The following is a 56,902-nucleotide window of genomic DNA, read 5'->3' as shown; positions in this document are numbered from 1 at the left end:
CTCGCCGTTGCGATAGACGGGGGCGGCCGAGAACAGGCGCCGCTCGCCCGCCGCCAGCAGCTTCTTGCAGGCGAATTCGGGCGAGGTGTGGAGATAGAGCGGCTGGCGCGTGCCGTCGGGGCGCGTCTCGGCGGTCGCGAAGGCTGCGAGATGCGCCTCGTTGCCCGGCGAGACCTGGAGCGCCGACGCTTCGACCTCGACGAAGTCGCGCGCCGCGAACCAGGCGCGCAGGTCCGCCATCATCCGGTTGCGCAGGAGAAGGCGCGGGCGGCGGTCGGCGTGGACATGGGGCGTCCACCAGGGCGAGGCTTTTGTCATGGCGGCAGACGGCGAACGGTCTCGGGGACAAGGAGTGCTACGCGAAACGGACCCGCCCGACTGGCGGCGGACCGTCAGATGCGCTAGGCCCCGGGGATCGAGGCTCGGACGAGCTCCTTACAACACAAGACCGAAATCAGGAACCAAGCCCGTGAAGGTGATCGCCAGTTCGCTCCGCAAAGGCAACGTCGTCGAACGCGACGACGGCAAGCTCTACGTGATCCTGTCCGCGGAGAACATCCATCCGGGCAAGGGCACGCCCGTGACCCAGCTCGACATGCGCCGCATCTCCGACGGCGTGAAGGTGTCGGACCGCTATCGCACCACCGAGCAGGTCGAGCGCGCCTTCGTGGAGGAGCGCGAGCACACGTTCCTCTACTCGGACGACGAGGGCTTCCACTTCATGAACCCCGAGACCTTCGACCAGGTCGCGGTTCCCGAGAGCGTGGTCGGCGACTACGCGCCCTATCTCCAGGAAGGCATGGCGGTCCAGGTCGCCGTCTACAACGGCCTCGCCATCTCGATCGAGCTGCCGCAGCGTGCGACCTACGAGGTGACGGAGACGGAGCCGACGACCAAGGGCCAGACGGCCTCGTCGTCCTACAAGCCGGCCGTCCTGTCGAACGGCGTGCGCACGCTGGTTCCCCCGCACATCGCGCCGGGCACCCGCATCGTCGTCATGACGGCGGACGGCTCCTATGTCGAGCGCGCCAAGGACTGACCGTCCCTCGCCGCGCTAAGCCGGCGAACCAAACCCGGCCTCCCGACGTTGAGGCCTCCGGGCTCGCGTTCGCGTCCGCGCGAGCCCCGCAATCGCATTGTTGGAGTCTGGCACCGTATGGCGTTCGCACTGGAGGATCTGGGCGCGATCGGCGCGCTGATCGGATCGCGGGACTGGACCGACTGCCCGCTTGGCCCTCCCCCGTCCTGGCCCCCCGCCCTGCGCACCACGATCGGCCTCGTGATCTCGGCGCGCGCCGAGATCGTCCTGTTCTGGGGGCCGGATTACATCGCCTTCTACAACGAGGCCTATGCGCCGACGATCGGCGACAAGCATCCCCGTGCCTTCGGACGACCGGCGCGTGAGAACTGGTCCGAACTCTGGGATGATCTCGAGCCGCTCCTGCGCAGCGTCCGCGAGACGGGGGAGACGGTGGCCGCCAAGGACCGTCCGTTCCAGATCGAGCGGCACGGCTTTCTCGAAGAGGTCTTCTTCGACATCAGCTACTCGGCCGTGCGCGACGAGGCGGGGTCGGTGGCGGGCGTCCTGTGCATCGTCTCGGAGACCACCGGGCGCGTGACCAGCGAGCGGCGGCTGGCGGAGAGCGAGAGCCGCTTCCGCAACATGGCCGACAATGCGCCGGTCATGCTCTGGGTCACCGACCCGGAAGGCCGCTGCACCTATCTCAACCGGTCGTGGTACGACACCACCGGCCAGACGCCCGAGGCGGCAGAAGGCTTCGGCTGGCTGGACGCCACGCATCCCGACGATGCGGACGAAGCCGGCCGGATCTTCCGCGAGGCGAACGCGGCGCACAGCGCCTTCCGGCTGGAATACCGCCTGCGCCATTCAGACGGCCGGTATCGCTGGGCGATCGACGCGGCCTCGCCGCGCTTCGACGGGTCGGGCACCTTTCTCGGTTTCGTCGGTTCGGTGATCGACATCGACGAGCGGCGCACGAGCGAGGATCGCCTGCGCGCCAGCGAGGCCGCCTTCCAGACCATCGCCAACACGATCGACCAGATGATCTGGACGACGCAGCCCGACGGCTTCCACGACTACTACAACAACCGCTGGTACGAATTCACCGGCATGCCCTACGGCTCGACCGACGGCGAAGGATGGAACGGCATGTTCCACCCGGACGATCAGGAGCGCGCCTGGGCGGTCTGGCGGCGTTGCCTGGAGACCGGCGAGCCCTATCACATCGAGTACCGCCTGCGGCATCATACGGGCGAGTATCGCTGGGTTCTCGGACGGGCGCAGCCGACGCGCGACCCGGCGGGACGGATCGTCCGCTGGTACGGCACCTGCACCGACATCCACGACTTCAAGCTGGCCGAGGAACGGCGCGAGTTTCTGCTGCAGCTCAACGACACCCTTCTGGTCCATCTCGATCCGGTCGGCGTTGAAAGGGCGGCGACCGAGCTCCTCGGGCAGCGCGTCAAGGCGGCTCGCTGCGGCTATGGCGAGGTCGATCCGAGCGGCGAGGTCGTGCGTGTGGCGCGCGACTGGACCCGCTCGCCCGACGTGGCGAGCCTTGCCGGCGAGAGCCGGATCCTCGACGCCTTCGGTCCGGCGGCGATCGACGAGCTGCGGGCCGGGCGAACGCTGGTGGTGGAGGACGCGCGCACCGATCCGCGCGTCGGCCGGGCCTTCGGCGCGACATGGGACGGCATCGGATGCCTGTCGCTGGTGGTCGCCCCTCTTCTGCGCGACGGCGCGCTGCGCTCGATCCTCTACCTGCACGAGCCCCAGCCCCGCCGCTGGACCGAGGCCGAGATCCATCTGGTCGAGGAAGTGGGGGCGAGAACCCGCGAGGCGCTGGAACGCGCCCGGGCCGAAGCCGCCTTAATCGAGCTGAACGCCACGCTGGAGGAGCGGGTGCGCGAGCGCTCGGCCGAACTGGAGCGCACATCGGAAGTGCTGCGCCAGGCCCAGAAGATGGAGGCCGTCGGCCAGCTTACCGGCGGCATCGCGCACGACTTCAACAACATGCTGTCCGTGATCATCGGCTCGCTCGACCTTCTCGGACGCCGCCTGCCGGACGGCGAGGCGCGGCTCCGCCGCTATGCCGACAACGCGATGGAAGGCGCGCGCCGGGCGGCGACGCTGACGCACCGGCTCCTCGCCTTCTCGCGCCAGCAGCCGCTCAACCCGCAGGCGGTCGATCTCAACAAGCTGGTGGCGGGCATGTCCGAGCTTCTGCGCCGGACGCTCAGCGGCAACATCCGGCTGGAAACGGTGCTCGGCGGCGGGCTCTGGTCCTGCTCGGTCGACGCCAACCAGCTCGAGAACGTCATCGTCAATCTCGCCGTCAACGCGCGCGACGCCATGCCGGACGGCGGCCGCCTGACGATCGAGACCCAGAACGCCCATCTCGACGACCGCTACGCCGCCAGGGACATCGGCATCGTGCCGGGGCAGTACGTCCTTCTGGCGGTGACCGACAGCGGCACCGGCATGACGGCCGAGGTGATGGCCAAGGCCTTCGACCCGTTCTTCACCACAAAGGAGATCGGCAAGGGAACGGGCCTCGGCCTCAGCCAGGTCTACGGCTTCGTCAAGCAGTCGGACGGGCACGTGAAGATCTACTCCGAGCCCGGACGGGGCACCAGCATCAAGATCTACCTACCGCGCCTCGTGGCCGGGCACGAAGCCGCCGAGGAGACGGCGTCGGCGCTGCCCGAACTCACCGACCCCTCGGCCGAGCTGATCCTGGTCGTGGAGGACGACGAGAGCGTGCGCCGGGTGACCATCGAGGCGGTGCAGGAGCTCGGCTACCGGACCCTGGAAGCGGACGGCGCCGCGGAGGCGCTCCGCCTCCTCGGGCAGCACCCCGACATCGACGTCCTGTTCACCGACGTGGTGATGCCGGACATCGACGGGCGCGAACTGGCCGAGGAAGCCCGGCGGCAGCGGCCGAACCTGCGCGTCGTCTTCACGACCGGCTATACGCGCAACGCCATCGTGCACCACGGGGTGCTCGACCCCGGCGTGCGCCTCCTCACCAAGCCCTTCTCCCTGGAGGACCTCGCCGCCAAGCTGCGCGACGCGCTGGACGAGGTCTGAGCCGGGCGCCCGGTCGAACGAAAAAGCCCGCCGGGCCGAAAGGCCTGCGGGCGTTCCGATCAGGAGTTCCGAACCGCTGCGCTTTCCTCGGACATCGCCGGATGTCCGAGGAAAGCGCGACCGCGTTCAGGCGGGGGCGATGTCGCCCGCCACCTTGCGCAGGGAATTGGCGTCGTAGGGCTTGGGAAGGAGCGGCCAGTCCAGCTTCTGGACATTGACATAGCCGGACACGAGCACGATCCGCACATGCGGATACTGCTCAGCCACCATGCGGGCGAGTTCCGGTCCGGAAATCCCTGGCATCCGGCAATCGCTGAACAGAAGAGCGATCTCGGGCCGGCGTTCGAGCACCCGGAGCGCCGCGGCGCCGTCGGCCGCCTCCAGAACCTCGAAGCCCATTTCTTCGAACATATCGACTGCGTTGAGCCGCACCAGGGGCTCGTCGTCCACGACGAGCACGACCTTGCGCGACCCGGCCTTCATATCATCGTGCATTCCGATGCCTGTCCGTCCGATCCGGCCGCGAAGCGGCCCGCGATCTCATGAGGGGTCTGCCATCCCGGCCCGATCATGCCGGATGCGCGCACTTTTGACTCCATAGATGGTGCGCGGCAAGCCGAAGGGAACCCCCCTTGAACGCCCGATCAACCCAGGCCGAGCCCCCCGCCGTGCGAGCGGGAGATCGGGACGCCGAGCGGCCCGCGGCCGGGGCTTCGCCCGGCGAAGATCCGCGCCGGCCGGGCCGGCCGTCCGCGCAGGCCTTCCGCCAGCGTCGCCGCATCCGGCCAGGGGCCGAAACCGCTGGCGATGTTGACGTGGCCGGCCTCCCCCAGATCGAAGAGCGCCGAGCCCCAGGTCGCCGCGCAACGCTCGGCGCCCTCGAAGCGCATGTAGGGATCGTTGCGGCTGGCGACCAGGATGGAGGCGAAGGGCAGGCGCGCCCCCGACGCCTCTGCGAAGGGCGCCGCCGTTGGCACAGTGCGCGACAGGCTCGCGATATCGGCGGGCGCGACCAGAAGCGCGCCGCCCACATGCGAGGCCGCCGGGCGGTCCGCCAGCGCCGCCGCCAGCGCGCAGCCGAGGCTGTGAGCCACCAGGATGACGCCCGGCCGGCTCGCCATGATCGCCGCTTCCAGGGCATGCAGCCAATCGGCGAGGACCGGCTCCGCCCAGTCCTCCTGCTCGACCAGCTCGGCGAGCGGATCGCCTTCCAGCCAGTGGTGCTGCCAATGTCCCGCGGGCGAGCCGTTGAGGCCGGGAACGATCAGGGTCTCGGTCATGGGCCTTGCCTTTCGTGCCGTCCGATGAAGCATGAAGGTAAGGCCGCGCCCGCACGGCGGACACGCACAACATACTCATTTTATCGACTGAGGCGGAAAGCCGATCCCGGATACCGGTCCGTCAGGCACCGAGGGCGAGTTCGGGGAACCCGGCTTCGAGCACGTCGGGGGAGCGGGCGGCCTCGGCCAGGGTGCGCTCGTCCAGCACGGCCGAAATGGCGTTGCGCACGTCCAGCATGATCCGGCGCACGGCGCAGGCCTCCTCGTCGCGGCAGTCGTCGCAGCGCCGATAGGCGGTGCGGCTCGCGCAGGGGATGGGCGCGAGCGGGCCGTCGAGGACGCGCAGGATATGGCCGACCCGGATTTCGGCCGGCGGGCGGGCGAGCGTGTAGCCGCCGCCGCGCCCCTTGCGGGCGTGGATCATGCCGGCCACACGCAATTCGCCGAGAATCGTGTCCAGGAACTTCTTGGAGATGTTGTGGGCTCTTGCGATCTCTTCGGAGAGGGCGCGCCGGCCTTCGGGCATGTCGGCAAGATGCAGCATGGCCTTCAGGCCGTACTTGCCCTTCATCGTCAGCATGGCACAGACTTCGTTGGTCGGAAGCGGAACGGTACAACCGACAGGTAAACCGCCGCGCGCCGGATTTCCAGCGCCGCGGCGATCGCGGCGGCGAGCGCGGCCTCCTCCGCACGTTCCCTTTCGGCATTTCCCAGCATTCGTCTGAACTTTGCAGGAATTTGTTGTGGCGACGGGAACAGAAGGCGGGTGCTCCGGCTTCTTGCGGCAGCTTTCAAGGAGATCACCATGAAGATTGCACTGATCGCAGCCGTTTCCGCCCTCGCTCTGTCCGGGGGTGCAGCCTTCGCCCAGACCACCACGACGTCGGGACAGCCGGCAGTCGTCGTTCCCGGCGCTTCGGAGGCCGACAGCGCGGTGCCGGCCGGCGAGGCGTCCACCGCCGTCACCGGCACGGACGCGCCCGTGGCGACGGACGACACGTCGACCAGCGCCATCCCGGTGCCGGGCAATTCGTCGGGCGTCGAGTCGGCCATGCCGGCCGATGCCGCCGCACGCGTCGTCACGCCGACGGACGCGCCGCCGGTCCCCGGCCAGGTCACGAGCCCGGTTCCCGGCACGGCCGCCAATGGCGACGTGAAGCCGGCGAACTGAGACACCTCTTTTTCGCTTCGGGGGCCGCCGCGATATCGCGGCGGCCTTCTACTGTCTGGCCTAGTTGGAAGAAGGTGCAGCACAAAGGGCTGGTGCGGCGGCGGAGGCCTCAGGCGCGGATGCGCCAGCCGGTACGGAAGATCCACCAGATGCCGGCGATGCACACAATCATGAAGCCCAGAATTGCCGCCAGGCTGATGCCGACGCCGACGTCCGACGTGCCGTAGAAGCTCCAGCGGAAGCCGCTCACGAGATAGACCACCGGGTTGAACAGGGTCACGGTCTGCCAGACCGGTGGCAGCATGGAGATGGAATAGAAGCTGCCGCCGAGGAACGTCAGCGGCGTCACGATCAGAAGCGGGACGATCTGGAGTTTCTCGAACCCTTCCGCCCAGATGCCGATGATGAACCCGAGAAGACTGAAGGTGACGGCCGTCAGCACCAGGAAGGCCAGCATGAAGCCGGGATGCTCGATGCGTAGCGGCACGAAGAGCGCGGCGGTGGCGAGGATGATCAGGCCGAGAATCACCGACTTCGTCGCCGCCGCCCCGACATAGGCGATCGTGATCTCGATGGCCGACACGGGCGCCGACAGGATTTCGTAGATCGTGCCGGTGAACTTCGGGAAGTAGATGCCGAAGGACGCGTTGGAGATGCTCTGCGTCAGGAGCGAGAGCATGATGAGGCCGGGCACGATGAAGGCGCCGTAGGACACCCCTTCGATCGCCTCCATGCGCGAGCCGATGGCCGAGCCGAAGACCACGAAGTAGAGCGAGGTCGAGATGACGGGGGCGACGAGGCTCTGGAGCAGCGTGCGCCAGGCGCGCGCCATCTCGAAGAGGTAGATCGAGCGGATCGCGTGGACGTTCATGCGCGCGCCTCCACCAGGCTGACGAAGATGTCCTCGAGCGTGCTCTGTCGCGTCTTCACGTCGCGAAGGCGAAGGCCCGCACCCGCCAGGTCCTCCAGGAGACGACTGATGCCCGGCCGCTCGCTCTGGCTGTCGTAGACATAGGTGAGTTCGGTTCCCTCGCCCGAAAGCGCGAGGTCGTAGGCGGCGAGCTGTGGCGGCACGGCGGTGAGCCTGTCCTGCAGCGTCAGCACCAGTTCCTTGCGGCCGAGCTTGCGCATCAGAACCGTCTTTTCCTCCACGAGCACGATGCGCCCGCCGCGGATGACGCCGACGCGGTCGGCCATCTCCTCGGCCTCCTCGATGTAATGGGTGGTCAGGATCACGGTGACGCCCCCGGCCCTCAGATCGCGCACCACCTGCCACATGTCCTGGCGCAGCCGGACGTCGACGCCGGCCGTCGGCTCGTCGAGGAACAGGACGCGCGGCTCGTGGCTAAGTGCCTTGGCGATCAGGACGCGCCGCTTCATGCCGCCCGACAGGGTGAGGATCTTGGCGTCCCGCTTCTCCCAGAGCGAGAGCTGGCGGAGAATCGTCTCGATATGGGCCGGGTTCGGCGGCAGCCCGAACAGGCCGCGGCTGAAGCTCACCGTCGCCCAGACCGTCTCGAAGGCGTCCGTGGTCAGTTCCTGCGGCACGAGGCCGATCAGCGCGCGGGTCCGGCGGTAGTCGCGCACGATGTCGTAGCCGCCGACGCGCACTTCGCCCTCGCCGGGATTGACGATGCCGCAGACGATGCTGATCAGCGTCGTCTTGCCCGCGCCGTTCGGCCCCAGCAGCGCGAAGATCTCGCCGGGCTCGATCGCGAGGTTGATGTCGTCGAGGACCCTTGGCCCGTCCTTGTAGGACTTGGACAGGCCCCGGATCGAAAGGATCGGCGGAGCGCCGGAGCCCGTCGGCGGTGCCGGCGGGGGAGCGGTCATGGTGTGCGGCATCGGCCCTCCGTCCGGCACTCCCGAGGCGCCGGTCGCGCGTACAATTCGGGCGTCTTACGACTTGGACAACGACAGGTCGAGAGGATCAAACGCGTGCCTGCCCTCGGGAGCTGACCGCATGCGCTCGTTTCGATGGGGAGATGGCGGTGGTACGGTTGGGCGGGTTCGAACCGCCGACCTTCGGAGCCACAATCCGACGCTCTAACCAGCTGAGCTACAACCGCATGCCGACGGACCCGCAATAGAAAACTTTGCGGGCAAAGGCAAGCCTCGGGCGCGATGGTCGCGCCCGAGGGCCGCGACAGGGTCAGAAGCGGTCCTGGCCGGTCGCCTTCTGGGCGGCGTCGCGCGAGGGACGGATGACGTCCTGGGCCACGCTCTGCGACAGGGACTGCATCTCCTTGGCCTGGTCGGCCACGAGCTCGACCTGGCGGCGCAGGTAGCTCGTCTGGAGTTCGACGAACTCGGCCATGGTCTTGGCGGAGGCGAGCTGCTCCATGTGGCTGAAGTTCATCTCGGCCTGCGCCCGCAGGCCCTCCAGCGCCCGCTTCGTCAGGTTGAGCGAGCCCGAATGCGCGTTCTCGATCGTGGCCTCGAGCGTCTGCGTCGCCTGGTCGGCGGCGGACTTCATCCGCGCATAGGCTTCCTTGGACTGCTCGATGGACTTCTGCGTCATGGTGCGGAAGGCCTCGCCCATCTTGGACGGATCGAGTCCCATGGCCGCCTGCGCGCGCTGGGCACTCTCGAAGGCGTCGCGCGCCGGATCTCCGGCATTGAAGTTCTCTGTGTCGGACATGTCGGCGTTCTCCTCGGCCGGACGATGGCGGATCCATAGCCCGCAAACGACAAACTAGGGGCGCACCCGCCGAATGAACAGCCCCGCCGCCCCGGTGTGGCCGCATTAACCCTGACGGGCCTTTGAAGGGCCGAGTTCGGCCGAAGTTCTGGATTTGATCCGGTGGGGGCCTTATTAACGGATCGCTAACCGATCGACGTTCCTGGGAGCCGAGGCCATTCCGTCCGCCCTCGACATCATGGCGCTGAAGTCCGTCCGTGCCGCCGCCGCGAGCGGCGCGGCCGTGGCCGTGCTGGATGCCGGCCTTTCGGGAGTCCTCTGGGCCAACCGGGAGGGCCGGCGGCTTCTTGGCGCCGCCGATCCGGCCTCGGCCGACGTCGAGGTGATGCGTCAGATCCGCTCGGCGCGCGAAGCCTTTGCCGGCAAGGGACGCACGCAGCTCCTGCTCCGCCCGCCGGAGGACAGCGGCCTCGGCAAGGCCTTGCTCGCCCGCATCGAGGCGATCACCGGCGACGGCGCCCATCTCGCGCTTCTGTCCGTCAAGCTCGGACTGGCCCCCGCGCCCCTGGAGGACCAGGCGCGCGATCACCTCGCCGATGCTGGCGTCGCGCAAGGGCTCGCCTGTGTCGTCGGCCCGGCCGGCGTCGTCGCAGCCACCGACCGTCTGCCGCAGGACGAGCATTCGCTCCTTGCTGTCCAGGGCCGCGAGTTCCTGACGTCCGGCGAGGATCGGCTGGTGGTGGAGGACGAGGCCGGCGCCCTGTCCTTCGCGCGCGTCGGCGACCAACTGGTGCTGATCCACATCGACATGCCGGAGGGCGTCGGCGCGGACACCGAGCCCGCGGCGGACGCACCGCATGTTCAAAGCCTCCCCGATCCGGACGACGAGCCCATGCCCGGCGAGGACGTCGTGCCGTCCCTCGAACCCGACGCGGCCGAACTTGACGTGGCGGAAGTCCCCGAAGCCGGGCCGGTCTTCGAAACGGCCGAGCCGCCGACGCCCCCTCCCCCCGCCGAACCGGCGGCGGAGATCGCTACTCTCCATCCGCCCGCCGGGCCGTTCCGCGCGATGCTGAACGCCGATCCCGTGCGCTTCGTCTGGCAGACCGACGCCGAGACCTGTTTCTCGCAGCTCTCGCCGGAATTCGCTGCGACCGTCGGCCCGCGCGCGGCCGAGGTCATCGGGCGCTCCTTCGCCGATGTCGCCCGCGTCTTCGGCTTCGACGAGACGGGCGAGATCGAGCGGCTGCTCCAGCGGCGCGAGACCTGGTCGGGACGGACCATCCTCTGGCCGCTGGAGGGCACAGACCAGCGCGCGCCGATCGATCTCGCAGGCCTGCCGCTCTACAACCGGAATCGCGAGTTCCAGGGCTTCAGGGGCTTCGGCGTGGTGCGCCCGGCCGAGCACGAGGCGGATCCGGCCGCGATCGGCCTGGCCCTCGCCCTTCCCGAGCGCAAGGGCCGGCCCACAGCCGCCGCGAGCCCCGAGCCGCAGCCACCCGCCGAGCCGATGGCGGAAGGCGACGCCGTGCCCGCCTTCGGACGGCGCGCGACGGTGCCGGCGGCCGGCGGCGAGACCGCGGCCGAGCGACGCCGCCGCGAGGCCAACCTGTCGCATGCCGAGGCCGCCGCCTTTCGGGCGATCGGCGCCGAGCTCGGCGTCCGGGCGCCGTCCGAGCGGCCCGAGCCGCAAGCGGCGCGCGCCCAGCCCGCCGCGCCGACCCATGCGGCCGAACCGGCCGACGAGAGCGCCGCCACCCTTGTCCTGCCGGTGCAGGATCTCGAGGACATGCTCGACGCGCTGCCGCTTGCCGTGCTCGTCCAGATGCAGGGACGGCTGATCTTCGCCAACCGCCGCTTCTTCTCCCTGACGCGCTACGACGATCTCGACGCCCTGGAGGCGGCCGGCGGGCTCGACCATCTCGTCCAGACCTCCGGCGCGGGCGACGGCGACGAGGATGCCGTGATCCTGCGCGGCGACGGCACGTTCGAGCGGGCGCGCCTGCATCTCCAGCGCATCAGCGTCGCCGGGCGCTCATGCCTTCTGATGTCCTTTCCGCCGGTCGAGACCGCGCCCGAAGAGGATCTTACCCCTTGCCTCCTCGACCTTCAGGGCGAAGTCGAGGAACTCCAGGCCGTGCTCGACACGGCCACCGACGGCATTCTCCTGCTCGACGAGGCGGAGCGGCTGCGCAAGATGAACGGCGCCGCCGAGGCGCTGTTCGGCCTGCGGCCGGAATCCTATGTCGGCCTGCCGCTCCAGGACCTTCTCGCCGCCGGCAGCCGCGCGGTGCTGACGGACTATATCGGCACGCTGCGCGACAACGGGCTGGCCGCCATTCTCAACGACGGGCGCGAAGTCGAGGCGCGGGTCGCCGGCAGCGAGGGCACGATTCCGCTCTTCATGACGCTCGGCCGCCTGTCCAAGGGGCGCGGCTGGTGCGTCGTGATCCGCGACATCGCGCAGTGGAAGAGCGCGGAGACCGAGCTGATCGAGGCGCGCCGGCAGGCCGAGGACGCGAGCCTGCACAAGAGCCGCTTCCTCGCTAATATCAGCCACGAGCTGCGCACCCCGCTCAACGCCATCATCGGCTTTGCCGACGTGATGGCGTCGGAATGCTTCGGCCCGATCGGCCACGAGCGCTATCTCGAATATCTCGGCGACATCAAGCGCTCGGGCCACCACGTGCTCGACCTCGTGAACGACCTCCTCGACATCTCCAAGATCGAGGCCGGCAAGGTGGAGCTCGCCTTCGAGGCCGTCTCGCTCAACGAGGTCGTGGCCGAGGTCGTCTCCCTGATGCAGCCGCAGGCCAACCGCGAGCGGGTGATCGTGCGCTCCGTTCTGCCGGCCACCGTGCCGAGCGTCGTGGCCGACCGCCGCTCCGTGCGCCAGATCGCGCTGAACCTCATCGCCAACGCCGTGCGCTTCACGCCGGCGGGCGGCCAGATCGTCGCCTCGACGCATTACGGAACGGGCGGCGAGGTGGCGCTGCGCTTCCGCGATTCGGGCATCGGCATGACCGAGCGCGAGATCGAGATCGCCCTGACGCCGTTCCAGCAGGTCAACACCGGCCGCGACGAGCGGGGCGAGGGAACCGGGCTCGGCCTGCCGCTCACCAAGGCGATGGCCGAGGCGAACCGGGCGATGTTCTCGATCGCATCGACGCCGGGCGAGGGAACGCTGGTCGAAATCGTGTTTCCCGCGCAGCGTGTCCTTGCGGACTGACGACCGAATCGATCGTTCGCAAGATTGATTGTTCGGTTCTACTGTTGGAATGATTCCAAACTAGCAGTTGAACTGACCGTTACTGCCGTTTCTTCTTGATTCCTCGCCTCCGCTAGGGCATCGGAAACCGGACTGCGAAGCCCAAGTTTCGCAGCCCGAACCGGCGAGCCGCCCGGCTGCGCCCTCCGTTCCGCGATCCTGCCTGCCTTGCGGGTGGGTGTCCTTGAGGATTCGACGATGACCAAGCTTCTTTCGAGCCGCGCCGCCTTCGGCCTCGGCGCCTGTGCGCTGGCGCTGTCCGTTCCGGCGCTTGCGCAGGCCGCCGACGTCAACATCTACTCCTCGCGTCAGCCGGCCCTGATCCAGCCGCTGCTCGACGCCTTCACCAAGGAAACCGGCCTGACCACGGCGACGATCTTCATCGAGAAGGGCCTCGAGGAGCGCATCAAGGCCGAGGGCGCCAACTCGCCCGCCGACGTCGTGCTGACGGTGGACATCGGCCGCCTCGACGCCACCAAGCAGGCCGGCGTTCTCCAGCCGGTCGAGAGCGCGGTGATCGACGCCGACATCCCGGCCGCCTTCCGCGACGCCGACAAGGAGTGGGTGGGCGTCACCTCTCGCGCGCGCGTCGTCTACGCCTCCAAGGAGCGCGTCGGCGACGAGGCCATCACCTACGAGAGCCTGGCCGACCCGAAGTGGAAGGGCAAGATTTGCATCCGCTCCGGCCAGCACCAGTACAACGTCGCGCTGGTCGCGGCCTATCTCGCCCATCACGGCGAGGAGGCGACCCGCACCTGGCTGACGGGCCTGCGCGACAACCTCGCCACCGCGCCGGAAGGCGGCGACCGCGACCAGGCGCGCAACGTGGCGGCCGGCCAGTGCGACATCGCCATCGGCAACACCTACTATGTCGGCCTGATGCGGAACAACGAGAAGGAGCCCGAGCAGAAGGAGTGGGCCGAGGCGATCAAGGTCGTCCTGCCGACCTTCGAGAACGGGGGCACCCACGTCAACATCTCGGGCATGGGCCTCGCCAAGAACGCGCCGAACCGCGACAACGCGATCAAGTTCATGGAATTCCTGACCACGGACGAGGCGCAGCGCATTTATGCCGAGGTCAACTACGAGTACCCGCTGAAGGCGGGCGTGCCGGTGTCCGAGACGGTGAAGAGCTTCGGCGAGCTGAAGCCCGACACCCTGTCGCTCACCGACATCGCCTCGAACCGCGCGCGCGCCTCGCAGCTGATCGACGAGGTCGGCTTCGACAACGGACCGAAGTCCTGATCGCACGGTCGCCGATCGACGACAGGGGCATGGGCGGCCAAAGGGGCCGCCCATGCCCGTTCTCTTGAGATCAGGGCTCTGACGTGAGCGAATTGCAGCTGGAAAACGGGACCTGGCACAGGGCGAGGCGCGCGAGCATGGGCTCGGAGCGCCTCTTTCTCGCGGCCGCGGTCGCGCTCGGCCTGCTCGTCGCCCTGCCCGTCCTGTCGCTGGTCGCGATCGCCCTGACCGGCGCGGCGGAGAACTGGAGCCACCTCGCCGGCACCGTCCTGCCGCGCGCCGCCGGCACCACCGTGACGCTGATGGCCGGCGTCGGCGTCGTCACGGCGCTGATCGGCACGCTCACCGCCTGGCTCGTCGCGAGCTTCGACTTTCCGGGACGGCGCGTCTTCGCCTGGGCTCTCGTCCTGCCGCTCGCCGTCCCGACCTATATCGCCGCCTACTGCTTCAACGAGCTTCTCCATTATGTCGGGCCGGTGCAGTCCGGCCTTCGCGCCCTGTTCGGATGGACGACGCGCTCGGACTACTGGTTTCCCGACATCCGCTCGCCCGGCGGCGCGGTCCTCATCCTGTCCAGCGTCCTCTACCCCTACGTGTTCCTGACCGTGCGCCTCGTGCTCCTGATGCAGGGGCGCAAGGCGGCGGATGTGGCGCGCACGCTCGGGGCCGGGCGCCTGCGCATCCTTCTCACCGTGCTCCTGCCCATGGCGCGCCCCGCGATCGCCGTCGGCGTCGCGCTGGTGCTGATGGAGACGGTCAACGATATCGGCGCCGTGGAATTCCTCGGCGTCCAGACGCTGACCTTCGCGGTCTACTCGACCTGGCTCAACCGCGGGGATCTCGCCGGCGCGACGCAGATCGCGCTGCTGATGCTCGGCTTCATCCTGCTCTTGCTCTGGACCGAGCGGTTCGCCCGACGCCGACAGCGCTTCTCCGCCGGCCGGGCCGACACGATCAGCGCCGGTGCCGAGCACCTGCCAGGCCTCAAGGGCTGGGCCGCGACGCTGGCCTGCTTCCTGCCGATCGCCTCCGGCTTCGGCGTGCCCTTCTTCATCCTCGGCGGCTATGCCTGGCGCCGGCCCGGCGATTTCGCCGACCCTCAGCTCTGGCGCGCGCTGGAGAACACGGTCACGGTCGCGGGCGCTACCGCCCTACTCACCGTGTCGATCGGCTTCGTCCTCGCCTACGGCATCCGCCTGACCAACGCGCGGCCGCTGCGCGTCCTGTCGCGACTGGCGGCCTTCGGCTACGCGGTGCCGGGCACGATCCTCGCCATGGGCATCCTCATGCCCTTCGCCGCCTTCGACAACGCGCTGGACGCCAGGATGCGCGACTGGTTCGGCCTGTCGACCGGCCTTCTCCTGTCGGGGTCCGGCTTTGCCATCGTCTTCGCCTGCACCGCGCGCTTCATGGCCATGGGCCACGGCTCGCTCGACAACGGCTTCTCCAAGCTCTCGCCTCATCTCGACATGGCCTCGCGCGCGCTGGGGCACGGGCCGGGCGGTACGCTGCGCCGCGTCCTCCTGCCGCTGATGCGCCCGGCGCTGCTGACGTCGGCGCTTCTGGTCTTCGTGGAAGCGGCCAAGGAACTGTCGGCGACCATCCTCCTGCGCCCCTTCGACTTCGACACGCTCGCCACCTTCGTCTACGCCCAGGCCTCGCGCGCGGCCTTCGAGGACGGGGCCATCGCCGCCCTCCTGATCGTGGCGGTGGGCATCCTGCCGGTGATCGTCCTGACCCGGAGCCTCGTGCGAACGGGGGAAAAGGGGGACGGCTGAAGGGCTTATCGCACAGAGGGGTCGCCGAGCGCCTTGGCTCCGGCACAATTCGGTGCGAAAGACGGGGATCGTCCCGACCTTCGCGGGCGAGCCGCAGGCCTGCCCTCCCCTCCTCCGAAAGGTCGTCCTTGACCCCCACGCGCGATCCGTCCTCCCCTGTCCCGGTGGATGCGGGCCATCGCCCGCGCGCGGGAAAGCGGCGCTGGATGGCGGGCGGCCTCGCCGCGCTCGTGGTGGCGGCCGGTCTCGTCGCGGGGTTCTCGACCTTCTCCCTGACGCTTCCGGCCGCCCAGGCCGAGATCGAGGCGCGGCTCGCACGCCTCGTCGGGGCGCCCGTCTCGGTCGTCGGTTCGGCCGAATTCTCGTTGCTGCCGCGCCCGCGCGTCACCCTGTCGGACGTGCGCGCACTGACCGTGTCCGGGGGGGCGCCCCTCCAGCTCGACATCGACCGGCTGGAAGCCGACTTCAACCTCCTCGACGCCCTGACCGGCCGCGCCGACATCCGCCGCGTCACGCTGGTGCGCCCCGAACTCGGCCCGGCCGATGCGCCTCCGCCGCCCTCGGCCGGGCCTGCGCCGACACCGCCGCCGCCGGAGGCCGGATCGTCCGTCGACCAGGGCCGCGAAACGCTGCGTCTCCTCCTCGCTCGCTTCCAGGGCCTTAACGAACTGCGCCTGCGCGACGGGCTGGTGCGCCTGCCGGGCATGGACGGCGCGGTGTCGAGCGCGGATCTCGACTTCCGCTGGGCGGGCAACGGCTCGCCCGCCAGCCTGTCGGGCTCCTTCGTCTGGAACGGCCAGCCGGCCCGCGTCCAGGGGCAGATCGACCAACCTCTCCCGTTCTTCGACGGCGAGACGAGCCCGCTTCGCCTGACCCTGTCCGGCCCGTCCGGCGAGATCGGCTTTTCCGGTGAGGGCACGGGGGCAAAGCCCCTTCGCCTGTCCGGGCTCCTGCGCCTGTCGACGCCCTCCCTGTCGCGCACGGCGCGCTGGCTCGGCGAGCCTTCGGTGCCCGATCTCGGCGCCCTGTCCCTGGAAACGCGGATCGAGCTGTCGGGCGAACGGCTGAATCTCGGAGCCGTCAACCTCGACCTCGGCGGCAACCGCGCGCGCGGCGCCATGGAGGCCGATCTGTCCCGCGCGCCGGGGCGGCGCTCGCTGTCGGGCACGCTGGCCTTCGCCCAGCTCGATCTCGGCCGCACCTTCCAGGCCATCGCACCCGTCCCGCGCAATATCCTCGACCTTCAGCGGCCGGTGAGCCTGGAGCTCGGCCGCGATCTCGACATCGACCTGCGCCTGTCGGCCGAGCGCGCGCAGATCGGCCCGGTTCCGGTCGCCGAGCTCGCCGCCGCCGTCAAGGTGGCGGGGGGCGCCGCGACGCTCGACATCGGCGACATGGCGGCGCTCGGCGGGCGCGGCGGCCTGCGCCTGCGCTTCGATCCGGCCGGCGGGCGCCCGGTGCTGGAGGCGAACCTGCGCCTGTCCGGCGTGAGCATGGCCGAGCTGGACGCCCTGTCGGGCGTTCCGCTGCCGATCTCCGCCGGTTCGACCGACCTCGATGCCTCCCTGCGGGGGCCGGCGTCGAGCTGGGGCGAGCTCCTGGCCGCCGGACGCTCCACGCTTTCCCTGCGCGTCGCCGAAGGGCGGCTGCGCGGCTTTCCCGCGGAGCTGATGCGCGCGCCGGGCGAGCATGCGATCGAGGCGACCTCCGCGGCACCGGCGCAAGCCTTCCGGACCCTCACCGCCGCCGTGGAAGGCACGGGCACGCGCATGCGCCTCGACACGCTCGCCATGGCGACGGCCTCGGGCTCCAGCGAGGCGCGAGGCAACTTCGACGCCCATACCCGCAACCTCTCCTTGTCGGGTCACACCGTCAGTCCGGTGGTCGAAGCCTCGGGCACGGGGACCGCATTCACGTCTTCTCAACCCATTCCGTTTACGATCCGTGGAGAATGGCCCCGCCCGGTCATGACCGTGGACGCGCCGGAGGCGCCGATCTGAACGGGCGAGCGGGGCGCCACATGCCAGGAACCGGACGCCCATGGCCAACCCGACCCTCCGCCGCCCCGGCGCGGCGCGCGCGCTTCTCTTCGCTCTCGCCGCCTCCTGCTCGACCGCCCTGCCCGCAGCAGCCTCGTCGGTCGTTGTGATCGGAGAGGACGCCAAGGCTCCCAGCATCAGCCAAACGACCAAGCCCGTCCGCCGCGCCGCACCCGCAGCCTGCGCCTCGGCCTTCCATGCCCGCTTCGCGTCGATCCGCGAGGGCGAGTTCGCTGCGCTGAAAGCGGCCGCCGGCGCCGAACCCACCGTCGCCGACGCTTCGCTTCCCGGCACCCTCCTGTTTCCGCCGGCCGGCCGGCCGCAGCCCAGCGACAACGCGGCTGCGCTGCGCACGGCCGCCGATCTCGCCAAGGCCCGCAGCAGCAGCGCCGCGCCGCTCGACGCCAACGCCCGCTGGATCGCCGCGCGCATTCGCGAGGATCTCGGCGACTTCCTGTCCCAGAAGGAAACTACGTTCCTCTGCAGCGGCATCGACGCCTATCTGGAAACGCTGCGCGCGCAGGCCGCGCGGATCGGCCAGTCGCCGGACCGCCTGGGCCGGTTGGTCACCGCCCAGCGCGAGGCGGCCCGCGCCAGCCTCATGGCCGCACGCGCCGCGCTGCGCACCCCGCCGCTGCCGCGCTTCGCGCCGAACGACCGTCCGGGGGAAGCGCTCGTCGCCGACAACCTGCGCTCCAGCGTCGGGGTCGAGACGTCCCGCGTCCAGGGTCCGGTGCTGCGCGTGGCCAACCGCCAGGACGTGCAGGTCTCGGAGGGGAGCATCGATCCCGACCTGCCGCCGGTCAAGGCCTACGAGAGGCTCGAAACCGCGCAGGACATCGCACGCGCCGTCCGTGAGCTGGAGGAACGGGCCGAGAAGGCCGGCGCGCTGTCGCAGCCGGATATCGCCCATACCGACCCGACGCGTACCGGCGGCATCGCCGTCTACGGCCCGGTCCGTCCCGAACCGCGCCCGGCGCTTCAGCTTCTGGCCGAAATGCGGCCGCTCCTCGTCGGCCCGGCGGCCGCGCCGGCCGTCGATCCTCACGCGCGCGCCGACCTCCTGCGTGCGCTGTCCGATCTGGAAGCGCTGGACTACCTGGTCGCCGCCGAGCGCCAGCCCGCCCATCCGCTGCCGGCCGCCCTCGACGCCACCTTCGGCGCCATCGCCAAGGCGCATGCCGAGGCCTGCGCCTGCAAGCCTTGAGGCTCTAGGCGCCCGCCGCCAGCCGCTCGTCGCGCAGGCGGCGGACCTCGCGGCGCTTGGTGAGCAGCGAGGCGATCACGACGCCCACCGCCACCACCGCGATCAGGATCGTGGAGATGGCGTTGATCTCGGGGGTCACGCCGAGGCGGACCTGGCTGTAGATGCGCATCGGAAGGGTGGTGGCTCCCGGCCCCGAGGTGAAGCTCGCGATCACGAGGTCGTCCAGCGACAGGGTGAAGGCCAGCATCCAGCCCGCCGCCACCGCCGGCCAGATGACGGGCAGCGTCACGAGAAAGAACGCCTTCCAGGGCGGGCAGCCGAGATCCTGCGCCGCCTCCTCCAGCGACAGGTCGAACGAGACCAGCCGCGACTGCACCACCACGGCGACGAAGCACATGGTCAGCGTCGTATGGGCGAGGGTCACGGTCCAGAAGCCGCGGTCGAAGTCGATCGCGACGAAGAGGAGCAGGAGCGAGAGGCCGGTGATGACCTCCGGCATGACCAGCGGCGCGAAGACCATGCCCGAAAACAGGAGCCGGCCGCGAAACCGCTTGTGGCGCACCAGCGCGAGCGCGGCAAGCGTGCCGAGCGCGGTCGCGAGCGTCGCCGAGACGATGCCGACCCGCAGGGTGACGAAGGCCGCGTCGAGGAACAGGCGGTTGCCCGCCAGCGCCGCGTACCAGCGCGTCGAGAAGCCGCCCCAGACGGTGACGAGCTGCGAGGCGTTGAAGGAATAGATCACCAGAAGCAGGATCGGCAGGTAGAGGAAGGCGAAGCCCGCCACCAGCGACACGAGGTTGAACGCAGACAGACCGCGGCGCATCAGTCGATCCTCGCCTGGACGCGCTGGAACAGCATGATGGGCACGACGAGGACGAGCAGCAGCAGCACCGCCACGGCCGAGGCCACCGGCCAGTCCCGGTTGGTGAAGAACTCGTCCCAGAGGGTCTTGCCGATCATCAGCGTCTGCGAGCCGCCGAGGAGGTCGGGGATCACGAACTCGCCGACCGCCGGAATGAACACCAGGAAGGCCCCGGCCAGGACGCCCGGCAGGGACAGCGGGAAGGTCACCTGCCAGAAGGCCCGCAGCGGCGTGCAGCCGAGATCGCTCGCCGCCTCCAGCAGACGGTGGTCCAGCCGCTCGAGGCTCGCGTAGATCGGCAGGACCATGAAGGGCAGGTAGGAATAGACGATGCCGATGAAGACGGCCGTTTCGGTGTTCAGGATCTCCAGCGGCTGCGAGACGAGTCCGCTCCAGAGCAGGACCTGGTTGAGATAGCCCTCGGTGCGCAGAATGCCGATCCAGGCGTAGACGCGGATCAGGAAGCTCGTCCAGAACGGCAGGATCACCAACATGACCAGGACCTGCCGCAGCGTCGAGGATGCCCGCGACATGGCGTAGGCCAAGGGATAGGCGACGAGGAGCGCGAGTCCCGTCGAGATCGCCGCGATGCGCAGCGAGGAAAGATAGGCGTCGAGATAGAGCGGATCGTCGGCGAGCCAGAGATAGTTCTCGAAGCTGAGTTCCCGGACGGCCGCCACGAAAGCGCCCCAGCTTTCCAGGGTGAAGACCGGCACATAGGGCGGCTGCGCGATCGTCGTGGTCGACAGCGAGATCTTCAGGACGATCGCGAAGGGAACCAGAAAGAGAGCGAGCAGCCACAGGTAGGGCACGCCGATCACGGCGCCCCGCCACCAGCCGCCCTGCGGCTTGGAGCGATCCGCCATCGCCCCTACTCCGCCAGCACGACGCCGGCGTCGCGGGCGAAGGTGAGCGTCACCTCCTCCTCCCAGCCGATCTGCTCGGGCGCGACGCGGGCCGTGTTGATCACGGTGGAGCGCACGGTCTCGCCGCTCGCCAGCTTGATGTTGAAGAGCGTGACGTCGCCGAGATAGGCGATGTCCCAGACCGTGCCGGACAATGTGTTGGGCGTGTCCACGTCCGGCGCGCGGCGCGACAGGCGCACCTTTTCCGGCCGGATCGCGAAGGCGACCTTCTGGCCCGGCGAGAGGCCGGCTGCGGTCTCGGTCTCGATGCGCCCCGACGGGGATTGAAGCACGGCGAGGCCGTTCGCGGTGCTCTCCACCTCGGCCTCTATCAGCGAGACGTTGCCGACGAAGTCCGCGACATAGCGCGAGGTCGGCGCCTCGTAGACCACGGCGGGAGGCGCCACCTGGCAGATCCGTCCCGCCCGCATCACGGCCATGCGGTCGGCCATGGTCATCGCCTCCTCCTGGTCGTGGGTCACGATCACGAAGGTGAGACCGAGTTCCTGCTGGAGGTCCATCAGCTCGAACTGGGTTTCCTCGCGCAGCTTCTTGTCGAGCGCGCCGAGCGGCTCGTCGAGAAGCAGGACCTTGGGCCGCTTGGCGAGCGAGCGGGCGAGCGCCACGCGCTGCTGCTGGCCGCCCGAGAGCTGGCTGGGCTTGCGGCGCCGGAAGGGCTCGAGCTTCACGAGCTTCAGCATCTCCTCCACCCGTGCGTCGATCTCCGAGCGCGCCATGCCGTCCTGCTTGAGGCCGAAGGCGACGTTCTTCTCGACGCTCATGTGAGGGAAGAGCGCATAGGACTGGAACATCATGTTGAGCGGCCGCCGATAGGGCGGCACGCCCTTGAGGCTCTCGCCCGCCAGCCGGATGTCGCCGCTGGTCGGTTCCTCGAAACCCGCCAGCATGCGCAGGAGCGTGGACTTGCCGCAGCCCGAAGGGCCGAGGAGAGCGAAGAACTCGCGCTCGAAGATGCCGAGCGACAGGTCGTCGACGGCCACCGACGCGCCGAAGCGCTTGGTCACGCGATCGAAATGGATGAGCGGCTTGGCGGCGGGGTCGTTCCAGGGATCGAAACTGCGGCGGATGTTGCCGAGTGATTTCTGTGCGCCCGCCATGCCCGTCCTTCGTGTCGCAAGTGCCGGTCGCCGGGCTCGGGAAGAGCCCGGCGGTCTCCGTTCAGCGGCCTGTCTTCACGGCCGTGAAGGCGCGGGTCGCCAGACGCTGTGCCCGCGAGTCGTAGGGGCGCTTGATGAAGAGCTTTTGGAGGGTCGCCTCGTCCGGATAGATTGCCGGGTCTTCGAGGATTTCCTTGTCGATCAGCGGCTGCGAGGCGAGGTTGCCGTTGGCATAGGACACGTAGTTGGTCGCCTTGGCGATCACTTCGGGACGCATCATGTAGTCGATGAAGACGTGCGCTTCCTTGACATGGGGTGCATCGGCGGGGATCGCCATCTGGTCGAACCACATCATCGCCCCCTCCTTGGGGATGACGTAGGACACCTCGACGCCGCGCCCCGCCTCCTCGGCGCGGTCGCGCGCCTGGAACACGTCGCCCGAGAAGCCGACGGCGACGCAGATGTCCCCATTGGCCAGGGCGTTGATGTATTCGGACGAGTGGAACTTGCGGATATAGGGGCGCACGCCCTTCAGGAGTTCCTCGGCCTTGCCGATGGAATCCGCGTCGCTCGCGTTGGGATCGAGCCCGAGATACTGGAGCGCGGCCGGCAGGATCTCGCCCGGCGCGTCCAGCATGTCGATGCCGCAGCGGGACAGGGCCTCGGCGTTCTTCGGATCGAAGACGAGAGCCCAGGAATCCAGCGGCGCGTCGGGCAGGAGCTCCTTCACCTTCGGCGCATTGAGGCCGATCCCGGTGGTGCCCCACATGTAGTTGACCGAATGGGCGTTGTCGGGATCGTAGGTCGCCACCCGCTCGGAGACGAGCGGCCACATGTTCTTCAGGTTGGGCAGCTTGGACTTGTCGAGCGTTTGGAAGACGCCGGCCTCGATCTGGCGCGACAGGTACTCGGCCGAGGGCACCACGATGTCGTAACCGCTGCCGCCCGCCAGGAGGCGCGTTTCGAGAATCTCGTTGGAATCGTAGGTGTCGTAGACGACCCGGATGCCGGTTTCCTTGGTGAACTCGTCGATGATCGACGTGTCGATGTAGTCCGACCAGTTGAAGATGTTGAGCACCTTCTGCTGGGCGGACGCCCCTTGAACGCCAAGGCTCGCCACGACGGCGGCGAGCAGGAAGGGGGTCAATCGCATCGGACGGGCACCTTTTCTCGGGTCGCTTTCTGCAAGGCAATATTACGAAGGCGCCCCGATTTGCCTAGTGCGGCCCTCGCTTTTCAACCGCGCCGGGCGTCTCGCGCAGCATGAAGACCGCTTCCTCGCCGTAGCTCGCGAGCTTGTCCCGCAAGGCCGGATCGTCGACCGGGCGGAAGCCGAAACGCATCCAGAAAGGGGGCGTGCCGTAGACCGACACCAGCACAGTAGCACCCAAAGGCTCGGCCAGCGCGAGCAGGCGCTCCACGGCCGGCTCGGCAAGCTTTCGTCCGCGCCATTCGGAGGCTACCGCTACGTCGTGAATGTAGAGGGCGTCGGCATCCGCCGGCAGACGCCCCAGCACCGTGTCGAGCGGGGGCGGCGCGAATCGGCGGACGGGATAGGCGATCGCGTAGGCGGCCAGCGAGCCGTCCGTCAGCGGCAGGACCAGGGAGCCCTCCGGAAACAGGGCGAGCCGGTCCCGGAACATGGCCTCCCCCTCGTAGAAGTCGGGATGAACGATCGCGGACAGGGCCATGAGGGCGGGCACGTCCCCGGGCTCCATGCGCCGCCAGTCGGCCGCCTCCGGCGCCTTCATCGGTGCTGGCGCCCCTCGCCGTAGAACATCTTCTCCCAGGCCTTGTGGGCCTTGTAGCCCTCGCGGATGAAGGGCGTGAACACGGCGAGGTTGAGGACCGCCTTGTTGGTGACGCTGGCCGGGAAGCGCAGCGGCTTCTCGAAATCGACGAACAGCACCACCCGTACCGCGTCGGAGTGGTTCCAGGCCTCGTGCTCGTAGGCGTCGTCGAAGATCAGCGCCTCGCCCTCGCGCCAGTGGCGGGTCTCGTCGGCGATGCGGATGCCGATCTTCTCAGGCTCGTCGGGCACGAGGAGGCCGAGGTGGAAGCGCAGGACACCGTTGTAGGGGCCGCGATGAGGCGGCAGATGCTTGCCCGGCTCGAAGATCGAGAACATGGCCGACTTGAGGCCCGGGATCTTCTGAAGGATGCGCCAGGTCTCGGGGCACTGGCGGATCGCCTCCTCCGACTTGATGCCGTAGCCGCACAGGAAGAAGGTCTTCCAGTTCTGGTCCGACGAGATGGAGCGGACCTCGGACGAGATCTCGTGAAAGGCCGGCAGGTCGCCCTTGCGCACCAGGACGCGGTCGAGTTCTTCGCGGATCAGGCGCCACTCGGCCTCGACGGCGCGCGCCCAGGGGAAGTCGTCGGTCGGATAGACCGGCGGATTGCCGTTCTCGGCGAATCTGAGGTTCAGGGCTTCCGCCTTGTCCACGAGGCCCTGCACGACACGTGCGACCGTACCCTGCCGGGTCATCGTGTCCTGAAGGCCTTCCGTCTTGGCACTCTGCTTGGGGGCGGTCTGTTTCATGGTGGTTCCGATGCTCACCCGGCCCTGCGGCCATCGGCTCCTGCATTTTGCGCGTCAGTGTCGCGTTTCAACGGAAATCGTAGGGCGTCAAGCCCGAAACCCATTCGTCGAGGGCCAAAGGGCGGGTCAAGGGCGGCTCGGCGCGCGAGGCACAGGCCTCCCGCTCGCAATGGCGGCAGGCCGGGCCGATGCCGATGGCGGGGCCGCCCCGGAGCGCCTTGGCATAGACCGTGTCCTCGGCCGCTTCCCAGTCGCAGCCCAGCAGCACCCGCGTGCGCCGCCCCGGCTCCGGCCAGTCGCCGCCGAGCCCGGCCTCCGCGCGCGCCACCAGAAGATAGGCGGACCCGTCGGGCATCTCCGCCCGCTCGGCCAGCACCCCGTCGCCCGCCCGAACATGCGGCAGCCGCGCACAGAAGCCGCCGAACAGCGCGGCCGGAAAGCCGCGCGCCCCCGAGCGCCGCAGCACGTGGCCGACGGGATCGGCTTCCAGGAAGAAGAAGGGCGGCCCCGGCGCCGCCCGCCGCTGGAGGCTGGTGAGCCGTTCGGCGGCATCGGCGAAGCCGACCCCGAAACGCGCCGTGAGACGCTGAAGGTCGTATCCGAGCGCAGCCGCCGCCTCGCGGAACGGGCCGTAGGGCATGAGGAGCGCCAACGCGCCGTAGCGCGTCAGCTCGCGCCCCCCGATCCGCTCGGCCTCGCCGCCCGAGAAGCCGAAGCTCGCGACCTCCGCCTCCACCGTCCCGCCGAAGGCGAGGCGCACGGCCTCCGCCGCCATCTCGCGCAGGCGCCCGGCCGCGTCCAGCCGCTCAGACAGGAACAGGCGGCGCGAGTGCCGGTCGAAGCGGCGGCGCCAGAGCGGCATGACCTCGACGGGCAGGATGCGCACGGAAATGTCGTGGCGCTCGCGCAGCCAGCGACGCAGCGCTCCGCCGACATCGTCGCCTCCCGTTCCGATCTCGGCGCGCAGCGCCTCGGCGGCGGTCTCCAGGGCGGCATGGTGATGCGGCCGCCCTTCCAACACCTCGCGCACCTCGTCCAGCGGCATGCGCGAGAGCTTGAGCGCGGGCCCCTCGCCCCGTCCCATGGCGGCCGACAGGTCAGACAGCCGCGCCTGCGTCTCGCCATAGGCGCGGTGGAGCTTGGCGAAGGCGGCCGCGACGTTGGGCGCCGCGTCCGCGAGTTCCACGAGCTCCCCTTCGCCCGGCAGCTCGCCCGCGATCAGCGGATCGGCGAAGATGCGGCGCAGCTCGGCCACCGTCTTGTCCCGGTCGCCCCCCTGCCATTCGCCGAGGTCCACCGAGAAGGCCTGCGCCATCTTCAGGAGGAGCTGGACAGTGAGCGGGCGCTGGTCGCGCTCGATCAGATTGAGATAGGAAGGCGAGATGCCGAGCGTGGCGGCCATGGCCGTCTGCGTCAGATCCAGGGAGTTGCGCAGGCGGCGCACCTTGGGACCGGCGAAGACCTTGTTGTCGGCCACGGCGTTTCCTTTACACGGTTTTACAAGACGACCGGGCGGCTTGTCGAAATCGCGACAGGTCGACACGAATTCGGGGTGCCATTCATCGGATCACCGTCGCCATGCGGGCTCGGGCTTGTCAATTTCTTTCCACGGACGCCGCATCGAAGCGACACCACGGACCGGAAGAAAAAGGGCCACCCGCCATGACCGATTTTTACACGCTCGTTCCCAGCGCACCCGAAGGCCGCTTCGACGGCGTGGAGCGCAACTACACGGTGGCCGACGTCGAGCGCCTGCGCGGCTCGGTCGCGATCCGCCACACGCTGGCCGAGAACGGTGCCAACCGGCTCTGGAAGCTCCTGCACCAAGAGGACTTCGTCAACGCGCTGGGCGCCATGACCGGCAACCAGGCCATGCAGCAGGTCCGCGCCGGCCTGAAGGCGATCTACCTCTCGGGCTGGCAGGTCGCGGCCGACGCCAACACGGCCGGCGCGATGTATCCCGACCAGTCGCTCTACCCCGCCAACGCGGCGCCCGAGCTGTGCCGCCGGATCAACCGCACCCTCCAGCGCGCCGACCAGATCGAGACCGCCGAAGGCCAGCACTCGGTCGACACCTGGTTCGCTCCGATCGTCGCCGATGCCGAGGCCGGCTTCGGCGGACCGCTCAACGCCTTCGAGATCACCAAGGCCTTCATCGAGGCGGGCGCGGCCGGCGTCCATTTCGAGGACCAGCTCGCCTCGGAGAAGAAGTGTGGCCATCTCGGCGGCAAGGTGCTGATCCCGACGGGCGCCCATATCCGCAACCTGACGGCCGCGCGCCTCGCCGCCGACACGATGGGCACGCCGACGCTCGTGATCGCCCGCACCGACGCGGAGGCCGCGACGCTCCTCACCTCCGACATCGACGAGCGCGATCGGCCCTTCGTGGACTACGACCGGGATCGCACGCCGGAAGGCTTCTTCCACGTGAAGAACGGCCTCGAACCCTGCATCGCCCGCGCCATCGCCTATGCCCCGCACTCGGACCTCATCTGGTGCGAGACCTCGAAGCCCGACCTCGACCAGGCGCGGCGCTTCGCGGAAGCCGTGAAGCGCGAGCACCCCGACCAGATGCTGGCCTACAACTGCTCGCCCTCGTTCAACTGGCGCAAGAATCTCGACGAAGCGACCATCGCTAGGTTCCAGCGCGAGCTCGGCGCCATGGGCTACAAGTTCCAGTTCATCACGCTGGCCGGCTTCCACCAGTTGAACTTCGGCATGTTCGAACTGGCGCGCGGCTACCGCGACCGGCAGATGGCCGCCTATTGCGAGCTGCAGGAGGCCGAGTTCGCGGCCGAGGCCAACGGCTACACAGCCACGCGCCACCAGCGCGAGGTCGGCACCGGCTACTTCGACGCGCTGGCCACCGTGATCGGCGGCGGCGCCTCCTCCACCACCGCCATGCACGGCTCGACCGAAAGCGCGCAGTTCCGCGTCGCCGCCGAATGAACGCCTCCCTCGACGACATGAACCAGGAGACCGAGACCATGAGCAACGTCAGCCCGATCGAACGCCCCCGCACCCATGTCCGCGAGCGCGCCGAGGCCCAGGCCAGCGCCCTGTCGGACGAGGCGCAGAACGCCATCCGCATCCTCGCCAACGACCTGCACCGACTCAACCAGTCCGTCATGCGCGCCGTCGAGGCGGGCGTCTCCATCGAGCTCGTCCGCTCGGCCCGCCATCACGGCGGCGACGGAAGCTGGGGCGACCTGATGATCCCGGTGGTCCTGGCCAGCCGCACCTGAAGCGGCCTCAACCCGGATCACAGGCTCCGGCGCGCAGGCGCCGGAGCCTTTCGGCCTTGCCGGCAACCGGCTATGCTTCCGCCATCCGCCATTGTCCCGCAGGACCGTATGCAAGACCGCACCCGACCGCCCAAGCACGACGCCGGCGCCCCCTCCAAGATCAAGCGCGACAAGCCCAAGCGGCGCGGAGTGGCCGACGGGCGGGCGATGGGCAAGGCGGCGGGCACGCCGGTGGAGCGGCCCCGCGCCGTGCCGGCCGCCCCGTTGGCGGAGCGGGCCGTGTTCCTCGATTCCAGGCGTGGCGTGCGATCGATGGCGGAAGCCGCCGAGTGGCTGCGCGTGCGCGGCATCGACGACATCGAGTGCATCACGCCGGACCTTGCGGGCGTTGCGCGCGGCAAGATGATGCCGGCCAAGAAGTTCACCGGCAACACCTCGCTGGCGCTGCCCTCCGCCCTCTTCATGCACACGATCTCGGGCGAATACCCGGAGGAGACCGGCTCCTTCCGCTATTCGCCCAACGACGGCGACCTGAAGCTCGTGCCGGACCTGTCCACCCTGTCGGCGGTTCCCTGGGAGAGCGATCCGACGGCGCAGGTGATCTGCGACCTCGTCGACACGGCGGGGGAGGCGGTCGGCTACACGCCGCGCAACGTGCTCAAGCGCGTGATGAAACTTTACGAGGACCGCGGCTGGCGGCCCGTCGTGGCGCCGGAGATCGAGTTCTACCTCGTCTCCAAGAACGTCGATCCCGACTATCCGCTCACGCCCCCGATCGGCCGGTCCGGGCGGCAGATCCAGGGTGGCCAGTCCTATTCGATCGGCGGCATCAACGAGTTCGACGAGCTGATCGACGACATCTACCACTTCTCCGACGGGCAAGGGCTCGAGATCGACACGCTGATCCACGAGGACGGCGCCGCCCAGCTCGAGATCAACCTGCGCCACGGCGACCCGGTGGAGCTTGCCGACCAGGTCTTCATGTTCAAGCGCACGATCCGCGAGGCGGCGCTCAAGCACGACATCTACGCCACCTTCATGGCCAAGCCCATCCAGGGCCAGCCGGGCTCGGCCATGCACATCCACCAGTCGGTGATCGACGCCAGGACCGGCCGCAACGTCTTCTCGGAGGAGGACGGCTCGGCCTCGCCGCTCTTCTACCACTTCATCGGCGGCATGCAGCGCTTCGTGCCGGCGGCTCTCGTGATGATGGCGCCTTACGTCAACTCCTATCGCCGCCTGACCTACGGCATGTCCGCGCCCACCAACAACGCCTGGGGCTTCGACAACCGCACCACGGCCTTCCGCGTCCCGGCGTCCGACGCCGCAGCCCGGCGCGTCGAGAACCGCCTGCCCTCCTCCGACGCCAATCCCTATCTCGCGCTCGCCGCCTCGCTCGCCTGCGGCTGGCTCGGCATGGTCAACGCGGTGGAGCCGGACCAGCCCACCGACCGCACGGTCAACGAGGACGGCGTCATCTCCCTGCCGCGCGGCCTTCTGGAAGCGGTCGCCGCCTTCGAGGCGGAGGAAGCCTTCCAGGACGTGCTCTCCAAGGAATTCGTCGGCACCTATGCCGGCATCAAGCGCGGCGAGCACGAGACCTTCATGCAGGTCATCAGCCCGTGGGAGCGCGAGTTCCTGCTCCTGAATGTCTGAGGCCTACCAGTCCCCGATCTCGCCCGGCCGATCCTGGTACGAGGATTCTTGCGGCGAGCGTCCGCGCTATCCCGCCCTCGATGGCTCGACCCGTGCCGACGTGCTGGTGGTCGGCGGCGGGTTCACCGGCCTTTCGGCGGCGCTCCATCTGGCGCGCGCTGGGATCGACGTGGTCCTTTGCGAGGCCAGGCGGATCGGCGACGGCGCTTCCGGGCGCAACGGCGGCCAGTTCGGGACCGGCCAGCGCCGGTGGCCGGAAGAGATGGAGGAGATGTACGGGGCCGAGCGCGCTCGCCGCCTCTTCGCAATGGCCGAGGACGCCAAGGCCGGCCTGCACGAGACCATGGCGCGGGAGGGGATCGACGCCGACTTCCGGCCCGGCCAGGTCTCGCTCGTCCACCGCGCGCGCTATGTCGACGAGTTCCGCCGCCACGCCGACCATCTCGCCGAGCGCTACGATTACCCGCATCTCAGCTTCATGGACCGCGAGGAAACCGCCGAGCGCCTCGGCTCGCCCGTCTACCACGCGGGGCTCCGCGACACCGGCACCGGTCATCTCCACCCGATGAAGCTCGTGGTCGGCCTCGGGCGCGCCGCACGGCGTGCGGGCGCCCGGCTCCACGAGGAGACCCGGATCGAGGCGCTGCCCCGGTCCGAGGGCGGCCTCTGGCAGGCGCGAACGCCACGCGGCACGATCTCGGCGGCCCGCGTGCTCCTCGCCACCAACGCCCATGGCGGCCGGTTGGAGCCCCGGAGCGCCGCCCATGTCATGCCGATCCGCTCCTTCATCGCGGCGACCGAGCCGCTGGCGGAGCCCGACCGCGTGCTGCCCGGCAACGAGGCGGCGGACGATTCACGCTTCGTGGTGCGCTACTTCCGCAAGAGCGCCGACGGGCGGCTCCTGTTCGGCGGGCGCGAGGCCTATTCCTCCGCCTCCGGCGACATCGCGGGCCAGATCCGCCGCCAGGTCGTCTCCATCTGGCCGCACCTCTCGGATGTCCGCTTCACCCATGCCTGGGGCGGTTCGGTGGCCGTCACCCGGCCCCGCATGCCCTATGTCGCGGAGGTCGAGCCCGGTCTCGACGTGATCGCGGGCTTTTCCGGCCACGGGGTGATGCTGACGCACTGGACGGGGCGCCTCTACGCCGAGCGGATCGCGGGCGGCGGCGAAACGTTGCGGGATCTGGCGGACCTCGACATTCCCGCCTTTCCCGGCGGAACCCTTCTGCGCGCGCCGCTCCTGTTCCTCGCCATGACCTGGTACGCCTTGCGCGACCGGGTGTGATGGACGAAAAGAACGAAAACATCCGTCGCGTCCGTACGGACCTGACCTTTTCGCAGTCCGTCCTTGAACGCATCCGCTTCCCAATCCCGACCCGTCCCGTCCCTCCGCGACAGGCTCCGCGCGGATACGCGCGAGGCGCATGAGGCCTTGGACGCCCTGTTCGACGGCATGTTCAACGATGCGACGGGTGCGCAGTACAAGCGCTTCATCGCCATGAATCTTGCCGCGCACGAGGCGATCGAACCGGTGTTAGCGCAGAGTCCGATCGGACTTCGCGTGGACGAAGGCGATGCCGGACGACTGGACGCCGCCCGCCGCGACGCCGCCGAACTGCGGATCGAGGCGGCTCCGGCTCCGGAATTTCCGTTGCCACGACCCGATCTCTTCGAGGCCTTTGGTATCGGCTATGTGCTGGAAGGATCGCGTCTCGGCGCAAAATATATGTCGCGCGCCATCAAACGTGATCGCGATGTGAATGGCGGATCGTGGCCGACTGCTTATTTGGAAGCTTCCAGCGACGCGCGTCCGTTCACCCGTCTGCTCGACCGAATGGCGGCCGAGCCCTCGGATGAGGCGGACATTCGCCGCGCGGTTGCCGCGGCGGATGCGACCTTCCGCTATTTCCGGACCCTTTGCGGGGACGAGCCAAGAAGGACGAATCGCGTTTGACGATCCAGCCCCAGCCGTTCGGCGACGTCGACATCACGAACTGCGAGCGTGAGCCGATCCAGTTCCTGGGGCGTATCCAGAACTTCGGCTATCTGATCGCCGTCTCGACCGACTGGCTGATCGAGCGCGTCTCGGCCAATATCGGCGATGTGGTGGCGCGCGAACCCGAAAGCCTTCTCGGCGAGCCGGTCCTGTCGATCGTCTCCGAGGGCGCGCTGCACTCGATACGCGGCCGGCTGCAGATCCTGTCGGGCGAAAGCGGGTCCGAACGCATCGTCGGCCTCGACCTGTTCGGCACCGGCATGCGCTTCGACGTGGCGATCCACGTCTCGAACGGCTCCATCATCGTGGAGGCCGAGCCGCAGGCGGAGCGCCCGTCCACCAATCCCGGCGCGCTGGTCAAGAGTATGATCACCCGCGTCCAGAAGACGCAAGGGCTGGACGGGCTCTACAAGGAGAGCGTGCGGCAGCTGCGCGGCATCACCGGCTTCGACCGCGTGATGCTCTACCGCTTCGCCAGCGAAGGCGCCGGTTCGGTGATCGCCGAGGCGGCGCGTTCGGGCATCGGCTCCTTTCTCGGGCTCAACTACCCCGCGACCGACATCCCGCCGCAGGCGCGCGCGCTCTACGTGCGCAACCAGGTGCGCCTGATCGCGGACGTGCAGTCCGAGACGGTGCCCGTGGTTCCGGAACTCGATCCGCACGGCCGGCCGATCGACCTCTCCCTGTCGGTCCTGCGCTCGGTCTCGCCCATCCATATCGAGTATCTCACCAACATGGGCGTCTCGGCCTCCATGTCGGTGTCGATCGTGATCGACGGCCAGCTCTGGGGCCTCTTCGCGCTTCACAACTACGCGCCCCGGCACCTGCCGATGGAGGTGCGCGCGGCGGCCGAGCTGTTCGGCCAGATGGTCTCGCTGATCATCGAGGGGCGCCTTGCCAAGGAGCAGCGCCAGCTCGAGGAGGCCGGCCGCATCCTGCACGACCGCTTCGTCTCGCGCATCGTCGCCGCCTCCTCGACGCTGGACACGATCGGCGAGTTCGCCGACGACCTGCGCGAGATCATTCCGTCCGACGGCTTCGCGATCTACGTCAAGGGCGAGGCGCAGTGCTACGGCCATTGCCCGACGCCCGAGGAGATCGCCAACCTATCGCGTTTCCTGAACCGGGCGGGCTCGGGACGCATCTACGCGACGGACGAGATCTCGGCGGTCCATCCCCCGGGCGCCGACTTCATCGAGCGGGCGGCAGGCGTTCTCGCCATCCCGATCTCGCGCTCCCCGCGCGACTATCTCCTGTTCTTCCGCCGCGAGATCATCCAGACCGTGACCTGGGCGGGCGATCCGAAGACCAAGGAGCGCACGATCGGGCCGAACGGCGTGCGCCTCACGCCGCGCAAGAGCTTCGAGGCCTGGAAGCAGACCGTCCACGGCAAGAGCTATCCCTGGACGATGAGCGAGACCAAGGCTGCCGAAGGCCTGCGCGTGTCGATCCTGGAAGTTCTGCTCCGCTTCAACGAGGAAAGCGAACGCCAGCAGTCGCTTGCCGCGCAGCGTCAGGAACTCCTGATCGCCGAGCTGAACCATCGCGTCCGCAATATCCTCAGCCTGATCCGTGCGCTCGTGGTGCAGTCGAAGCCGGGCGCCGCGACGGTGGACGACTTCGCGGCCATCATCGGCGGGCGCATCCAGGCCCTGGCCCGTGCCCACGACCAGATCACCAGCTCCGATGTCGGCGCGGTCACGCTGCGCCACATCATCCGCACGGAGGTGTCGGCCTATATCGGGACGAAGTCGAGCCGCATTCAGCTCTCGGGGCCGGACATCTTCGTCGAGGCCGTCACCTTCTCGACGCTGGCCCTCGTCTTCCACGAGCTCGTCACCAATTCGGCCAAGTACGGCGCCTTGTCGGATTCGTCCGGCAGCGTCGACGTGACCTGGTGGATCGACGACAACGACGCCTGCCGGATCGAGTGGGTGGAAAGCGGCGGACCGCCGGTCAGCGCGCCCAAGCGGCGTGGCTTCGGCTCGACCATCATCGAGCGCTCCATCCCGCACGATCTGTCGGGCGAGGCGCGGATCGACTACCATCTGGCGGGCGTGCGTGCCCAGTTCACCCTGCCGGCCAACGTCTTCCACCTCGAAGCGACACGCACGACCGCACAGGCGGAGGACGCGCCCGTCGCCGCAGAGCAGGCGCCCGTCCCGGTCGCCGCGCTTGCGGGACTGCGCGGCTTGGTGGTCGAGGACAACCTCATCATCTCGCTCGACGCCGAGCAGATGATGTTCGACAACGGCATGGTCGAGGTCTTCACCGCCGCCAGCGTCGGCGAGGCGCGCAAGGTGATCGCGGCCCAGGCGATCGACGTCGCGCTCCTCGACGTCAATCTCGGTTCGGAGACCTCCTTCCCGCTGGTCCGGGACCTCAATGCGCGCGGGATCCCCTTCGTGTTCGTGACCGGCTACGGCGAGGATATCGAACTGCCGCTCGAGGCGGGCGAGACGGATGCCGTGAAGAAGCCCTTCGTCGGCGAACTCCTGGTCAGCGCCATCGCGCGGGCCGCCGCCCGCCGCCGCAAGCCGGAATGAACCTGGACCGGCCCTATCCAGGCCGGTCCGCTTCGCCCTTTCAATTTTCAATCGATTGAATTATCCACGGTCGAGGGATCGGATCGGGTCCTGACCGGTTTCCCCGCCGAACGGAAAAGGCAGAGCATGTCCAGTCAGATCATTCCCGTCGAATGCTTCGACTACATCGTCTTCGGTGGCAACGGCGACCTCGCCGAGCGCAAGCTGCTGCCCGCCCTCTACCACCGGGACCTCGACGGCCAGATTCCGCCGGGCGCGCGCATCATCGGCGCCTCCCGCACGCCCTTCTCCGACGAGGAATACCGCGCCTTCGGCCGCGAGGCCCTGAACGCCTTCGTTGCCGAGAGCCACCGGTCGGACGAGGCCGTGGACCGATTCCTGTCGCGCCTCCACTATCGGCAGGTGGACGCCAAGTCCGAGACCGGCTGGGCCGAGCTGAAGAGCCTCCTCGACGAGGCGGGTCAGGACCGCATCCGTGCCTTCTATCTCGCCGTCAGCCCGAGCCTCTTCGGCGACCTCGCCTCTTCGGTGAAGCGCCACGGCCTGGCGCACGAGGAGACCCGTCTCGTGGTGGAGAAGCCGGTCGGGCGCGACCTCGCCTCCGCCAAGGCCCTCAACGCGCTGATCGGCGAGCACTTCCAGGAAAGCCAGGTCTTCCGGATCGACCACTATCTCGGCAAGGAGACCGTGCAGAACCTGATGGCGCTGCGCTTCGCCAACATGCTCTACGAGCCCCTGTGGAACTCGGCCTTCGTGGACCATGTCCAGATCACGGTGGCAGAGAGCGTCGGCCTGGAAGGGCGCGCGGGCTACTACGACAAGGCCGGCGCCCTGCGCGACATGGTGCAGAACCACATCCTGCAGCTCGTCTGCCTCGTGGCGCTGGAGCCGCCGTCCGCCATGGACGCCGACGCGCTGCGCGACGAGAAGCTGAAGATCCTGCGCTCGCTGAAGCGCATCGACGAGAGCAACATCGAGCACCTCACCGTGCGCGGCCAGTACAAGGCCGGCGCCTCCAACGGCGGCGCGGTGAAGGGCTATCTCGAGGATCTCGGCGAGCCGACCAGCGACACCGAGACCTTCGTCGCCATCAAGGCCGAGATCAACAACTGGCGCTGGGCCGGGGTGCCCTTCTACATCCGCACGGGCAAGCGCCTGTCGGAGCGCATGAGCGAGATCGTCGTCACCTTCCGCCCGATCCCGCACTCGATCTTCGAGGGCACAGCCGGCCACGTCCAGCAGAACCAGCTCGTGATGCGCCTTCAGCCCGACGAGGGCGTGAAGCAGTGGCTGATGATCAAGGACCCCGGCCCCGGCGGCATGCGCCTGCGCCACGTGCCGTTGGACATGAGCTTCGCCGAGAGCTTCCATGTCCGCAATCCGGACGCCTACGAGCGCCTGCTGATGGACGTCATCCGCGGCAACCAGACCCTGTTCATGCGCCGCGACGAGGTCGAGGCCGCATGGGAATGGGTGGACCCGATCCTCAAGGCCTGGGAAGCCCGTGCCGTCCGCCCGCAGGGCTACACGTCCGGCACCTGGGGCCCCTCCTCCTCCATCGCGCTGATCGAGCGCGACGGGCGGACCTGGCACGAACCCGATTGAGGCCGGCATGACGATCCGCGAGCACCACTACGAGACGCGCCCGGCGCTGGCCGAGGCGCTGGCGACGGGCGTCGCCGCCGTCCTGTGCGGAGGCATCGCGACGCGGGGCCAGGCGGTGCTCGCCGTGTCCGGCGGCTCGACGCCCAAGCTCTTCTTCCAGACACTGGCCAAGACCGATCTCGACTGGTCGCGCGTCACCGTCTGCCTCGTGGACGAACGCTGGGTGCCGGAGACGAGCGAGCGCTCCAACACGCGCCTCATCCGCGAGAACCTCCTGACAGGTCGCGCCGCGGACGCGCGCCTGGAGCCGCTTTTCGAGGACGGCCCGAGCGCCCGAGAGGCGGAAGACGAAGTCTCGCGGCGCCTCTCCGCCCTGCCGCGCCCCTTCGACGCCGTGATCCTCGGGATGGGCAACGACGGCCACACGGCCTCGTTCTTTCCCGGCGCCGACCGTCTGGCGGAAGCCATCGACCCGCATGCCGGGCACCGCGTCGTCGCCATCGAGGCGCCGGGCGCCGGCGAGCCGCGCATCACCCTGGCGCTCCCCTTCCTTCTCGAAGCCCGCTTCCTGGCCCTCCATATCGAAGGCCAGGAGAAGCGGGACACGCTGGCGGAGGCGCTCGGCGACGGCCCGGTCGAGGAGATGCCCGTTCGCTCCGTCCTGCGCGCCGCGCGCCCGGAACCGCTTCAAGTCTTCTGGGCACCCTGACGCGCCCGCCCGAACCGCCCTCCGACCCGAAGGGGTGATGCCATGGCCGCCGACCGCCGCATCGAAGAGATCACCAACCGCATCCGCGAGCGCTCCAAGGCGACGCGCGAGCCCTATCTCGACCGCATCCGCCAGAAGGGCGCGTCGGCGCCCAAGCGCGCCGCCCTCAACTGCGGCAACCTCGCCCACGGCTTCGCCGCCTGCGGCCCGGTCGACAAGGAACGCCTGACCGGCGACCGGACGCTGAACCTCGGCATCATCACCTCCTACAACGACATGCTCTCGGCGCATCAGCCGTTCGAGACCTACCCGGAGATCATCCGCCAGACGGCGCGTGAAGCAGGCGCGACGGCCCAGGTCGCGGGCGGCGTGCCGGCCATGTGCGACGGCGTCACGCAAGGGCAGGTCGGCATGGAGCTGTCGCTCTTCTCGCGCGACGTCATCGCCATGTCCGCCGCGGTCGGCCTCAGCCACGACATGTACGACGCGGCCGTCTATCTCGGCGTCTGCGACAAGATCGTGCCGGGCCTCGTGATCGCCGCGCTCTCCTTCGGCCACCTGCCGGCGATCTTCGTGCCGGCGGGACCGATGACCACGGGCCTGCCCAACGACGAGAAGGCGCGCGTGCGCCAGCTCTACGCCGAGGGCAAGGTCGGGCGCGACGCGCTGCTCGAGGCCGAGTCCAAGAGCTATCACGGCCCCGGCACCTGCACCTTCTACGGCACGGCCAATTCCAACCAGATGCTGATGGAGATCATGGGCCTGCACACGCCGGGTTCGTCCTTCGTCAATCCGAACACGCCGCTGCGCGACGCGCTGACGCGCGAGGCGACGCGCCGCGCGCTGTCGATCACGGCCTTGGGGAACGAATACACGCCCGCCGGCCTCGTGGTGGACGAGCGGGCCGTGGTGAACGGCGTGGTCGGCCTCCACGCGACCGGCGGCTCGACCAACCACACGCTGCACCTTGTCGCCATGGCCGCGGCGGCGGGCATCCAGCTCACCTGGGCCGACATTTCCGAACTGTCGGACGTGACTCCGCTGCTGGCCCGCGTCTATCCCAACGGCCTGGCCGACGTGAACCACTTCCAGGCGGCGGGGGGCATGGGCTTCCTGATCCGCGAACTCCTGTCCCACGGCCTCCTGCACGACGACGTGCGCACCGCCTGGGGCACGGGCCTCGGTGCCTATACGGTGGAAGCCAGGCTCGGCTCCGAGGGCCAGGTCGTGCGCGTGCCCGCGCCCGAGCAGAGCGGCGATCCGAAGGTTCTCACGACAGCCGACCAGCCCTTCTCCTCCAACGGCGGCCTGCGCATGCTCAAGGGCAATGTGGGCAAGGCGGTGATCAAGGTTTCCGCCGTGAAGCCGGAAAAGCGGGTGGTCGAAGCGCCCGCCCGCGTCTTCCACGATCAGGACGCGCTCCAGCGCGCCTTCAAGGCGGGCGAGCTGACCGGCGACTTCGTCGCCGTGGTCCGCTTCCAGGGTCCGAAATCCAACGGCATGCCGGAGCTGCACAAGCTCACGCCCTCGCTCGGCGTCCTGCAGGACCGCGGCCAGAAGGTGGCGCTCGTGACCGACGGGCGCATGTCGGGCGCGTCCGGCAAGGTGCCGGCGGCGATCCACGTGACGCCGGAAGCGCTCGACGGCGGACCGATCGGCAAGATCCGCGACGGCGACCTCATCCGCCTCGACGGCGAGGCGGGAACGCTGGAGGTGCTGGTGGACCCGGCCGAGTTCGCGCGCCGCCCCAACGCCGAGGCCGACCTTTCGGCCAACGAGACCGGCCTCGGGCGCGAGCTCTTCGCCGTCTTCCGCCGCGCCGTCGGCACGGCCGACACGGGCGCCAGCGTCTTCTGACCTGAGCGGCGGGATCGCCCGCCGCGTGACATTTCGCGCCGTTCGGTTAGAGGTGCGCGGGAGGTGAAGCCGCCCGGGCGGGCGGCTCGCCGACGCCCCTGCCGCGGAATCGCCCATGCTGCCTCGCCTTCTGTCCAGCCTGCCCCGCGGATCCTTCCGCTCGCTCGGCATCGTCCACGACGTGCTGATCGCGGCCGTGGCGATCTCGCTGTCGCTGGGCCTCGCCTTCGGCTTCCGGATCACCTTCAACAACTGGCAGATCTGGTCGCTGATCGTCGCCTTCACCGCCCTGTCGGCGGCGATGTTCCCGCTCTTCTCGCTCAACAGCGGCGCATGGCGCTACGCCTCGCTGCTCGACGTCCTGTCGATCGTCAAGGCGGTGACGGCGATCAACGTCGTGTTCCTGGCGGGCCACTTCATCCTGTTCCGCGGCCTGTATCTGCCACGCTCGTCGCTGGTGATGACCTGGTTCATCATGATCGTCGGCCTCGGCGGCCCGCGCCTCGCCTACCGCCTCTGGAAGGAGCAGGGCCTCTCGGCGCGCTTCTTCGATACGAGCGGCATCCGCGTGCCCGTCGAGAACGTCGTGATCTACGGCTTCACCGACAATGCCGACCTCTTCATCCGCGACGCGCGCCGCTCGCACCACGGCGTCCACATTCTCGGCCTCCTGGACGAGAAATCCAAGAACCAGGGGCGCCAGCTCCACGGCGTGAAGGTGCTGGGCGGGCTCGCCGACCTGCCGGAGATCGCGCGCCGGGCGGAGCTCGGCGCGACGCCGGTCCATCAGCTCATCGTCGCCAAGCCCCAGGTGCCGCCGGCCGAGCTGTCCGCCGTCGTGGAGGTCGCCGCACCCCTCAAGATCGCGGTCAAGCGGCTGCCCGACATCTCGCGCGCCGGCGACCTCGGCAACACGCCCATCGAGGTCCTGCCCGTGTCGCTGGAGGATCTTCTCGGCCGGCGTGAGATCCGTCTCGACATCGAGGAGGTCGCCCGCCTGATCCGCGGCCGCTGCATCGCGGTCACGGGCGCGGGCGGCTCGATCGGCTCGGAACTCGTCGACCAGATCGCCTCGTTCGGGCCGAAGCGTCTCGTCCTGATCGATGCCGGCGAATTCAACCTCTATTCGATCGGCCGCCGCATGGCCGAGCGCCACCCGGGCATCGAGACGGTGGAGCGCGTCGCCGACGTGCGTCAGCGCGACCGTATCATGGCGATCTTCGGACAGTGGCGCCCGGAGGTCATCTTCCACGCCGCCGCGCTGAAGCACGTGCCGATCGTCGAGGAGAACCCGCTGGAGGGCATCGAGACGAACCTTCTCGGCTCGCGCAACGTGGCGGATGCCGCGCTCGCCTGCGAGGCGCTCGCCTTCGTCATGGTCTCGACCGACAAGGCGGTGAACCCGACCAACGTGATGGGCGCCACCAAGCGCGCGGCGGAGGCCTACTGCCAGGCGCTGGACCTCGGGCAAGCCGGCACGCGCTTCATGACCGTGCGCTTCGGCAATGTCATGGGCTCGGCCGGTTCGGTGATCCCGCTGTTCCAGAGCCAGCTGGCGCGCGGCGGGCCGATCACCGTCACCGATCCCGACATCACCCGCTTCTTCATGACCATCCCGGAAGCCTCGCGGCTGATCCTCCACGCCGCTGGCCACGGCATCGCCGACCGGGCGGCCGAGGGGCAGATCTTCGTGCTCGACATGGGCGAGCCGATCCGCATCACCGAGCTTGCCGAGCGGCTGATCCAGCTCGCGGGCCTGCGGCCCCACAAGGACATCCGGATCGAGTATACGGGGCTGCGCAAGGGCGAGAAGCTCTACGAGGAGCTGTTCGGCGAGGGCGAGACGCGGGAGGACACCGGCCTGCCCGGACTCCTGATCGCGCGCTCGCGGGTATCCGACATCGCCTTCCTGCGCACGCGCTTCGAGGCGATCGGCGAGGCCCTGCGGGCCGGCGACGTCGCCGCCGCCGTCGCGCTCCTCACCGAGGTGGTGCCGGAGTTCGGCCGCGCCCGGCTATCGAACGCGGCCTCGATCAGCCCGGCCCTTCCCGCTCCGCTACCCGAGGCCTGAAGTGCTCAGAGGTCGTCGTCGGCCTGGGCCTGCGCCTGCACGGCGGCGGCGCGGCGGTTGCGCGCGGCCGCCAAGCGCAGGCTGATGCGCTCGCGGCGCTCCTCGGCCGAGCCGGTGTCGCCCAGCGAGACCGGCGCGATCTCGGGGGCGGCCAGCGCGTTCCCCGAACGACGGGCGCCGAGGTCGCGGATGCGCTGGCGCAGGGCTTCGCGGCGGGCCTCGATCTCGGCCGGAATTTCGGCCGCGGCGGGAGGCGGCATGTCGGCGACCGGCGACGAGGTCTCGGTGTCGGCCTCGGCCGTTTCGGCCGCTACCGTCGGTTCCCCGGCGCTGGACTCGGCAGACGCTGGCTCTGAGTCCCGCGTCTCGACCGCGGCGATCTCCGCCTCACCCACCTCTTCGGCGACCGGCACGTCGTCGTGCGCGGCTTGGTCCTCGGCCATCGGCGATGCATCCACCGCCGTCTCGGCCTCCTCGGTCGCGGCCTCCAGAGGCCGGTCCGCCGGGGAAGCCTCCGGCTCCTCGACGGGGCCGCGCGTCTCCGGCGGCTCGAAGGATCCGCCGCGCAGCGACCAGGCGCCTTCGCCGACATCCAGTGCCGGAGCCTCGATCGGTGCCCGATCGGGCGCGGCGGGAACGGCGGGCGGGATGTCGTAGTCGGCCTGCGCCGGGACGGGGGCCAGCGGGCGGGCGGCGCGGGCGACCGGCCTTGCCGCAGCGGCCGTCGCCGGCACCGCCACGCCGCGCACGGCCCGGATGGCGGCCACCAGAAGCGCCAAGGCGACGCCGAGCGCGATCCCGCCGACGAAGCCGAGCACCACCACGAGCTTGCGCGACAGGCTGGACGGGCTGAACGGCACGGTGGCATCGGAGATGACGCGCACGTTGGTGGTGTTCAGGCTTTCCTGCTCGCCGGTCTGGCGGGCGCGCAGGAGATAGGCTTCGTAGACGGCGCGCGAGGCGTCCACTTCGCGCTCGAGCTCGCGCAACCGCACGAAGGCGCCGCTGGTCTCGATCTGGCGCGAGCGGAGCGTGTCGATCTGGCTGGTCAGGTCGCGCTCGGTCGCCTGGGCGCGGGCGAGTTCCGTCTGGGCCGAGGCGACGATGCGCGACAGCTCGGTCTCGATGGCGCGGCGGGCGGTCGCCACGGCCTGGTCGGCCGCGATGCGCTGGGGATGGCGGGGGCCGAGGCGCGAGGCGAGGATCGCCTGGTTCTGCGCCGCTTCCGAAAAGACCTGACGCAGGCGCAGGAGCGATTCGGAGGTGAGCCCCTCCGGGAACGAGCCGGCCGCGATGTCCTCGACGCTCGCCTCGCGCAGCGAGCGGGCACGCACGTTGAGGGCCGTGATCTGGGAGCGGACGTCGGCGAGCTGGGTGTTGACGCGCGTGATGAAGTCGTCGTCGATCAGCCGGCCGCCGACGCCCACGAGCTGGTTCTGCGCCTTGTAGGCCTCGGCCGCGTCCTCCGCCTCCACGACCCGTGCCCGCAGCTCGGCAAGGCGCGACGACAGCGCCGTCGTGGCGCGGCGCGCGAGGTCGGACTGCGCCCGGCCCTGCTCGGCGATGAAGGTCTGCGTGGTCAGGTTGGCGAGGCGGGCGGCCTTTTCCGGGTCCTCGCTCTTCACCGAGACGTTGATGACGAAGCTGTTGGCGTTGCGCACCGCCGTGATGTGGCGCCACAGGTTGGAGACCGTACGCAGCTCGCGTGATTCGGCCGCCGAGACCGGATCGTCGGACATGAGCGCCGCGACCACCGCCGACAGGTTGCCAAGCCAGGACTGGCGCAGGCCGTTGAACTCGGTATCCGAGGTGAGATCCGCCTCGCGCACGACGCGCAGGAGCACGCTGTTGGACGTCATGACCGCGATCTGGCTTTCCACCAGGGCCAGCGCCGCGTCCGTGTTGAGACCGTTGGCCGTCGGCGTCACCTCGTTCTGGACGAGGTTGAGCTCGCGGGGGTCCAGCACGATCTGAGCCGTCGCGGTGTACTGCTTGGGCTGCGACATGGCGATCGCGCCGGCGGCGACCGCCCCGAGGATGCCGAGAAACAGGATCCTGCCGCGAGACCGCCAGACGGCGCCCGCGAGATAGGCCGGATCGAGGAAGCTTTCGCGATGGCGCGCGGCGCCTTCCACCGGAGCGGGGTCCCAGCGGGAGGCGGGGCGGGATGCGGCATCCTCGGCATAGAACATGGGTCGGCCCTGGACAGGAAAGCGCGGTTTGCGAGCCTCACCCTTCACCATTCATGGGAAACAAACCGTTAAGACGCCGAACTCCGTCTTAATCGTTCAGCCCTGCGCAAGCCGGCGGCGTAGGTCGCCGTACCAGGCCTTCGGCCTCAGGTCGGCGTCGAACGGCAGGGGCCGGCAGGGCTGGCCGTCGCCGCGGGGCATCACGTCCTCGACCCAGTTGTAGCGGTCGGTCAGCCCCCAGGTGATCACCGTCTCCGGTCGCTGGCCGCCGAGGAGCCCGTCGAGATAGTCGCCCACCACCTTGGCCGCCGCCCGGTCGATCTCCTCCGGGCCTCCGGGGACCTGGAAGTCGATGACGTCGAGCTCGGTGGTGAGAATCCCGACGCCCAAGGCCTTCAGGTCGGCGCCGAAGCGCGCGAGCGCCTCCACGTCGATCTCCTGGTGGGCGTAGAGATGGGCCTGGAGGCCCGCCGCGTCGATGCGGATGCCGGCATCCTGGAGCTGGCGCACGATGGACAGGGCGATGGCCCGGCGCTGGTCGAAGCGCGGCCCGCGAAACTCGAGATCATATTCGTTGAGCACCATCTTCGCCTTCGGGTCGGCGCGCGAAGCGGCCACAAAGGCGATCGGGATATGCCGGGGTCCGAGGCGGCGGAGCCAGAACGTGTCGCGCAAGGGGCCGCCGTTCTCCTCCGGCTCGTGCGCGATCACCTCGTTGACGACGTCCCAGCTCGTCAGCCGCCCCTTGCAGTGGTCCGCGACGCGCTCGATGTGATCGACGAGCGCGCGTTCCAGTTCGACGGGGTCTTCGATCGCCTCCACCCAGGCCGGATTGGTGGAGTACCAGACGAAGGTCGTGCCGCGCGCGGTCTTGCCGTTGTCGCGGCAGAAGTCGAGCAGCCGGTCGGCGCGGCTGAAGTCGAACTGACCGCGCTCCGGCTGGACAAGGGCGAACTTCAGCTCGTTCATCGGCAGGACGAGGTCGCATTCGCGCGCGAAGAGATCGCGATAGCTCGTGTCCTCGAAATGCTCGGACTGGATGGCCGCCCCGAACGGAATACCCTTCGGCGCGGCCGTGGCCGGCAAGGCGAGCCCGGCGGCGGCGGCCGCTGCGCCGCCCAGAAACGAACGGCGCGTTAAGCTCGCACCGTTATGAAAAAGGCGGCGGGAGCCTGCGCGGAGGGTGCCCGGAACGTCCATGCTCATCTCGTCCGCTGCCCCGGTGCCTCGATGCGACGACCTGGAGTCCTGACAGGAAGTCTTGAAGCAAAGCTGAACGTCGCGCGCGACTACGCCAAGCTCCTCGGCGGCTCGGGCGGCCGGCTCGTCCTGTCGCTCGCCTATTTCACGGCCGTCGCCAACGTCCTGTCCGTGTCGGAGTTCGGCCTGTTCGCCACCGCTTCGGCCACCGGCATCGTCCTGTCGCGCATCGCCGGTCTCGGCTTCGTCTCGCCGCTCTACCGCTCGGCCACCCGCAAGCCGCATCTCATCGGCACCTACACGGCGGGGCTCCTGGCGGCCTTCGTCGCCTCCCTGCCGCTCGTGGCGCTCGGCGGCCTCCTGTTCTTTCTCGGCGTCTTTGCCGGCGACATGGCGCCCGGCCCCTTTGCCGCGATCGTCGCCGCGGAAGTTGTCTGCTGGCGGGCGCTCGAGGTCGTGTGCATCGTCAACAACGGCATGAACCGCTTCGGGCGGGCCTCCGTCCTCGTGGTGGCGGGCACGGGAGCCAAGGCGGCCGCCGCCCTCCTGTTCGCGGCGAGCGCCGGGCGGGACGGGGGACTGGCCGTCTGGAGCCTGTTCTACCTCGCCGCCAACGGCACGGCGGCGCTCGGCGGCATTCTCTTCCTCTACCCCCGCCAGCGCCTGCGCTGGCGTCCGGACCTCTACCGTCGCCGGGCGGCCGACAGCCTGGCCGTGGCGGGGGCCGAGGTCCTGTTCTATCTCCAGTCCGAACTCGACAAGCTTCTGGTCCTCTCACTCGGCGGCCCGCATGTCGCCGGCCTCTACGCCATGCTGATGCGGCTCGTGGACCTGACGGCCCTGCCCGTGCGCTCGTTCAACATGATGGTGGTGCAGACGCTGATGCGACAGCCGGACCGGCTGGACTCCTGGCGCGTGCGCTGGGGCGTCGAGGCCGGCATCGCGCTCGTTTCGGCCGGCGGTCTCGCTGCGCTCGGCCTTGTCCTCCACATCCGCCCGACGCTGCTCGGCACGAACGTCGCGGACGCCGCGCCGCTCGTTCTCATGGCGCTTCTGGTGCCGGCCTTCCGCAACCTCGTGGAATACCAGGGGGAGCTTCTCTATGCGCGCGGGCGGACCGGCGTGCGTGCCACGATCCTCGCCTTCCTGACCCTGATGAAGGGCGGCCTCCTGACGCTGGTGCTGGGCGGCGGGCAGGCGTCGGGGGATACGCAGTGGGTGCTGGGGCTGAACGGCGTCTTCGCCGCGCTCTGGCTCGCCTCCGCCATGGCCACCTATATGGCGCTCGACATGCGCCGCGCGCCGATCGCCCGGCCCGCCTGAGCTGCGGGTCAGAGTCCGGCGGCGCGACGGATCAGCGCCGGGTCGGTGCCGGTGAAGGACTGGAGACCGACCGCGACCTGATCCGGCGCCAAGCCCGCCAGGAAATCCGAGAGGCCTTGCTCGTCCAGCGGCGGGCCGTCCCAGTAGACGGCGCAGCGCTGGCGCGATTCGGGCAAGTGGCGATCGGGCCGGCCTTCCACCGCATCCACGAAGCGGCCATAGATCGTGCATTCCGACAGGGCGCGCGAGGCGACGAGCGCGACCATGGCCGGGCGCCGGGCGACCGCGGCCACGCGTCGGAGAAGGTCGCGCACCGTATCGCGCCGCCAGGCGATCAGCGTGGCGATGTAGGTCGTGTCGACGGGGGACGCGTCGCCCGCGCCGATCAGCCTGTCGGCGCGGCGCGTCCAGACCTCGTGCTCGGCTTTCAGATGCGGCAGGACGCGGCTCATGCCGCCGGGCTCGCGATAGAAGGCGACGCGCCCACCGCTCTCGAACTCGCCGATGCGGAACGGCTTCACGAAGACGACGTCGGAATCCAGAGACACCATCGCCTCCTCCTCCATCGCCGCCGCCATGGCGAACCGGCGCAGCTGCTGGACGTGCCAGCCGTGCAGCGGCAAGCCGAAAGGATGCAGCCAGAGCCGGCGGCCCGCCTTGCGCGGGTGCCTCACCGGTCGCAGCCACCAGGGCAGGAGGTCGCGCTCGGAGACGATCTTGCGCTTTTCGCCCTCCAGCGGTCGGAACAGCGCGAGGTCGCGCGCCTCGACCAGGATGTAATGGCAGCTATGGCCGCTGACGAAGCGGTCGATGCTGTCGCACAGGAGGCGGCAGCGCTCCAGGTCGCCCCGGTAGCTGGAGGTGACGAGCGCGAAGCGCATGGCGCCTACTTGCGCAGGCGCTGGCGGGCGATGCGCGCCAGAAAGGCCGGATTGCCCGCGAGATAGCGCTTGGCGAGCCGCCGCGGCTCGATCATCAGCCGCCACACCCATTCGACTCGGATACGCCGCACGAAGGCCGGCGCGCGGGCCACCTTGCCGGCGGTGAAGTCGAGAAGCGCCCCCACGGCGAAGCTCACCGGCGCCTCGCGTTCGCCGATATGCCGCGCGATGAAGAGTTCCTGGCGCGGCACGCCGATGCCGACCAGAAGCACGTCCAGCCGCGAGAGCCGGATCCAGTCGAGAACCTGATCGGTCTCCGTGCCTTCGGAGAAGTAGCCGTGCGCGGCGGCGATGAAGCGGTGCTGGGGAAACGTCTCGCCGAAGCGCTCGGCGGCCCGATCGGCGATGCCCGGCTCGCCGCCGACGATGCCCACCCGCAGCGTGTGCCGGGTTTCCTTCAGGAAACGGGGCAGGAAGTCGGTGCCGTTGAGATTCTCCGGGAAAGGCTCGCCGTAAAGCATGCGCGAGCCGACATCCACGCCGACGCCGTCGGCCAGGCACAGCATGTCGGCCATCACCGCACTGTAGGCCGCATCCGCCAGGGACACGTTGACGCAATGGGCGTTGACGAAGGCGACGGCGAGCCGCGTGCGCTCGGCAAGCGCCGCGTCGATGCGCGAGATCACCTCCTCGCCGGTCGCCACCACGACATCGAGCGCACCGAGGCGCCGCACCGGCAGAGGTGCCGGCGCGACATGGGGGACGGGGACGACCGCTTCGGCGACCTGCGGCAAGGGCGCGGGTTCGATCATGACGCGAGGGCCTCCGGGATTGGATCGATGGAGCGGCCGGGCGCACGGGCCAGCCCGATCAGGGCGAGCCCGGCGCGCACGCCGCGTTCGAGGTCGGCGCGCTGGCGCTCGGCGAAGGCGCGCCCGTCGAGGCGCAGCGGCTCGCCGGCCCGCTCGCGGCGCACGAGATCCGCCAGCGCATCGGCGAACCCTTGCGGATCGTCGGACACGCGCACGTTGCCGGGCAGCGCCGCGCCGATGCCGCGAAGGGCGGAGGGCGTGGCGACGGCCGGCATGCCCTCTTCCAGGGTCTCGATGGTCTTGAGCTGGACCCCGGTGCCGCCGCGCGTGGCGAGCGCCACGACGCGGCCGGACCGGAGAAAGGCCTGCGCGTCCGGCACGCGGCCGAGAAATTCGACAGAGGCGGGCGCGGACGGCGGCGCGCCGTCGAAGCGCCCGGCGATGCCGAGGCGGATCTCGGGGTCGAGGCGCGGCGCGACCTCGGCGGCGAACCAGTCGAGGCCGAGGCGATTGGGCGCCCAGCTCCAGGTTCCGATCATCACGACGTCGAAGTCCCGCCGCCCTTCGTCATGGGGCGCGACGCCCCGCCCGACGCTGAGGCTGAGCGGAAGCGAACGGGGGTCGCCCTTGAGGCCGAGCCGCTCGGCATCGGCGGCCGCTAGGCTGTGGATCACCCGCGCCTCGGCGCACAGCCGCGCTTCCGCCGCCCGGAGAAGCCGCGCCTCCCGGCCGTAGAGGAGGCGCGTCCCAAGGCCGGACGCGCTGCGGCTCATCTCGGCGGCCGACAGATGCTCCACGTTGTGAGCGACGAAGATCGGGACCGCGAGCTGAAGGAGGCCGGGAAAGGCGACCGGAAGCTGGGCGGCCGAGAGGACCACGGCGTCGAACGGGCCGGCGGCGGCCAGCCGGTGGAGAAGGTCGCGTTCTGGCATCACCCGGAGCTTGCCCGCCCCGACCGGCAGGCCGGAGCGCAACGCCGCCAGGACCCATCCGATCTTGCGGACGGCACCGGCACCGGCGTTCTCGATGGCGAGTTCGCCGAGATCCACGTGCGGCTCGGCCGGCCGGTCTGCGCCGGGCCGACGAAAGCCCGCCACCGTCACCGCCGCGCCCGCCGCCCGGTAGGCCGAGACGATCGCGCGGTTGGCGATCTCGAATCCGGTCGCCGGTTCCCGCTCGGGCAGAAGCGATGTCACGAAAAGGATATGCATCGGCGGTTCGGCTCTGTCCTGTTCAATCCCCACCCTCGCATCCCGCCCCTTGCGATTTCGTCAAAGCCGCAAGTTTCCCGTGTGGCGTTCGCCGGATCTTCAACACTCCGGCGTTAGAGACATGTCATGTCCGCTTCCGCCCCCTTCTCCCCTAGCGTCACTATCGAAGCCCGCTCGCCCCACCCGCCGGAGGGCTTCGACGCGTTGGCGATCCTGCCCACCTTCCGCCGGCCGGAAGGGCTCCTGCGCACGCTCGCCTCCCTGCGGGCGCAGGAAACCGGACGGCGTCTTGCCGTGATCGTGATGGAGAACGACGCCGAAGGGCGCGAGGGGCTCCATGCCGCCCGCGCGCTGTTCGAGGATGGCGCGATCCCAGGCCTGATCCTGGTCGCGCACGAGCGGGGGAACTGCTCGGCCTACAATGCCGGTTTCTCGACGGCCTTGGCCGAGTTCCCGGCCATGCGACATTGCCTCGTGATCGACGACGACGAGGCGGCGGGCCCGGCCTGGGTCGAACGGATGGCGGGAACGCTGGAGCGGCTCGGCGTCGATGTCGTGGGGGGGCCGCAGGTGCCGGTCTTCGAGGGCGGCGGCGGCGAGGCGCTGGCGCGGCACCCGGTGTTCCGGCCGCCCTACGCGGCCACGGGCACCGTGCAGATCCTCTACTCCTCCGGCAATCTCTGCCTGTCCCGCGCGCTTATCGAGCGCATGGGCGATCCGATGTTCGACACCGCCTTCAACTTCACCGGCGGGGGCGATTCGGACTTCTTCTCGCGCGCCGCGCTTCAGGGGGCGCGCTTCGGCTGGTGCGCGGAGGCGCCCGTGGCCGAGACGGTGCCCGCCCGGCGCAAGGAATGGTCCTGGATCCACGCGCGGTCCCTGCGCAACGGCGCCCTGTCGAGCGAGATCCAGCGGCGGCGCGAGGGGCGCCTGCGTTCGGCCGCCAAGACGGCGGCGCTGCTTCTGGCCGCCCCGCCCCGGGCCATCGTCCAGACGCTGCGGCAGCGCTCGCTGCTGATAGGCCTCTATCCGCTCCAGATCGCGCTCGGGCGCCTTCAGGGCGAGTTCGGGCGGATCGGCGAGCAGTACCGCAAGCCCGAGGCGAACTGACGGGGCGCGGGACCGCGCCCTCTTTCCTTCGACCGGTCGATGGGCTAGAGGGACCGCCCCGCCCCCTCCCCCGTCCCGGCGCCTCGTTCGAGCGAGGTGGCGACGCCGTTTTTCGCGAGCCCCCTTCCATGTCCGCCAGTTTCGCCGGCCTCGACTTCGGCACGACCAATTCGACTCTCTCCCTCTGCGCGCCCGGCGGCGCGCCGCGGCTCCTGCCCGTGGAAGGCGAGCACCTGACGATCCCTTCCGCCTTGTTCTTCTCGCTGGAGGACGGGCAGACCTATTTCGGGCGGCGCGCCGTGTTCGAATATGTCGACGGGGCGGAAGGTCGCTTCATGCGCGCGCTCAAAAGCATCCTCGGCTCGTCGCTGATGAAGGAGACGACGCAGGTCGGGCGCGAGCGCATGAGCTTCGAGGCGCTGATCGGGCGCTTTCTGCGGCACCTGCGCGAAAAGCTGGAGCGCGAGACGGGCGAGCCGGCCGACAGGATCGTGCTCGGCCGCCCCGTCCGCTTCGTGGACGAGAGCGACGCGGCCGACCGGGAGGCCGAGGACCAGCTCGCCTCGGCGGCCCGCGCGCAAGGCTTTGCCCATGTCGAGTTCCAGTACGAGCCGGTGGCGGCCGCGCTCTACTTCGAGAGTGGGATGAACGCCGAACAGGTCGCGCTCGTGGTCGATATCGGCGGCGGCACGTCCGACTTCTCGATCCTGCGCCTCGGCCCGGAGCGGGCGCGCCGGCCCGACCGCGCGGACGACATTCTCGGCACGACGGGCGTCCATGTCGGCGGCACGGATTTCGACCGCCTTCTCAACATCGCGCGCATGCAGCCGCTGCTCGGCCTCGGCTCGGCCACAGCCGACGGCAAGCGGACCCTGCCCGTCTGGTACTTCAACGACTTCGCGACCTGGCACCGGATCAACACGCTCTATACGCCGAAGGTCCTTGCCGACATCCGCGCGCTCGCCAAGGAAGCGGCCGAGCCGGAGAAGCTGAAGCGCATGGAGCACATGCTGACGCACCGGTCCGGGCACCGGCTGGCCGGCGCGGTGGAAAGGGCGAAGATCCAGCTCACGCAGGAGGAGGCGACGACGATCAGCCTGCGCGAGTCGGGCCTGACGCTGGAAGCTCCGGTGAGCCGCGGCGAGTTCGAGACGGCGACGGCCGAGCTGGTGCAGCGGATCGACGGCGCGATCGAGGCGGCGCTCCGGCTGGCCGGCCTCGGGCCGGACGCCGTCCAGACCGTGATCCTGACCGGCGGCGGCGCGCAGGTGCCGGCCGTGGCCAAGGCCGCGACCGCCCGGTTCCCGGAAGCGCGCGTCGCCCTGTCCGACGCCTTCGGCTCGGTCGGCCTCGGCCTCGGGCTCGACGCCGCCCGCCGCTTCGCGTGATCGGTTTGCCTCGGGGCGGGGCGCCGCGCTAGAGCGCCGTGCGTCCGTTCGGACGCACAAAGGACGCTCTATCTTATTGATTCTACGCATCAGGCTTCCCGAAAATCGATACCGATTTTCGGGCCGATGCTGTAGGGAGGGCATCCCAACACGAGGAGCCCCGCCCATGACCGCCCTGTCGCTCGACACCGCCCGCCGCATCGTCGAGGCCGCCCGCGCCAAGGGGCGCGAGCTCGGCCTGAAGCCGCTCACCGTCGCCGTCCTGGACGCAGGCGGCGACCTCCTGGTGCTGGAGCGCGAGGACGGCGCCTCGCCGCTGCGCCCCGCGATCGCCATCGGCAAGGCGAACGGCGCGGTGCAGATGGGCATGGGCTCGCGGGCCCTCTGGAAGCGCGCCGAGGAGCAGGCCTATTTCATCGGAGCGATGAACACCTTGACGAACGGCTCGCTCGTGCCGGTTCCGGGCGGCGTCCTGATCCGCGACGGGGGCAAGGTCGTGGGCGCCGTCGGCATCACCGGCGATACGTCGGACAACGACGAGGCGGCGGCCGTCGCCGGGATCCAGTCCGTCGAGCTTACCGCCGACGGCGGCTGAACTTCTCGCATTGCACAAGAGGCGGCGCGCGGGATATTGCGCCGCCCTCCTCCCTTTGCCACTCTCGGCCCATGGAACCCCGCCCCGCCCTTGCCGTCCTGATCGTCGACGAGAACCGGGCGCGGGCCGCGATCATCGAGGAAGGCCTGCGCGAGGCGGGCCATGCGCGCGTCCATATCGTCGCCGATGCGCAAGGGCTCGTGCGCGAGATCGAGGCCTTCCGGCCCGACGTGATCGTGGTCGATCTCGAAAACCCGAACCGCGACCGGCTCGAGGCCTTCTTCCAGGTTTCGCGTTCGGTGCGCCGGCCGATCGCCATGTTCGTGGACCGCTCCGACGCCGATTCGATGGAAGCGGCGATCGCCGCCGGGGTCTCGGCCTATGTGGTGGACGGCCTCAAGAAGGAACGGGTGAAGCCGATCCTCGACACCGCCGTCCTGCGCTTCGAGGCCTATTCGCGGCTGGAGCGGGAGCTGATGGAGGCGCGCTCGGAACTCGCCGACCGCAAGGTCGTGGAGCGGGCCAAGGGGCTGCTCATGCGGATGCGGGGCCTGTCGGAAGAGGAGGCCTACCGCCTGATGCGCCAGACCGCCATGAACGAGAAGAAGAAGCTCGTCGACATCGCCCGCTCGCTGGTCACCGCGGCCAGCCTTCTCGGCGGGGAGGGCTGAGCATGGCCGCCCCCGAACGCATCGTCCGTGCCGGCTTCATCCCGCTTCTGGACGCGGCCGTCCTCCTGGCGGCTTCCGCGCTCGGTCTCGACCGGCGCGAGGGCTTCCGCCTCCACCTCACGCGGGACGTCTCCTGGTCCAATATCCGCGACCGGCTCGCCTTCCGGCAGTTCGACGTCGCGCACATGCTGGGGCCGATGGCGGTGGCGGGCGAGCTCGGCCTCGGCTCCAACCCGCACCCCGTCATCGTGCCCTTCACGCTCGGCCAGGGCGGCAACGCGATCACGCTGTCGGTGGCGCTGATGGCGCGCATGCGCGAGGCGATGGGCGCGGATGCCTATCCCGACACGGCCGCCGCCCATGGCCAGGCTCTGGCGCGCGAAGTGGCACGCCGCCGCGCGGCCGGCGAGCCGCCGCTCGTCTTCGGCGTCACCTATCCCTTCTCCTCCCACAACTACGAGTTCCGTCTCTGGATGGACGCGGCCGGGATCGACCCGGACCGCGACGTGACGCTCACCGTCGTGCCGCCGCCGATGACGGCGGATGCCCTGCGCGCGCGTCTGATCGACGGGTTCTGCGTCAACGCGCCCTGGAACGTCATGGCGGTCGAGGAGGGCATCGGGCGCATCGTCGCGGTGAAGGCCGACATCTGGCCGGGCTCGCCGGAAAAGGTGCTGGGCCTGCGCCCCGACTGGTGGAGCGAGAACCGCGACACGGCCGACCGGCTTCTGGCGGCGCTCGACGCTTCGGCGCGCTGGTGCGCCGATCCCGCCAACCGGGGCGAGCTCGCCACGATCCTCGCCGAGCCCGCGCATGTCGGCGTCCGGGCAGCCCTTCTCGAACCGATCCTTGCCGGCGACCTCCTGGTGGACGCCGGGGGCACCCGCCGCACCATCCCGTCCTACATCGAGTTCCAGCCGGACGGCGCCAACCTGCCTCGCCGCTCGCAGGCGCTCTGGGTCTATGCCCAGATGGCGCGCTGGGGCCAGCACCCCTTCGACGAGGACGGCGCGCGCCGGGCGGCGCATGCCTTCCGTCCAGACATCTACCGCGCCGCCCTGCCCGGCCGGGCCGACGGCCTGCCCGACAGCCGGATCGAGACCGCGCCGCCGGGCGGCGGGCGGGACTTCGACCCCGATCGGATCGAGGCGCACCTTTCCGGCATGGCGGCAGATAGGCCGCCCGCGACGAGGCTTGACTGAGCCGGCGGGAGCCTCGGCGACGGGCCGTCGGGAAGCTCTCCACGCGGGCGTGTCGAACCTGCCCAACATTTGCGCGTCGTGATCACGGATCGCGCGGCCCCGCACATCCCTCCGAAACGGCTGGACGGCAGCAGATTGAAACGGTTCTGCCGAAATTTTAGGCGTGCCTCAATGGCGTACATTTGTGCTTTGCAAAAGGACGCGTCTGGGGTTGGATAAGGATACGGCCCGTCAAGGACGACAGGGCCGAGAGCTTCTCCCGAGCCTCGACGACATCGACGTCGCGCACCCCCTGCCATCCATCGCCAGCCGGACGAGGCGCGATGGGCGCACCGGGTTCGCGGCGTCGATGTCGTTTGAGCTTCGACATTTCCCCGCTCCGCCCTTCCCTGCCGCCCGAGGATCGCCATGACCGACTTCGACGTGTCCGCCCTGAACCGCCGCCGCTTTCTGCTCGGCACGGCCGCGACGGCCGGCACCGCCGCCCTGTTCTCGGCGATCGGGGCGAGCTTTCCGGGCGGCGCCTTCGCGCAGGGCGCGGGTCCCGAAACCACCAAGGCGATCCTCGGCTTCATCGCCCTGACCGACGCCTCGCCGCTGATCGTCGCCAAGGAAAAGGGCCTCTTCGCCAAGCACGGGATGCCCGACGTCGAGGTCGTCAAGCAGTCGTCCTGGGGCACGACGCGCGACAATCTCGTGCTCGGCTCGGCCGGTTCGGGCATCGACGGCGCGCATATCCTCACCCCCATGCCCTACCTCATGAGCGCCGGCACGATTACGCAAGGGACGCCCGTCCCCATGCAGATCCTCGCCCGCCTCAACCTCGACGGCCAGGGCATCTCGGTGGCGACCGGCCTGCGAGCGCAGAATGTCGGGCTCGACGCGGGCGTGCTGAAGGAGGCGTTCGCGGCCAAGAAGGCGGCCGGCACCCTGTCCAAGGTCGCCGTCACCTTCCCCGGCGGCACGCACGATCTCTGGATGCGCTACTGGCTGGCCGCCGCCGGCATCGACCCGAATTCCGACGTCGAGACCATCGTCGTGCCGCCGCCGCAGATGGTGGCGAACCTCAAGGTCAACACCATGGACGCCTTCTGCGTGGGCGAGCCCTGGCACGAGCAGATGGTCAACCAGGACGTCGGCTACAGCGCCATCACGACGGGCGAGCTCTGGGCCAAGCACCCCGAGAAGAGCTTCGCCATGCGCGCCGACTGGGTCGCCGCCAACCCCAATGCCGCGAAGGCGCTGACCATGGCGGTGCTGGAAGCGCAGCAGTGGTGCGACGCCATGGAGAACAAGGAGGAACTCGCCTCCATCGTCGGCAAGCGCGCGTGGTTCAACGTGGCGCCGGGCGACATCGTGGACCGCCTGAAGGGCACCTACGACTACGGCAACGGAAAGCCGGTGGTCGAGAACTCGCCGCACGTGATGAAGTTCTGGCGCGATCACGCCTCCTACCCGTTCCAGAGCCACGACCTCTGGTTCCTGACCGAGGACCAGCGCTGGGGCTACCTGGCGCCCGACATCGACAAGGCGGCGCTCATCTCGGCCGTCAACCGCGAGGACATCTGGCGCGCGGCAGCCAAGGACTTCGGCGTCGCGGAAGGAGACATTCCGGCCGGCACCTCGCGCGGCGTCGAGACCTTCTTCGACGGCAAGAGCTTCGATCCGGCCGACCCGGACGCCTACCTCGCGAGCCTCTCGATCAAGCGCATCGCCTGAGCCCTTCCCGATCCCTCGCGCCCGAGGCTTGCCCATGTCCCAGACCGTCACCAAACTGCCGCTGGCCAAGACGCCGGCCCCGGCCGCCCCGGCCGCCGTCGTCACCCTGCCCCGCCGCCGCAAGCCGGTCGGCGCGGCGCTCGGGGGGCGGGCCCGCGAGGCGGCCGCCAACGTCCTACCCTTCCTCGTGACGCTGGCTGCGCTTCTCGGCCTTTGGGAGCTTCTGTGCTCCCATCCCGGCGCGGCGCTTCCCGCGCCGAGCCAGGTGATCTCGGACAGCTGGGAGCTGATCGCCAACCCGTTCTACGTGAATTCGGGCAACGATGTCGGCCTCGGCTGGCAGATCTGGGCGAGCCTCCAGCGCGTCGCCGTCGGCTATTCCATCGCGGTGGCCGTCGGCATCTCGCTCGGCGTTCTCGTCGGCCAGTCGACGCTCGCCATGCGCGGCCTCGACCCGATCTTCCAGGTTCTGCGCACGGTTCCGCCGCTCGCCTGGCTGCCGCTCTCGCTCGCCGCCTTCCAGAACGGCCAGCCTGCCGCGATCTTCGTGATCTTCATCACCTCGGTCTGGCCGATCATCATCAACACGGCCGTCGGCGTGCGCAACATCCCGGCCGACTACCGCAATGTGGCGGCGGTCCTGCGCCTCAACGGCTTCGAGTTCTTCGCCAAGATCATGCTGCCGGCCGCCGCTCCCTACATCTTCACCGGGCTTCGCATCGGCGTCGGCCTGTCGTGGCTCGCTATCGTCGCGGCCGAGATGCTGATCGGGGGCGTCGGCATCGGCTTCTTCATCTGGGACGCTTGGAATTCGTCCCTCATCTCCGACATCATCCTCGCCCTCGCCTATGTCGGCCTCGTCGGCTTCGTGCTCGACCGGATCGTGGCGCTCATCGGCCGCCTCGTCACCCGCGGCACGTCCGCCGCCTGACGCCCCCCCCCCAGAGAACCGGAGCGAAACCCATGAGCACCAAGCCGTTCCTCTCCATCGAAGGCGTCGACATGACCTTCAAGCGGGGCGCCGCGACCACCAACGTCCTGAAAGGCATCGATCTGACGGTCGACAAGGGCGAGTACATCTCGATCATCGGCCATTCCGGCTGCGGCAAGTCCACGCTCCTCAACATCGTGGCGGGCCTGACGAAGGCCTCCACGGGCGTCGTCCTCCTGGAGGACAAGGTGGTGGACCAGCCGGGGCCGGATCGGGGCGTCGTGTTCCAGAACCATTCGCTCCTGCCCTGGCTCACGGTCTACGAGAACGTGGCGCTCGCCGTCGACAAGGTGTTCTCCAAGTCGAAGAGCGCGATCGAGCGCCGCGAATGGGTGATGCGCAATCTGGAGCTGGTCCATATGGGCCACGCCAAGGACAAGCGTCCCTCGGAGATCTCGGGCGGCATGAAGCAGCGCGTCGGCATCGCCCGCGCCCTCGCCATGGAGCCGAAGATTCTCCTCCTCGACGAGCCCTTCGGCGCGCTCGACGCCCTGACGCGAGCCCATCTCCAGGATCAGGTCATGCAGATCCAGGCCGACCTCGGCACCACGGTGATGATGATCACCCACGACGTGGACGAGGCGGTGCTCCTGTCGGACCGCATCGTCATGCTGACCAACGGCCCCTCGGCGAAGATCGGCGAGATTCTGCCGGTGCCGCTCGCCCGCCCGCGCGACCGCATCAGGCTCGCGACCGACCCGACCTATCTGAAGTGCCGCCAGGCGGTGCTGAAGTTCCTCTACGAGCGCAACCGCTTCGTCGAAGCCGCGTGACGCCGCCTCGTCCCCGCGCCACCGACGCCGTGGGGACAAGAGCCCAGCCTCTCAACCTTTCCGTTTCGGGATGAGATCCATGACCCAGAAACTCGTCGTCGTCGGCAACGGCATGGCCCCCGGCCGGATGCTCGAACACCTCTTCGAACTGGCGCCCGGCGCTTATCAGGTGACGATCTTCAACGCGGAACCGCGCGTGAACTACGATCGCATCATGCTCTCCCCCGTCCTGTCGGGCGAGAAGAGCTTCGAGGACATCGTGATCCACGGCGACGGCTGGTACGTCCAGCACGGCGTGACGCTCTACAAGGGCCACAGGATCGTCGCGATCGACCGCGCGGCGAAGACCGTCACTTCGGACCAGGGCGTGACGGAGCCCTACGACCATCTCGTCATCGCCACCGGCTCGACGCCCTTCATCCCGCCCGTCCCCGGCCACAGCCTTCCGGGCGTCCTCGCCTATCGCGACCTCGACGACGTCGACGCGATGATCCTCGCCGCGCAGGCCCGCGCCAAGGCCGTCGTCATCGGCGGCGGCCTCCTCGGCCTCGAAGCGGCCGCGGGCCTGCGCGCCCAAGGGCTGGAGGTCACCGTCCTCCACCTCATGCCGACGCTGATGGAGCGCCAGCTCGACCCCGCCGCCGGCTATCTCCTCCAGCGCGCGCTGGAGAACCGCGGCATCGAGGTGATCTGCAACGCCAACACCGAGGAAGTCCTCGGCACGGACAAGGTGGAGGGCGTCAGGCTCAAGGACGGGCGCGTCATCCCGGCGAGCCTCGTCGTCATGGCCGTCGGCATCCGTCCTTCCGCGGGCCTCGCGAAGGACGCCGGTCTCGCGGTCGGGCGCGGCATCCATGTGGACGACCAGCTCGTCACCTCCGACGAGAGCATCTCGGCGCTCGGCGAGTGCGTCGAGCTCGACGGGCGCGTCTACGGCCTCGTCGCCCCGCTCTACCAGATGGCGGAAGTGGCCGCGCGCCGG

The 56,902-nt window shown here is 69.5% G+C and carries 48 protein-coding genes and 1 tRNA gene (2 of these 49 only partly in view); 28 read left to right on the top strand and 21 right to left on the bottom strand.

All coding sequences use genetic code 11. The features are described 5' to 3' along the window. A protein-coding gene (gene epmA, locus O5O54_RS11955) for an EF-P lysine aminoacylase EpmA (protein ID WP_279482004.1) crosses the window boundary here: on the bottom strand, positions 1 to 318 show its 5' portion. 735 nt of this gene lie to the left of the window's left edge; 318 of the gene's 1,053 nt are visible here — the first part of the coding sequence; the start codon lies at positions 316 to 318; its stop codon lies beyond the left edge, outside the window. Positions 319 to 469: 151 nt separating this feature from the next. On the opposite strand from epmA, the gene efp reads away from it, so the two are divergent. Together efp and O5O54_RS11945 are read left to right on the top strand one after the other, a co-directional pair. Further along, positions 470 to 1,039, top strand: coding sequence for an elongation factor P (gene efp, locus O5O54_RS11950; RefSeq protein WP_279482003.1), 570 nt, complete (start codon positions 470 to 472; stop codon positions 1,037 to 1,039). A 117-nt stretch (positions 1,040 to 1,156) separates the two neighbouring features. After that, complete coding sequence (locus O5O54_RS11945; protein WP_279482002.1) at positions 1,157 to 4,111, top strand: PAS domain S-box protein; 2,955 nt, start codon at positions 1,157 to 1,159, stop codon at positions 4,109 to 4,111. A 126-nt stretch (positions 4,112 to 4,237) separates the two neighbouring features. Here O5O54_RS11945 and O5O54_RS11940 read toward each other — a convergent pair whose 3' ends face one another. The 4 genes from O5O54_RS11940 to O5O54_RS11925 form a co-directional block, all read right to left on the bottom strand. Next, positions 4,238 to 4,606, bottom strand: coding sequence for a response regulator (locus tag O5O54_RS11940; protein ID WP_279482001.1), 369 nt, complete (start codon positions 4,604 to 4,606; stop codon positions 4,238 to 4,240). A 149-nt stretch (positions 4,607 to 4,755) separates the two neighbouring features. After that, positions 4,756 to 5,391 (bottom strand): alpha/beta hydrolase, encoded by a 636-nt coding sequence (locus O5O54_RS11935; protein ID WP_279482000.1) that lies wholly within the window; start codon positions 5,389 to 5,391, stop codon positions 4,756 to 4,758. Between the two features lie 121 nt (positions 5,392 to 5,512). After that, positions 5,513 to 5,971, bottom strand: coding sequence for an Rrf2 family transcriptional regulator (locus tag O5O54_RS11930; protein ID WP_279481999.1), 459 nt, complete (start codon positions 5,969 to 5,971; stop codon positions 5,513 to 5,515). Beyond that, the gene (locus O5O54_RS11925) at positions 5,965 to 6,198 is read right to left on the bottom strand and encodes a hypothetical protein (RefSeq protein ID WP_279481998.1); all 234 of its coding nucleotides are present in this window, start codon (positions 6,196 to 6,198) and stop codon (positions 5,965 to 5,967) included. Before O5O54_RS11925 ends, O5O54_RS11930 begins: the two co-directional genes overlap by 7 nt. Here O5O54_RS11925 and O5O54_RS11920 point away from each other — a divergent pair. Further along, complete coding sequence (locus O5O54_RS11920; RefSeq protein ID WP_279481997.1) at positions 6,197 to 6,562, top strand: hypothetical protein; 366 nt, start codon at positions 6,197 to 6,199, stop codon at positions 6,560 to 6,562. The two genes, O5O54_RS11925 and O5O54_RS11920, sit on opposite strands and share 2 nt — an antisense overlap. A gap of 109 nt (positions 6,563 to 6,671) precedes the next feature. Here the strand turns inward: O5O54_RS11920 and O5O54_RS11915 are convergent, their stop codons facing one another. The 4 genes from O5O54_RS11915 to O5O54_RS11900 form a co-directional block, all read right to left on the bottom strand. Beyond that, positions 6,672 to 7,433, bottom strand: coding sequence for an ABC transporter permease (locus O5O54_RS11915; RefSeq protein ID WP_279481996.1), 762 nt, complete (start codon positions 7,431 to 7,433; stop codon positions 6,672 to 6,674). Continuing rightward, complete coding sequence (locus O5O54_RS11910) at positions 7,430 to 8,407, bottom strand: ABC transporter ATP-binding protein (RefSeq protein ID WP_279481995.1); 978 nt, start codon at positions 8,405 to 8,407, stop codon at positions 7,430 to 7,432. Before O5O54_RS11910 ends, O5O54_RS11915 begins: the two co-directional genes overlap by 4 nt. Before the next feature lie 147 nt (positions 8,408 to 8,554). Further along, positions 8,555 to 8,631 (bottom strand) — tRNA-His (locus O5O54_RS11905). A gap of 83 nt (positions 8,632 to 8,714) precedes the next feature. Next, on the bottom strand, positions 8,715 to 9,203 hold the full coding sequence (locus O5O54_RS11900) for a phasin family protein (protein ID WP_279481994.1): 489 nt from the start codon (positions 9,201 to 9,203) through the stop codon (positions 8,715 to 8,717). A gap of 238 nt (positions 9,204 to 9,441) precedes the next feature. Here O5O54_RS11900 and O5O54_RS11895 point away from each other — a divergent pair, with 238 nt between their 5' ends. The 5 genes from O5O54_RS11895 to O5O54_RS11875 all read left to right on the top strand — a co-directional run bounded on the left by O5O54_RS11895 (position 9,442) and on the right by O5O54_RS11875 (position 18,740). Further along, positions 9,442 to 12,432, top strand: coding sequence for a histidine kinase dimerization/phospho-acceptor domain-containing protein (locus O5O54_RS11895; protein ID WP_279481993.1), 2,991 nt, complete (start codon positions 9,442 to 9,444; stop codon positions 12,430 to 12,432). Positions 12,433 to 12,669: 237 nt separating this feature from the next. Then, positions 12,670 to 13,716 (top strand): Fe(3+) ABC transporter substrate-binding protein, encoded by a 1,047-nt coding sequence (locus tag O5O54_RS11890; protein ID WP_279481992.1) that lies wholly within the window; start codon positions 12,670 to 12,672, stop codon positions 13,714 to 13,716. A gap of 137 nt (positions 13,717 to 13,853) precedes the next feature. Beyond that, entirely contained in the window at positions 13,854 to 15,494 is a 1,641-nt protein-coding gene (locus tag O5O54_RS11885; RefSeq protein ID WP_407061702.1) for an ABC transporter permease, read from the top strand. 128 nt (positions 15,495 to 15,622) lie between these two features. Further along, positions 15,623 to 17,494, top strand: a complete 1,872-nt coding sequence (locus O5O54_RS11880) for an AsmA-like C-terminal region-containing protein (protein WP_279481990.1) — start codon at positions 15,623 to 15,625, stop codon at positions 17,492 to 17,494. A gap of 40 nt (positions 17,495 to 17,534) precedes the next feature. Then, the gene (locus O5O54_RS11875; protein WP_279481989.1) at positions 17,535 to 18,740 is read left to right on the top strand and encodes a hypothetical protein; all 1,206 of its coding nucleotides are present in this window, start codon (positions 17,535 to 17,537) and stop codon (positions 18,738 to 18,740) included. A 4-nt stretch (positions 18,741 to 18,744) separates the two neighbouring features. On the opposite strand, the gene O5O54_RS11870 is transcribed toward O5O54_RS11875, so the two are convergent. The 7 genes from O5O54_RS11870 to O5O54_RS11840 all read right to left on the bottom strand — a co-directional run bounded on the left by O5O54_RS11870 (position 18,745) and on the right by O5O54_RS11840 (position 25,644). Further along, positions 18,745 to 19,563, bottom strand: coding sequence for an ABC transporter permease (locus tag O5O54_RS11870; protein WP_279481988.1), 819 nt, complete (start codon positions 19,561 to 19,563; stop codon positions 18,745 to 18,747). Then, positions 19,563 to 20,468, bottom strand: a complete 906-nt coding sequence (locus tag O5O54_RS11865) for an ABC transporter permease subunit (RefSeq protein ID WP_279481987.1) — start codon at positions 20,466 to 20,468, stop codon at positions 19,563 to 19,565. The genes O5O54_RS11870 and O5O54_RS11865 overlap by 1 nt, the downstream gene beginning before the upstream one ends. Positions 20,469 to 20,473: 5 nt before the next feature. After that, entirely contained in the window at positions 20,474 to 21,625 is a 1,152-nt protein-coding gene (locus O5O54_RS11860; RefSeq protein WP_279481985.1) for an ABC transporter ATP-binding protein, read from the bottom strand. Positions 21,626 to 21,686: 61 nt separating this feature from the next. Then, the gene (locus tag O5O54_RS11855) at positions 21,687 to 22,778 is read right to left on the bottom strand and encodes a polyamine ABC transporter substrate-binding protein (RefSeq protein ID WP_279481983.1); all 1,092 of its coding nucleotides are present in this window, start codon (positions 22,776 to 22,778) and stop codon (positions 21,687 to 21,689) included. 64 nt (positions 22,779 to 22,842) lie between these two features. Then, positions 22,843 to 23,376 (bottom strand): GNAT family N-acetyltransferase, encoded by a 534-nt coding sequence (locus O5O54_RS11850; protein ID WP_279481982.1) that lies wholly within the window; start codon positions 23,374 to 23,376, stop codon positions 22,843 to 22,845. Next, the gene (locus O5O54_RS11845; RefSeq protein ID WP_279481979.1) at positions 23,373 to 24,167 is read right to left on the bottom strand and encodes an aspartyl/asparaginyl beta-hydroxylase domain-containing protein; all 795 of its coding nucleotides are present in this window, start codon (positions 24,165 to 24,167) and stop codon (positions 23,373 to 23,375) included. The genes O5O54_RS11850 and O5O54_RS11845 overlap by 4 nt, the downstream gene beginning before the upstream one ends. Before the next feature lie 67 nt (positions 24,168 to 24,234). Then, on the bottom strand, positions 24,235 to 25,644 hold the full coding sequence (locus tag O5O54_RS11840) for a short-chain fatty acyl-CoA regulator family protein (protein WP_279481977.1): 1,410 nt from the start codon (positions 25,642 to 25,644) through the stop codon (positions 24,235 to 24,237). Between the two features lie 185 nt (positions 25,645 to 25,829). Here O5O54_RS11840 and aceA point away from each other — a divergent pair, with 185 nt between their 5' ends. The 10 genes from aceA (at position 25,830) to O5O54_RS11790 (ending at position 39,852) form a co-directional block, all read left to right on the top strand. Beyond that, positions 25,830 to 27,116, top strand: a complete 1,287-nt coding sequence (gene aceA / locus O5O54_RS11835; protein ID WP_279481975.1) for an isocitrate lyase — start codon at positions 25,830 to 25,832, stop codon at positions 27,114 to 27,116. A 38-nt stretch (positions 27,117 to 27,154) separates the two neighbouring features. After that, positions 27,155 to 27,412 carry a hypothetical protein gene (locus O5O54_RS11830; protein ID WP_279482097.1) on the top strand — a complete coding sequence of 86 codons (258 nt, stop codon included), beginning with the start codon at positions 27,155 to 27,157 and terminating at the stop codon, positions 27,410 to 27,412. 108 nt (positions 27,413 to 27,520) lie between these two features. After that, on the top strand, positions 27,521 to 29,068 hold the full coding sequence (locus O5O54_RS11825) for a glutamine synthetase family protein (protein ID WP_407061698.1): 1,548 nt from the start codon (positions 27,521 to 27,523) through the stop codon (positions 29,066 to 29,068). Beyond that, on the top strand, positions 29,061 to 30,353 hold the full coding sequence (locus O5O54_RS11820; protein ID WP_279481974.1) for an FAD-binding oxidoreductase: 1,293 nt from the start codon (positions 29,061 to 29,063) through the stop codon (positions 30,351 to 30,353). The genes O5O54_RS11825 and O5O54_RS11820 overlap by 8 nt, the downstream gene beginning before the upstream one ends. A gap of 147 nt (positions 30,354 to 30,500) precedes the next feature. Beyond that, entirely contained in the window at positions 30,501 to 31,022 is a 522-nt protein-coding gene (locus tag O5O54_RS11815; RefSeq protein ID WP_279481972.1) for a biliverdin-producing heme oxygenase, read from the top strand. Then, on the top strand, positions 31,019 to 33,610 hold the full coding sequence (locus O5O54_RS11810) for an HWE histidine kinase domain-containing protein (protein WP_279481971.1): 2,592 nt from the start codon (positions 31,019 to 31,021) through the stop codon (positions 33,608 to 33,610). The genes O5O54_RS11815 and O5O54_RS11810 overlap by 4 nt, the downstream gene beginning before the upstream one ends. A gap of 126 nt (positions 33,611 to 33,736) precedes the next feature. Next, the gene (zwf, locus tag O5O54_RS11805; RefSeq protein ID WP_279481969.1) at positions 33,737 to 35,215 is read left to right on the top strand and encodes a glucose-6-phosphate dehydrogenase; all 1,479 of its coding nucleotides are present in this window, start codon (positions 33,737 to 33,739) and stop codon (positions 35,213 to 35,215) included. A gap of 7 nt (positions 35,216 to 35,222) precedes the next feature. Continuing rightward, positions 35,223 to 35,924, top strand: a complete 702-nt coding sequence (gene pgl, locus O5O54_RS11800; RefSeq protein ID WP_279481968.1) for a 6-phosphogluconolactonase — start codon at positions 35,223 to 35,225, stop codon at positions 35,922 to 35,924. Positions 35,925 to 35,966: 42 nt separating this feature from the next. Continuing rightward, positions 35,967 to 37,781, top strand: coding sequence for a phosphogluconate dehydratase (gene edd / locus O5O54_RS11795; protein WP_279481967.1), 1,815 nt, complete (start codon positions 35,967 to 35,969; stop codon positions 37,779 to 37,781). A gap of 115 nt (positions 37,782 to 37,896) precedes the next feature. Continuing rightward, the gene (locus tag O5O54_RS11790) at positions 37,897 to 39,852 is read left to right on the top strand and encodes a nucleoside-diphosphate sugar epimerase/dehydratase (RefSeq protein WP_279481965.1); all 1,956 of its coding nucleotides are present in this window, start codon (positions 37,897 to 37,899) and stop codon (positions 39,850 to 39,852) included. Positions 39,853 to 39,857: 5 nt separating this feature from the next. Here O5O54_RS11790 and O5O54_RS11785 read toward each other — a convergent pair whose 3' ends face one another. Next, a complete protein-coding gene (locus tag O5O54_RS11785; protein ID WP_279481963.1) occupies positions 39,858 to 42,044 on the bottom strand; it encodes a GumC family protein in 2,187 nt (728 codons plus the stop codon). 96 nt (positions 42,045 to 42,140) lie between these two features. After that, a complete protein-coding gene (locus O5O54_RS11780; RefSeq protein WP_279481961.1) occupies positions 42,141 to 43,130 on the bottom strand; it encodes an endo-1,4-beta-xylanase in 990 nt (329 codons plus the stop codon). Between the two features lie 144 nt (positions 43,131 to 43,274). Between O5O54_RS11780 and O5O54_RS11775 the strand changes: the two genes are divergently transcribed. Beyond that, positions 43,275 to 44,567, top strand: a complete 1,293-nt coding sequence (locus O5O54_RS11775) for a lipopolysaccharide biosynthesis protein (RefSeq protein WP_279481960.1) — start codon at positions 43,275 to 43,277, stop codon at positions 44,565 to 44,567. Between the two features lie 8 nt (positions 44,568 to 44,575). Here O5O54_RS11775 and O5O54_RS11770 read toward each other — a convergent pair whose 3' ends face one another. Genes O5O54_RS11770 through O5O54_RS11760 form a run of 3 tightly spaced genes read right to left on the bottom strand, consistent with a single transcriptional unit; the run spans position 44,576 to position 47,471 of the window. Beyond that, complete coding sequence (locus O5O54_RS11770; protein WP_279481958.1) at positions 44,576 to 45,448, bottom strand: DUF6492 family protein; 873 nt, start codon at positions 45,446 to 45,448, stop codon at positions 44,576 to 44,578. 5 nt (positions 45,449 to 45,453) lie between these two features. Then, complete coding sequence (locus O5O54_RS11765) at positions 45,454 to 46,260, bottom strand: WecB/TagA/CpsF family glycosyltransferase (RefSeq protein ID WP_279481956.1); 807 nt, start codon at positions 46,258 to 46,260, stop codon at positions 45,454 to 45,456. Continuing rightward, complete coding sequence (locus O5O54_RS11760; protein WP_279481953.1) at positions 46,257 to 47,471, bottom strand: glycosyltransferase; 1,215 nt, start codon at positions 47,469 to 47,471, stop codon at positions 46,257 to 46,259. Before O5O54_RS11760 ends, O5O54_RS11765 begins: the two co-directional genes overlap by 4 nt. Positions 47,472 to 47,597: 126 nt before the next feature. On the opposite strand from O5O54_RS11760, the gene O5O54_RS11755 reads away from it, so the two are divergent. From O5O54_RS11755 to nirB, 9 genes are all read left to right on the top strand, one after another. Beyond that, positions 47,598 to 48,581, top strand: coding sequence for a glycosyltransferase family 2 protein (locus tag O5O54_RS11755; protein ID WP_279481951.1), 984 nt, complete (start codon positions 47,598 to 47,600; stop codon positions 48,579 to 48,581). Between the two features lie 128 nt (positions 48,582 to 48,709). Beyond that, positions 48,710 to 49,969, top strand: coding sequence for an Hsp70 family protein (locus tag O5O54_RS11750; protein ID WP_279481949.1), 1,260 nt, complete (start codon positions 48,710 to 48,712; stop codon positions 49,967 to 49,969). A gap of 166 nt (positions 49,970 to 50,135) precedes the next feature. Continuing rightward, positions 50,136 to 50,564, top strand: a complete 429-nt coding sequence (locus tag O5O54_RS11745) for a heme-binding protein (RefSeq protein WP_279481947.1) — start codon at positions 50,136 to 50,138, stop codon at positions 50,562 to 50,564. 71 nt (positions 50,565 to 50,635) lie between these two features. Continuing rightward, a complete protein-coding gene (locus O5O54_RS11740; protein ID WP_279481945.1) occupies positions 50,636 to 51,235 on the top strand; it encodes an ANTAR domain-containing response regulator in 600 nt (199 codons plus the stop codon). A 2-nt stretch (positions 51,236 to 51,237) separates the two neighbouring features. Then, positions 51,238 to 52,437: a CmpA/NrtA family ABC transporter substrate-binding protein gene (locus tag O5O54_RS11735; RefSeq protein ID WP_279481940.1), complete on the top strand. Its 1,200-nt coding sequence runs from the start codon at positions 51,238 to 51,240 to the stop codon at positions 52,435 to 52,437. A 408-nt stretch (positions 52,438 to 52,845) separates the two neighbouring features. Further along, entirely contained in the window at positions 52,846 to 54,156 is a 1,311-nt protein-coding gene (locus tag O5O54_RS11730; protein ID WP_279481938.1) for a CmpA/NrtA family ABC transporter substrate-binding protein, read from the top strand. Between the two features lie 34 nt (positions 54,157 to 54,190). Beyond that, positions 54,191 to 55,087 carry a nitrate ABC transporter permease gene (gene ntrB / locus O5O54_RS11725; RefSeq protein WP_279481936.1) on the top strand — a complete coding sequence of 299 codons (897 nt, stop codon included), beginning with the start codon at positions 54,191 to 54,193 and terminating at the stop codon, positions 55,085 to 55,087. Between the two features lie 71 nt (positions 55,088 to 55,158). Beyond that, entirely contained in the window at positions 55,159 to 55,920 is a 762-nt protein-coding gene (locus tag O5O54_RS11720) for an ABC transporter ATP-binding protein (RefSeq protein ID WP_407061701.1), read from the top strand. Between the two features lie 79 nt (positions 55,921 to 55,999). Beyond that, a protein-coding gene (gene nirB / locus O5O54_RS11715) for a nitrite reductase large subunit NirB (protein WP_279481932.1) crosses the window boundary here: on the top strand, positions 56,000 to 56,902 show its 5' portion. 1,554 nt of this gene lie beyond the right edge of the window; the window shows 903 of its 2,457 coding nt (coding positions 1–903); its start codon is at positions 56,000 to 56,002; its stop codon lies off the right edge, out of view.

Origin of the sequence: Aureimonas sp. SK2 (assembly GCF_029813115.1) — a bacterium.
Lineage (GTDB): Bacteria > Pseudomonadota > Alphaproteobacteria > Rhizobiales > Rhizobiaceae > Aureimonas.
The sequence above is the reverse complement of the archived record's forward strand: the minus strand, read 5'-3'. Positions and strand labels throughout refer to the sequence as shown.

What these genes read in the sequence shown, in the direction of transcription:
- O5O54_RS11755 (WP_279481951.1), top strand. Translation starts at nt 47,598, where the DNA reads ATGTCCGCTTCCGCCCCCTTCTCCCCTAGCGTCACTATCGAAGCCCGC.
- O5O54_RS11730 (WP_279481938.1), top strand. Translation starts at nt 52,846, where the DNA reads ATGACCGACTTCGACGTGTCCGCCCTGAACCGCCGCCGCTTTCTGCTC.
- edd (WP_279481967.1), top strand. Translation starts at nt 35,967, where the DNA reads ATGGCCGCCGACCGCCGCATCGAAGAGATCACCAACCGCATCCGCGAG.
- O5O54_RS11775 (WP_279481960.1), top strand. Translation starts at nt 43,275, where the DNA reads ATGCGACGACCTGGAGTCCTGACAGGAAGTCTTGAAGCAAAGCTGAAC.
- zwf (WP_279481969.1), top strand. Translation starts at nt 33,737, where the DNA reads ATGTCCAGTCAGATCATTCCCGTCGAATGCTTCGACTACATCGTCTTC.
- ntrB (WP_279481936.1), top strand. Translation starts at nt 54,191, where the DNA reads ATGTCCCAGACCGTCACCAAACTGCCGCTGGCCAAGACGCCGGCCCCG.
- O5O54_RS11935 (WP_279482000.1), bottom strand. Translation starts at nt 5,391, where the DNA reads ATGACCGAGACCCTGATCGTTCCCGGCCTCAACGGCTCGCCCGCGGGA.
- O5O54_RS11920 (WP_279481997.1), top strand. Translation starts at nt 6,197, where the DNA reads ATGAAGATTGCACTGATCGCAGCCGTTTCCGCCCTCGCTCTGTCCGGG.
- O5O54_RS11720 (WP_407061701.1), top strand. Translation starts at nt 55,159, where the DNA reads ATGACCTTCAAGCGGGGCGCCGCGACCACCAACGTCCTGAAAGGCATC.
- O5O54_RS11945 (WP_279482002.1), top strand. Translation starts at nt 1,157, where the DNA reads ATGGCGTTCGCACTGGAGGATCTGGGCGCGATCGGCGCGCTGATCGGA.
- O5O54_RS11860 (WP_279481985.1), bottom strand. Translation starts at nt 21,625, where the DNA reads ATGGCGGGCGCACAGAAATCACTCGGCAACATCCGCCGCAGTTTCGAT.
- O5O54_RS11875 (WP_279481989.1), top strand. Translation starts at nt 17,535, where the DNA reads ATGGCCAACCCGACCCTCCGCCGCCCCGGCGCGGCGCGCGCGCTTCTC.
- O5O54_RS11915 (WP_279481996.1), bottom strand. Translation starts at nt 7,433, where the DNA reads ATGAACGTCCACGCGATCCGCTCGATCTACCTCTTCGAGATGGCGCGC.
- aceA (WP_279481975.1), top strand. Translation starts at nt 25,830, where the DNA reads ATGACCGATTTTTACACGCTCGTTCCCAGCGCACCCGAAGGCCGCTTC.
- O5O54_RS11930 (WP_279481999.1), bottom strand. Translation starts at nt 5,971, where the DNA reads ATGCTGACGATGAAGGGCAAGTACGGCCTGAAGGCCATGCTGCATCTT.
- O5O54_RS11845 (WP_279481979.1), bottom strand. Translation starts at nt 24,167, where the DNA reads ATGAAACAGACCGCCCCCAAGCAGAGTGCCAAGACGGAAGGCCTTCAG.
- O5O54_RS11900 (WP_279481994.1), bottom strand. Translation starts at nt 9,203, where the DNA reads ATGTCCGACACAGAGAACTTCAATGCCGGAGATCCGGCGCGCGACGCC.
- O5O54_RS11785 (WP_279481963.1), bottom strand. Translation starts at nt 42,044, where the DNA reads ATGTTCTATGCCGAGGATGCCGCATCCCGCCCCGCCTCCCGCTGGGAC.
- O5O54_RS11940 (WP_279482001.1), bottom strand. Translation starts at nt 4,606, where the DNA reads ATGCACGATGATATGAAGGCCGGGTCGCGCAAGGTCGTGCTCGTCGTG.
- O5O54_RS11895 (WP_279481993.1), top strand. Translation starts at nt 9,442, where the DNA reads ATGGCGCTGAAGTCCGTCCGTGCCGCCGCCGCGAGCGGCGCGGCCGTG.
- O5O54_RS11865 (WP_279481987.1), bottom strand. Translation starts at nt 20,468, where the DNA reads ATGGCGGATCGCTCCAAGCCGCAGGGCGGCTGGTGGCGGGGCGCCGTG.
- O5O54_RS11820 (WP_279481974.1), top strand. Translation starts at nt 29,061, where the DNA reads ATGTCTGAGGCCTACCAGTCCCCGATCTCGCCCGGCCGATCCTGGTAC.
- O5O54_RS11830 (WP_279482097.1), top strand. Translation starts at nt 27,155, where the DNA reads ATGAGCAACGTCAGCCCGATCGAACGCCCCCGCACCCATGTCCGCGAG.
- O5O54_RS11885 (WP_407061702.1), top strand. Translation starts at nt 13,854, where the DNA reads ATGGGCTCGGAGCGCCTCTTTCTCGCGGCCGCGGTCGCGCTCGGCCTG.
- O5O54_RS11760 (WP_279481953.1), bottom strand. Translation starts at nt 47,471, where the DNA reads ATGCATATCCTTTTCGTGACATCGCTTCTGCCCGAGCGGGAACCGGCG.
- O5O54_RS11925 (WP_279481998.1), bottom strand. Translation starts at nt 6,198, where the DNA reads ATGGTGATCTCCTTGAAAGCTGCCGCAAGAAGCCGGAGCACCCGCCTT.
- O5O54_RS11745 (WP_279481947.1), top strand. Translation starts at nt 50,136, where the DNA reads ATGACCGCCCTGTCGCTCGACACCGCCCGCCGCATCGTCGAGGCCGCC.
- O5O54_RS11850 (WP_279481982.1), bottom strand. Translation starts at nt 23,376, where the DNA reads ATGAAGGCGCCGGAGGCGGCCGACTGGCGGCGCATGGAGCCCGGGGAC.
- O5O54_RS11770 (WP_279481958.1), bottom strand. Translation starts at nt 45,448, where the DNA reads ATGCGCTTCGCGCTCGTCACCTCCAGCTACCGGGGCGACCTGGAGCGC.
- O5O54_RS11765 (WP_279481956.1), bottom strand. Translation starts at nt 46,260, where the DNA reads ATGATCGAACCCGCGCCCTTGCCGCAGGTCGCCGAAGCGGTCGTCCCC.
- O5O54_RS11790 (WP_279481965.1), top strand. Translation starts at nt 37,897, where the DNA reads ATGCTGCCTCGCCTTCTGTCCAGCCTGCCCCGCGGATCCTTCCGCTCG.
- O5O54_RS11855 (WP_279481983.1), bottom strand. Translation starts at nt 22,778, where the DNA reads ATGCGATTGACCCCCTTCCTGCTCGCCGCCGTCGTGGCGAGCCTTGGC.
- O5O54_RS11910 (WP_279481995.1), bottom strand. Translation starts at nt 8,407, where the DNA reads ATGCCGCACACCATGACCGCTCCCCCGCCGGCACCGCCGACGGGCTCC.
- pgl (WP_279481968.1), top strand. Translation starts at nt 35,223, where the DNA reads ATGACGATCCGCGAGCACCACTACGAGACGCGCCCGGCGCTGGCCGAG.
- O5O54_RS11825 (WP_407061698.1), top strand. Translation starts at nt 27,521, where the DNA reads ATGCAAGACCGCACCCGACCGCCCAAGCACGACGCCGGCGCCCCCTCC.
- O5O54_RS11750 (WP_279481949.1), top strand. Translation starts at nt 48,710, where the DNA reads ATGTCCGCCAGTTTCGCCGGCCTCGACTTCGGCACGACCAATTCGACT.
- O5O54_RS11870 (WP_279481988.1), bottom strand. Translation starts at nt 19,563, where the DNA reads ATGCGCCGCGGTCTGTCTGCGTTCAACCTCGTGTCGCTGGTGGCGGGC.
- O5O54_RS11740 (WP_279481945.1), top strand. Translation starts at nt 50,636, where the DNA reads ATGGAACCCCGCCCCGCCCTTGCCGTCCTGATCGTCGACGAGAACCGG.
- O5O54_RS11735 (WP_279481940.1), top strand. Translation starts at nt 51,238, where the DNA reads ATGGCCGCCCCCGAACGCATCGTCCGTGCCGGCTTCATCCCGCTTCTG.
- O5O54_RS11890 (WP_279481992.1), top strand. Translation starts at nt 12,670, where the DNA reads ATGACCAAGCTTCTTTCGAGCCGCGCCGCCTTCGGCCTCGGCGCCTGT.